A 57,671-nucleotide genomic window follows, 5' to 3' on the forward strand; every position below is an offset into this window, starting at 1 on the left:
CGCGTGATCGCTGCGAGTCTGGAGCCGGGCGTCGAAGGGTTACCACGCCCGGCTTGCCTCAGCGCTCAAGAAAGGGCCTGAGCTTGTCCGCACGGCTGGGATGCATCAGCTTGCGCATCGCCTTGCTCTCGATCTGACGGATCCGCTCGCGGGTCACGTCGAACTGCTTGCCGACCTCTTCAAGCGTGTGATCGGAGTTTGTGTCGAGCCCGAATCGCATCCGCAGAACCTTGGCCTCGCGCGGCGACAACCCGTTGAGCGCCTCGTCGATCGCCGCACGCATGTTCGCGTGAATCGCCGCCTCAGCCGGCGAACTCGCCGACGCATCCTCGATCATGTCGCCAAGCGTCGCATCGCCATCGTCACCCACCGGGCTTTCGAGCGAGACAGGTTGCTTGGCGATCTTGAGGATACTGAGCACTTTCTCCTCGGACATCTCCATGCGCTTTGCCAGCACGGCGGGATGCGCTTCCTGCCCTGTCTGTTGCAGGATTTCGCGCGATATCCGGTTCAGCTTGTTGATCGTCTCGATCATGTGGACCGGCACGCGAATGGTCCGCGCCTGATCGGCGAGCGCACGCGTGACAGCCTGCCGGACCCACCAGGTCGCGTAGGTCGAGAACTTCCAGCCGCGCCGGTATTCGAACTTGTCCACGGCCTTCATCAGGCCGATATTGCCCTCCTGGATCAAATCCAGGAACTGCATGCCGCGGTTCACGTATTTCTTGGCGATTGAAATGACAAGACGAAGGTTCGCCTCGATCATCTCGCGCTTGGCCTGCCGCATTTTCAGTTCCGCGGCGCTCATCTGGCGGTTGATCTGCTTGAGCTGCTGGAGCGGCAACGAGACCCGGGACTCGATGTCGACGAGTTTCTGCTGCGCCGCCTGAATCGCCGGCTGATGTCGCTCGAGCGCCGCGCCAAACTGCCGCGAGGTCGCCGCCGTGCGGTTCGTCCATTCGAGGTCGGTCTCGTGGCCCGGGAACGACTCGACAAACGCGTCGCGCGGCATGCCGCAACGGTCGACGGCAATCGCCAGGATGCTGCGCTCGATCGCGCGAACCTCAGTCACTTGCCCATGCACAATGGCGCACAGGCGGTCGATGGTCTTGGCCGTGAAGCGGATCGGCGCGAGTTCGCGCTGGATCGCCGTGCGCACTTGCGCGGCGGCTGCGGATCGGGCATCGCCAGTGACAGGCACATCCGGCAACTGCTCGAACAGTGCACGCACGCGCGCGAAAATCACAAGACTGTCGTTGGTGAGTTCTTCGAGGCGTGCCGCGTTCACCTTCTCCGAATCCCCGGCGTCCGTTTCGACGTCGTCTTCGTCCGAATCATCGTCGGCGGCAAGTGCTTCCGCCTCCTCTTCCTGGGGCTCCGGCGTCATTTCGCTTGCATCGGCGTCGACACTGATGCCATCGACCAGTTCGTCGATGCGCAGTTCGCCGGCAACGATGCGGTCGACATCGGCAAGAATCGTGGACACGATCGACGGACACGCGGCAATCGCTTGAATCATGTCCTGCAGACCATCTTCGATCCGTTTCGCGACCTCGATTTCACCGGCGCGGGTCAGCAGTTCGCTGGCCCCCATCTCACGCATGTACATCCGAACCGGGTCCGTGGTGCGGCCGAATTCGGAATCGACGGTCGATAGCGCAGCTTCCGCCTCCTCGTCCGCCTGATCGTCGGATGCCACGGCCGGCGCGGCGTCGGTCAACAGGAGCGCTTCGGCGTCCGGCGCTTGTTCGTACACCGCCACGCCCATGTCGCTGAACGTGCTGACGATGGTGTCCATCGCCGCCGTTTGGGCAAAGTTGTCGGGCAGGTGATCGTTGATGTCCGCGTGGGTGAGATAGCCGCGCTCGCGACCGAGCGCGATCAACGCGCGCATCTGGTGCTGGCGCTCCTCATTCTGGCGTGCCTGGGACGCGACGTCCGTCGGCGTCAGGGCCTGGGGCTTTCCCTTTGACACACGACGGCCGGCTTTTGCCGTGGCTGTGATTTCAGGGGATGTGGAATCGTTCCGATCAGAAATTGCCAATACATGCTCCTCGACAGATGAGCCGACGATCGTCGCGAGCATGACGCCAGAACGGGTTGCCTGCCGGGATGCGAACGGAATCGTGTACGCACAGATAGTCGAGGGCGGGATGCCTCGTGCGAAATCCGTATGCGCAGCTTGTGGGGGGCGTGAATGATACCGGAATGTAGGGTGCGGCACAACACGCGTGCACTTGGATTTGTATACAGTTTACCGGTGTTGCCCGCTCTAGCTGCGGCAAGGGGGCAGCCGCCCCCCCCTGTCCCTGCCAGTGAATGCGTGCTGTCGACCCGTTCCCGTCCTTCGTTGCATTGGCTGTGCATGACCGATAACCGAGCATCTCCGGAAGGTCGGCCCATGGGCTGTTCTGCGTGCGGCGGTCTTGCCCTCCGCAGGCGCCCCCTTGATTGCCGTCGTCAGTTGACAGATTCCCCGAAGATGGCTTCGTTCCACGGGGTGGGGTCGGTGAATATCTCGCCGAGGAAAGCAACGAACGCTTTGACGCTCGGATTACTTCTACGGCTCTCGGGCCATAACGCCGTGACGTGATTCCGATCCACCCGATAGTCCGCCAGGACGGGAACCAATTCGCCGCGCGCAACGAACGCAGCGGCGATATAGGTCGGCGAAATGCCTATGCCGCCGCCATTGGCGATGATCGCGGCTACAGCGTCGGCGCTGTCCACGATCAACTTGGCGTCCGGCAGAACTTCGAGCAATCGCTTGCCTATTCGAAATGGCCACTTAAGTGGTTGCCCGGAGTTGTGAACGCGAACGTTCACACAATCGTGTCCCTCGAGTTCTTCGGGGCACATTGGAACCCCTCTGCGCTCTAGGTATGAAGGGGAGGCGAACGCGCAAACCGTATTTGCCGCAAGCCTCCGGCCTATAAAGGGCGAATCAACAGATGCCCCGATGCGGATCGCAACATCTATCCCTTCCTCAACCAGGTCGACGAATGCATCGCTGAGTCGAAGATCCACGGTGACCTGTGGAAAGCGTTCTCTGAATCGCGGCAAGTTGGGCGCGATGAGGCGCACGCCGATTGGTATTGGGGCCGTGACCTTCAGCACACCCGCCGGATCGGCCCTAGCCGCCATCGCGCCCTGCTCAAAAGACTCCGCTTCGTTGAGAAGGCGCAGCGCTCTTTCCAGAAGGTCCTGGCCTTCCGACGTAAGTGTCAGCGCGCGCGTCGTGCGGGTAAAGAGTCGAACGCCAAGCCGCTCTTCCAACCGCTGAACGCTCTTGCTGACGGCAGACGGTGAGATGGAGAGCGATCTGGCCGCGGCTGTGTAACTGCCTAAGGAGGCAGCGCGCGCAAACGCAATGATAGAGGTAAGCCGGTCCAGCCCGATTTGTTCCGTCATGGCACTACTGAAGCGAATTGCTGCCCGATTTTCAAACTGAAATATACCTTCTATCCTGTCGGCAGTGTCAAGCACCTCATCGGCGCCTCCAATGACGGCGTGCCTTTCCCCCTGATTGAACTCCGAAAAACGTCCGACATATGACTTTCAATATCCAAACTTTTCCGCTCAATGCGGACACGCAGATTCCCGCAGTTGGTTTTGGAACGTTCCTCATTCCGCCGAACGAGACGGCCGAAGCGGTAAGCAAGGCAATTGCATGTGGCTATCGCCACATAGACACCGCCGCAGTCTATGACAACGAGAGCGGTGTTGGCGAAGGCATTCGCGAAGGACTGCGAGCAGCCAAAATAACCCGCGAAGATATCTTCGTCACCACAAAACTCTGGCCGGGCGTTGCTGCGTGGGGCGAGCAGCCGAAGTCCGGCGAACAGACGGTTACCGCATTCCACGAAAGCCTCGTCAAGCTCGGCCTCGAGTATGTCGATCTCTATCTCATCCATTCGCCACATGCAGGGAGCGAACGTGTAGCGCAATGGCAGGCGCTCGTGCGGCTTAAAGAGTCCAGCAAGGCGCGCAGCATCGGCGTGAGCAACTTCAATGAGGCACATCTCGAAGAGCTGAAAACGGTTGGGCTGCCCGCACCGGAAGCGAATCAAATCGAGCTGCACCCTTGGTCGCAGAAGCCGGATCTGGTGGCGTACATGCGGCAAAACAACATTGCGCCCATCGCATACAGCAGCCTTGCCCCTCTATCGACTTGGAGAGCAGGCCAGACGAGCGCAAAAACCGCTGAAATGGCGCGGGACGGCGATGTGTTCGCGAAATTGGCCGCGAAGTACGGGGTGTCGGAAGCACAGTTCCTTCTGCGGTGGGGCGTTCAAAACGGCTATGCGGTGTTGCCGAAAAGCCTGAACCCCGAACGGATGCGCCAGAATCTCGATCTGTTCGGCTTTTCGATCGACGAGGGCGACATGGCCACGATCAAGCGCATGGATCGGGGCGGTGGGATTGCCTGGGAAGTCGGCGATCCGACTACGGTGAGTTAGCGATATCGAATGACCGATCAGGATCCGACTACCGCCGTTAGAAGATCGAGGCCCGTATGGCCGTTCCTGGCCGCCTCCTGACGCCGGGACATGTAACGGTCGCGAGTTCCCGTTCTCCATGCGCAGCCTCCCAATCATGAAGCGTAGCCTCACCGGGGAGCCTCTTTCCGTTTGACCCGGTGGGTTCAGAAAGTCAGCGGACAAGCTATCGGAAAACCTGAGCCCATACCGCCCGAAGGCGTCGCGCGCGGTCTTCGAGGAGATATGAGGCCGCGAGCGTCAAGAGACCTGAAATTGCACCCGTCGCGATGTGTTCGGCATAGGGGATACGGTAGTGACTCGTGTGTGAGTAGGCGTCGCCCAACGTTGTCAGGACGGCAACCACCAGCGCATTACCGTATCGATGCGCGTAGAGTTTTGCCGCAGGCGTGAAAGTCAAAAGTACAGCCAGGAGTCCGGTAAGCAGCCCTGTATGAAATGCAATAGTCCAGTGGGCAAGGCTCATGATATTTCCCCAGCTCCCCGGCATGCAGGTCATGCACGCACTGGTCGGCTGCCAGAAACGCTGGGCAAACAGTCTAACGCGGTGCTTCCACTCGGTTGACATGATGCATCCCATCAATACCGTCATCACGGCCAGCGCCACCACAGGTATCGTCGAAGCAGTTTCCAAACCCTTTAACGAGCTTCCCGCCCTCACGGATGGATGTCCTGTGCGCCGTAGAGGCCGATCAATAATTCGGACATGGGGGAATACTACTCCACGATTAGATGGCCGCTGTTTCGACCGAGACCGGAATTCAACTCTTGCGTCTATCGGTGCGGTCCCATCCATGACGGGCGTCGAACGATGCACTTCCGCGTGAAGTCGACGTCCGGCATCGACTGCGGATTCAACCCGTCGATGCAACGAATTGCTGAAAGCGCTCAGCCGGTGTATCGAAGTCTGGTGTCTTTCGAGGACGCTCATTGAGCCGCCTTGCGGGCACTTGCGCTCGTCCTCGTGTTTTTCATCGTCTGCCTGCGCGTCCGAACGCCGTCATCCCAGGATCGATGCCACACAAGATGAGTCGTTCGATGCTGCCCATATCGATAACCTTCTTATCTTATGACAATAGCACCATCACTATGCGGAACTCGCTGATCGGAAAATGTGCCGACATGGATTGTGACGGCCGGAACTGAGCGATTGGCTCATGCGATGCCAGCGGTCGCTTCGTTACGCGCGCGGTATTCGGTCGGCGTTGTCGACAGGTATTTCCGGAACAGCCTCGCCAGTTGCGCGCCACTGTTGATGCCGCAGCGACGCGCGACCTTGTCGACCGGCAAACTCGATTCCACCAGCATCTTGCAACTCATGTTCAGGCGCGCGCGCTGCAGATAGTCGGAGGGCGTCATGCCGATCTCGCTCTTGAACCTTCTCAGGAAATTGCGTTCGCTCATGGCCGCAACTTGTGCCGCGTCGTCGATCGAGACAGGCCGGTCGACGTTCGCCTCCAACCAGCGCGCGGATGCCGTGATCTGCTCGCTCACGCGTGGCGCCATGCTCGCCGCAACGGGCAAACCTAACGGTGCAAGAGCCGGTTCTGCCGGAGAGCCGGACACATGCCTCGCGAGGACTTCACCCAAGTCGTCTTCGACAATTCGCAACGCCATGCGAACGGCGTCAGGCTCGTCGCTCGGCGACCCGGTGGCGTATATGTCTGGAGATTCGTTGGCGGCACGAAATCCGCTCGAAAGACCTGCCGCATCCAGAAGATGCCTTCCTTCAGCGATCGGATAAACGCCTTCGCAAAACGGATGCTCGCGGCGCAGCCAATCGATCAGCCGCTTGTCCTGACAAGCCAGATGAGCGGCTGCTCCGCCGGCGACGAACACGATGTGCTTGCCGTCCACGCGCCGCCGCGAATCGATCCTTTCCGTCCAGACGAAGACCGATGAAGAGGTGGCAATGCGGCCGCCAGCGGCGGAGACCAACGCTACGTCGTAGCGCGCCTCGCCGGAAGGACGAGATGCAGTCAGCGCACTTGCCTTATGAAAAATCTCGATGATCGCCGCGACATCGTGCAGCGCAAATCCATTGGATAGCGCAATGTCAACTCGCGTCGGCACCCGTGCAGCGGGCTTCCGCGAGCAGGTCAGCATGGCATGCTCCAGTTCCAAGGTTATTCCCAAGTATGTCGTTGACCGGCAGAGGTCCGCTCCGGGTTCTGCAACTCGAACCCGTTGACGCGAGCTATCCGGGCGCCCCTCGGCAACGATCAAGTGGCAGAATCGAACAGCCCGTAGCCGCCCGAAGCGGGCAAACACCAATGTACGGACGGCCCCGAGAATTGTAGGAGGGGCGGTCGGGGCGACTTGACACTCCGTCTCAAAAATGAGGAACTTCACCGTCGGAAGAACGAGCGATTCGGCCCGGCCTTGCGCGTGAGGTGGAACCGCAACTCGCAAACGATTGCTGTCACGATGTGGTGATTTTTTGGCTTGTGCCAGGCGCGTCGCTCCGAAAGTCGAGAGGTGCCGACAAGTGACCGGAATGCGGTTGGCTGCAACCAACCGCGGCCGGACAGCGGATGGCGGCGGTTGGCTTGCGGTCATTCCAACAAGCCGAAACTGAAGTGTGATGCGGCCACCAATAGTCGACCTGTTCGAGAGCGCGTGGCGTTTCCGGGTACTGAAACGATCGAGTTGGCTGAAAGCCGTCCTCAGTGCGCTACGGCAAAGTACGCACTTTATGCTTGACATGCCACACTAGCGCGTTCTGAGCGGGCCATTGGCTCAATACAAAGTTCGGCCGCGCGGGACGGATCAAAACTGGATGAAAATCAACAATGACCGCTGCATTGAACGACGACCCGCTACATACTGCGATACCGCCAGGCCGCTTGTTGCTGCCGCCGGAGCGGCCGACGCTCGCGCCTGGCATCGCGCACAGCTGTTTCAGCGTTCAAGGCGACGCCCGTCGAAGCTTCCTGGCCTGGCAGGAGCGCATGAGTCCTGTCTACGACATTTGCCCTTCGTCAAGGCAAGCCGAGGATACTTTCGATGCATCGCTGTCCCGTTACACGATCGACAATCTGAGCATCTTCGACTTTCGCACCGCGCCGAACCTGGCCGTTCGATCATTGGGTCGGGTTTCGACCGAGAGCATTCGCGACATCACGTTCAGCGTATTCCTTGAAGGACCGCCGGCCGAGTTCCTGGGCGGCAAACCACGGTCCGACGTGCCGCACATGCCGCAATTGCCAAGTATCCTCGCGCTGGACATGGATCAGCCGTGCACAATCCGGAGTTTTCATGGTCGGATACTTCTCCTTTTCGTGCCTCGCGCTTTGGTGGAAAGGTCATTCCCTGATGCAGCCTCCCTGCATGGCCGCTGGGTTCACGCCACTACCCCTCTGACGCGCATGCTGATTGAGCATGTGGTGGCGCTCAGGAGACAAATCGTCGGTCTGAGCAAGACGGAAGCGCATCAGTCCTTTCTCACCGCTGTAGAGTTGATCGTTGCAGCTTTCAGCCGTCAAGCAGGTCTTGCCGGTAACGCTCGCGCGGCGGTGCGCGCTGCCATTTACGGGCAAGTGCGGCGGCATGTAGAGACAAATCTGCATGATCCGAATTTATCGCCTGACAGCGTGTTGGCATCGCTACATCTCTCACGCGCCAGCGTGTATCGCATATTCGAGCATGAAGGTGGCCTGGCCGCCTATATCCGCAACCGCAGGCTGAGAATGGCGGCCGATGAGCTGGTGCGCTTTCCGCATATGGAGGTACAGGACGTAGCCTCGGGGTTGGGTTTCAATGATGCGTCGAGCTTTACGCGCGCATTTCGTCGCGCCTTCGACATCGCGCCACGGGAATTGCACGAGTACGCACCGTTGCTCCAGCGCGGAAGTACAAAACGGGAGCGCTTCAAATAGGGGGAGTGGTGAACCGGTTTGATCGGCGGCTGCGATCGGGGCCTCGAAATCATGGGGCCGTGTCAATCAGCGAGATCGACGTTCATGAACACCGAACTGGCGATTCACCCGAGGACCGCTGCCGCCCCTCAACGGTCACATTCGGCTGCGCTAGCACGACGACCGCTGTCAAGCGCATAGCGGTCATCCGCGCTGTCATATCAGTCATATCGGTTGCCTCGTACTCGGCCGACATTCAGGCATCACACTGCGCCAGCCATGGTACCGGAAGCAACTGTATCCCCAATACCAACGGCAAATACGATGGCATCCGAACGACATCGCACCGAATAGCGCGCCGCATAACAAGGCCGCACTTGAGTGTTTGCGAAAAGCCTTTGCTGGTGCATTCATGTCCGAGCCGGCAATCATAAACCCGACGCCGAACATCATGATCGTAGTGACCTGTGCCAAGAGCTCGCCATACTTCTGCCCGACTGCCGAGCCGCGGACGTACCCGTCACTGCGCTGTAGCAGCGTCGTCGGCTGATGGCGCTCCGTATGTGTGCGTTGCCCGATTTCCTCATGGAGCGTTATACCGACACGGTGGTCGAACTCGAACCTTTTCACCAAGACATCCAAATGTCGGCCAAGGGGCTGGCCCCGATGATCACCAGCATGTAAGCCAGGACGAATCGGCATGCACGGGCTTATTGACGGATACGGCTCAGGATCTGCCGATAGATCCCGGGCGCATTCCGATTCGTTGCACGTGCAGCCATAGCGAGTTGCTCCCCCAGGAACCGCCACCCTTGACCGGGAATCCGTGCATCCCATGGCGCGCCCCAGCCATCGAGATTGGCGATTCCCGTCGAGGCCTCCACATAGGCGGCGTGAAAATCGCCGACTTGCAGCCTCAAGGCGGCCAGCAGGAACCTCGGCTCCGCACATTCGGGCACGAGCTGAACGCAGGCCCTGAGCGCTTGCGGGGCGTGGCTGGAGGGCGCGGCGAGTGCCTGCTCATACAGCGTGGATAACCGCCGTTCCTGTACGGCGCTGATGTTGGGCGCACGGATGAACGATCGCGGCACGAAACCGATGCTTCGAAATCCTTCGCACATTCCGGACAACCACGGCCTGTCGATCCGGAACAGGCTTCTGCGCTGCTCGGCTTCGTTGGCGAGATCGAGCAGCCGCAATGCCCGGCACTGCGCGACCGACACACGCATTTCACCGTCGCCCGCGTGCGTCTGTATGCGTAAAGGCCTGCGCACCGGCTCGACATCAAGGCGTACGGACGCCCGACGAAGACTGTCCCGATCGAGAACGCAAAATGCATTTGCGAGCGCTTCTCCCCGTTGGCCGACCACCATCGCAACCCGAGCGCGTTCGCCCGGCGCCACCACGCGATGGCGGAAGTACTGGGTCGAGTAGATGCTGTGAATCAGGCCGGCCAGACGGATGTCAGGATCGGTGCCCCACCCCGACAGCACCTCGTAGGTCCCCAGCAGGTGATCCCAGAGCGTCGAGCCGGAATGCGCAATGCGCATCGCATCCGCGACGAGGGCGAGCGTGGCGTTCAGACGATCGGCTTCGATTGGAGCGTCGCGCATCGCAGGCCACTCGCTCAAGTACGTCCGGCCTTGTCGGCGACGCTTGCGAGGCGCGACGCGATGCGCTTCCCGTCGAGCGATGCCAGCGTGTCTCGCAGCGCGGCGATACAGGTTGCGATATGCGGTTCCAGCTCGGCGGCGCCGGCACGGCTCGCACCCGTCACGAACGGCCGCATGGCGTCCGGCATGCCTGCCAGCGACGCTTTCAACGCATCGACCAGGACGTCGCCGACAGTCGCACCACTGTGGTTGAATGCCATGTTCAGCGCGAGCGATCCGCCGCCGCCCGCCCGCGCCTTGTGCCACACGCCGGGCGGCAGGCAGAGCAGGTCGCCCGGGTAAAGCGTGACCTTTCTGATGGTCTGCCGCGCGACAGCTCGGTGCACGACGGCCATGTCGGTGCGCGCCGAATTCTCCGTCGGAAACAACGTATGAGGCGACGTGGCGTACCACCAGGTCTTCTCTCCATCGAGTTGCAACGTGGTGGCGGTCCTCGCGTCGTAATGAAAGTCGAAGCCCGAGGACGGCGGCGAAAGGTACGCGCGAAAATCGACCCGGCCGGCGAAGCCGATTTCCCGCCGGACGTTGCGGGCCGCCGTCCGCAGCGAACGGTGCGCGAGCTGCATGTCTGTCACGCAGATGGTGGCGCCGGCCTCGTACATCTCCCGGATATCGGCGGGATCGATGGTCGCCTGCTTCAAGCCGCCGAACACGCAGCGAATCTCGGTGACCTTGTCCAATCCGAAGATCACGCGTGAGGGTTTCATCAGGAAATCGAATTTCCCCGGGTGCCCACGAATCAGGAGCGGGCGCTTGCCGAACGACTCGCGCAGGAACGCGTCGATCGATATCGGATCGAGAATTTTCGCGAGGGTTCCGCGTGGGTTCGCTTGTGCTTTCACGTCATGTATTCCTTGATACGGCGCACGAGAGCACCGGTGTCCAGGCCATGCGCGCGTCTCAGGTCGGCGATCGCGCCCGATTCACCATACCATCCTGACGGCCACGACAAAGCGCGTACGGTCACGCCTGGCGGTGCGATCCTGCGAACGGTGTCGGCCAGGCCGCCGGCCGGTCCATGGTCTTCGAGGACCACGATGCCCTGCAGGCGCGGCTGGCTCGCGATCCACTGGGCGAGCACGGCTTCGCAAACATGCGCGATGTGCCGCCACGGAATCGGCACACCGTCTGCCGTTAGCGCCTGCTCTGCCTCCTGCGCCCAGTGCGATGCGTATCCGCAGGACAGCAGCACGGTCTCGCCGACCACGCCGTTACCTCGGACGACACCCGCCGGCAACCGCAGGTCACCGACCGGCTCCCGGCTCGTTCTCACGTAGGCCGGCCGTGGCGAATCGACCAGTGACCCGACGATCAGCTCGATGTCGGCGGCATCCGCGGGGGCCCATAGATCCACGCCGCCGATCGATGCGAGGACACCGAGGTCAGACAGGCTGGCATGGCTCGCGCCATTGGTGCCGCTCGCCGCGCCCGCGTGCGAGCCGATCATCACGACGGGCAGCCCCTGCGATGCGACGCAGGTGCGGATCTGATCCGCGGCCCGGTGGCACAGGAATGCGCTGAACGAGAACACCCAGGGCCATTGCCCGCTCGCGGCCAGTCCGGCTGCGACACCGATGAGCGCCTGTTCCGCGATGCCGGCCTGAACGAAGCGGGAGAACACCGGCCGCCCCAGCGCATCGTACAAGCCGTAGGAATCGCCCAGGTCGCCGTCGAGCACCCAGAGACGGTCGCTCCGTTCCGCCCTCCTTCGCAGCGCGTCGACAATCGAAATCGCCAGTCGTTTCATGCGGCAAGCCTCTCATCGATCCAGAGCGTGGCCGAAGCCCGCGATGCGCGCCCACTCGTCCCCGGACAATTGGGTGCAGTGACGACGAAACCGATCGAGCTGGAGTTCGAGGCCGTTACCCTTGACGGTACGCGCCAGCAGGACGGTCGGCCCATGCCGGGGCCCTTCGGCATGGGCATGCACGAAGTCGACCAATGCGTCGATGTCGTGCCCGTCAACCTCGTCCGCGCGCCAGCCGAATGCGCGCCACTTGGCGAGGGCGTCGGGCAAGGGAGTGGAATCCAGTCGCGCGTCGTGCGCCCAGCCGCATTCCTGTTCCCCGTTGAGATCCACGATCACGTGCAGATTCGGCACGCCGTAGCGGGCCGCCAGCATCGCCGCTTCCCATACCATGCCTTCCTGGCACTCCCCATCGCCCAGCACCACCCACACGTGGCGCGCGTCGCGCGCGAGCGCCATGCCCAGCCCGACGGCGACGCCCTGCCCAAGCGCACCCGACGAAAAGTCAATGCAGGCCAGCCGCGTACGATCGGGATGCCCCTGCAACGAGGAGCCGGCGGTACCGAAGCTGCCGAGTGGACCCAGGTCGACGCCGGCCTGCTGCAACACCGCGTATAGCGCCATGCTCGCATGGCCTTTCGACAGCAACAGGGCGTCGCCTGTCGCATCGAGCGCGAACATTGCACGCGCGGCGAACAACGCGAGCAGGATGTCGACGCAGCTCAAGGTGCCGCCCAGGTGGCCGCCGCCGTTGGCGCGCAAACCCGCCAATATCGCATCCCGCACCCGCGGTGCTACACTGGGATCGGCCAGTTCTGGCCGCACCAGCTGTCTGTCGGACGTCGCGCGCTTGCCGGTAGTGTTCTTCATCTCGGATGCGATTCCCTTTGCCGGATGGGGATCGATACTGCCCTGACATTAGGATTCTCAAGGAAAGCCAACATGTCAACTCTCGAGCCGCTCAGCCTGGATATCGTCGTCACCTGGAGAGGGCGGCACGAGCTGCAACAGGCGCTTCCCTCCTTGTGCCAACTCGCCGCCCGGCATGACGGCGGCGTCACCGTGGTCAATTACGGCGGAGACGCCGACCAACTGCGCGACCTGATGGCCGAACACGCGGCGAACGTCCAGGTGGTGCACGTGGACGAATCCGGCTGGTTCAACAAGGCCCGCGCCCAGAATATCGGCGCCGCGCACACACGTCGTCCGCTCCTGTTCTTCTGCGATTGCGACATCGTCATTCCGGACGGGCAACTCGACGCACTGGTCCGGCAGTTGCAAACCGAACCCGACGCCTTCGGAACTGTCGCGGGCGTGACGGAGACCGTGCGCAACGCGCGCAAGGCCGGTCAGGTCGCGATGTTCGGCTATCAGCTGAAGCTGCGGCTTGCCAACGGACGTGCACTCGAGATCATCGACAACGAAGAGGATGCAGCGAACGGCACACGCCAGGCGCCCGGCTTGCTGATGGTGCGTCGCGCCGGCTTCGAATGCATCGGCGGCTACAACGGATACCTGGTGGGCTGGGGCTGGGAGGACCAGGACATGATCGCGCGGCTGACGCTGAGCGCCGGGCTCACGCGGCGCCAGAGCGGCGCCGTGCTGCATGTGTCCCACGACGACGACGCGCGCATTCGTCACTATCCCCCCGTTCAGGATCGTTGGGAAAGCCGCGACCGCATGTTCCGGCAAGCCCTGGCCAACTACGATCGCGGGGATTGGCTCGGGACCTATGAAGAAGACGCCTTGCGCTCGACGACGCGCAGCCCGGTGTCAGCCAGCTGAGGCCTCCATCGCATCGATGGTCGTGCGCAAGCGCACCAGCAACGCGACTTGTTCGTCGAGCGCGTCGGCCCGCCACGCGGCAATCGCCGCCGGCAAGCGGATATCGAGCGCGCGTTCCGCATCGTCGAGCGAGCGGGTCAATACATAGCGCCCGTCCTCGACGGTCACGCCGTCGTGCAACGCATACGATCCGTTCAATTGCTCGGCCTGCCCTGGCGTCATGCCGGGCGGCAGCGCGAGATGGAGACCGGCGGCGTCCGCACGCACCGGATAGCCGCCGGGCCGTCCGTGCAGACCCGGCGCGTGCCCCAGCCATGCGTCGGCACGACCTGACAGCGCGCGCAGCATCGGCGCGGCGAGCGCGCCCGTGAGGCTGTTCAGCGTGGCGTCGGCAGGCAGGCGCCCGGGCATGATCAATGCAGCGGCTTCATGTTCCGGCAGACGGCGGCCGTCCAGCCATACCGCCGGCGCGGGCAGTCTGTCCCATGCGCCGCGTATCATCGCGCCGACGTGCGCGTGATGCGCGAGCAACGAGAGCGGCGCGTGATCGGTGCGAATGCGCAACATCGACGCGACGATGGCGATATTGCCGATCCCTCCCGCGACCGGAATGCCGCGCCCGGTCAGCACGTGATTGGTCAGGTCCGGATAGCAGCCGTTCAAGAGATGGGCGCCGGGATGCGCAGCCGCCGCTGCCCGCATGACCCGGTCCGCGAGCGCGGCCTGCAACGGCAGCGTGCAGCCGTAGCCCAACCGCGCGACGAGTTTTTGCCATCCGCGCGTCATCGCCCAAGGCGATTGCATCGACGCCAGGGTCAACACGACGCGCGGCCGATATGCGTCGAACAAGCGCGCCAATGATGCGGACGAGTAGTCGCATGCGACGGGAGTCACGGCAATGCGGCCCGTGCTTTCGCCGCCGAGCGCATTGGCGAGCGTCGCCATGTGATGCACGGCCGTCTCGTTGCGCGCCGCGACAATCACGTCCATCGGCGCGTCGCCGCACCCGGCAAGACTCATCAACACCGCGTGAGCCAGCGAGCCGGAGCCCACCACGATCAGATCGACGTCGCGCATGACCGAATCACTCCCCTACCTCGATGCCGAATGACGATTGATCCAGCCACACAGAACCAGGATCGCCCAGAGCTGTTCGTGCCACCGGCCGTCGTCTCCGACATGGTCATAGGCGCGCAGCCTCGACAGCAAGGTGGTCCGAAATCGCATGGTCAGCGGCGCGATTCTCCACAGGTCGGAGTCGGCGATCTCATCGAGGACCCGCGTGCGAAACCGTGGGTCCAGCAGCCAATGCGCGATCGGCGCGAGCAGGACTTGCCGCTTGCGCATCACGATCTCCGGTGGCAGGTAGCGGGCGGCGACCTGACGCAACAGGCGTTTGGCCCACCAGGCATCCGCCTCGTACCAGTAGCTCAGGCCGGGATCGATCGCTGACGCCCAGCCGTAGACATCCTCGCGCAGGAACGGGAAATCGAGGTGCGTGCCGTGCATGAGCGCATTGTCTGCGAGCGCCGGCAGCAGGAGTTCACCGATCCGGAACACGTACTCGTGCGCGGACATCGCCTCCGTCGGCAGCGCCTGGGGCTTGACCGTAAGCAACTGCCGATAGAACGCGACGTCGTCCGCGAGCAACGCGTCGACAACCTCGGGATCCCGGCTCAGGCGCCGCATCTCGTCGAGGGAGAAGAATTCCGCGATGCCGAAGAACAACACGTCGTCGAGACGGAGCAGGCGTGCGGTCGGCAGGTTGTACAAACCGGGAAGGTCGACGCCGAGCCGGCGCTGATGATGCATCTGGGCCGCGAGACATGTCAGGGGCTTGTGGTAGCCACCGAAGCATTCGTCCGCACCCAGGCCGGAAACCGCAACGGCGTGTCCATCCGCGACGGTCGCCTCGATCAGCGCCGCATGGGTCACGGCGGCGGGCGCCGCAAGCGGAAACGGGGCGGCCAGGACGCGATCCAGCAGTTGCCGGGCGTGATCGACGTCAAGATGGACGATCCGGTGGCGGATGCCGGTGATGCGCGCCACCACGGCGGCGTAGTCGGTTTCGTTGAGACCGTAGTCGTCGTCGAAGGCGATCGTATAGCCGGTGACAGCATGGCGCTCGCGCAGGAGCGCGGCAAGCAATCCCGAGTCGACGCCGCCCGAGAGGAACAGCGCGATGCCGCGCGCCGCGTCGACGACGTGATCGACGGACGCGCGAAGACGCGACAGCGTCTCTTCCTGAACGCAGGACGGATCGTGCGATACCGGAGCGACTTGAAGAGGCCACGCGACACGCCGGACAACGGGCGGCGCACCCGGCGCGCATATCAGTGCCTCACCGACCTGCAGCGCCTGGATGCCGTGCAGCAGCGCATGCCCCGACCGCGGCCGGCCTCGCCATACCCAATGCAGCAGCGAGCCGACGTCGAGTTCGCACTTGATCCCGAGCGTCCGGACCAGCCGAAGCGGATCCTGATCCCATTCGATCCTGTCGCGCTCGACCCGAAAATAGAGCGGGCGACGCGCGCGCAACCCGCGCCGGATGATCAGAGCGTCTCGTTCGTCACGCGAGACGTCGAGGTCTTTGTCGTCCGGCGATGTCGCCCCCCAGGCGATGCGTTCGTCACGCGGGTCGAGGCGCCAGTCAGGCTGCCCGCAGCCGATCGGTGCCGTGTCCCGCGCACGCGCACGCAGCACGGCGCAACCCGCGTCGGTTAACGCCGCAGCGCCTCGCATCGACAAGATGTGCTTGCGCGCGCGATGGGTCAGACCTTGGCTTTCGCGGAACGCTTCTTCGCGGGGGGTTTTTTCACGGCCGCCTTTTTCGCAGCTGTCTTGATGCGTTGCTCACCGGGCCGGATGATGATGCCGCCCGTCGTGTCGCCGTCGGCGCGCCGGATCGATCCGCCTTTCGTGTCGCCGCCATCCAGCGTGATTTCATAGCGCCGCTTGTAGAGCTGTTCAAGCGCGTCGAGATCGATGGAAATGGTCAGTGCCTTCTTGCCGCGCTTGGCGGCGGGACTGGTGGATTTAACGGCGGAAACTTTGTTGGATTTCTTTGTAGTTGCCACGTCTGCTCCTTTCCATGACGATGTGGAGGGAACCCCCGTCAACACACGACGCGCCGCAATGTCACGGTAATCGTTGCATGGTGACTGCGTGCACCGATTATAGGAGATATAACTTGAAATTCAGTTATTTCGCGTAACTCAAGCAATGCTGACCGCCTGCCTGATCGTCCATAACGAAGCAAGCGTATTGGCGAGATGCCTGACGTCCCTGATGCCGTGGGTCGATGCATGCTGCGTCGTCGATAGCGGTTCCACCGACGAGACAGTCGATCTCGCGCGGCAATTCGGCGCGCGCGTGCAGGTGATGCCGGCTCTCGCGGACGCGCACGGCAGATTGATCGACTTTGCCGCAGCGCGCAACGCGGCGCTAGCGATGGTACGCGACGGCTGGGTCCTGTCGATCGATGCGGACGAGGTGCTGTCGATACACGATCGCGCCGAGTGGCGGCGCTTGATCCGCAGGCGCGATTTGCAGGCGATCGAGCTGGTGATCCTGTCGGGCGGCACGCGCTGGTATTTGCCGAGAGTGTTCCGGAAGCAGCCGTGGTCGACGTGGCACGGGATAGTGCACGAATGGATCGCGCTGCGGGAACCAACGTGCCGGACGGACTGCGCCACGCTCACGAACCAGCCAGACAAGACGGGTAAGGAATCGGCGGTCGAGCGCGATCTGCGTCTTTGCGCGTTGGCATTGCGCGACGATCCCGACGATTTGCGGGCAGTGTTCTATCATGCGCGCGCCCTGAGGCTCGCAAGGCGCCATGCCGAGGCCATTCCCCTCTATCTGCGCTATTGGCGGCAGGCGGAGTTCCAGGGGGGGCGCTACACAGCCGTGCTGGGTGCCGCCACCTGTTCGCTGTTAATGCGCGACCTCGAGGCGTCCCGCCGCTATGCGATGGCCGCATATCGCCTCGATCCCGCGCTTGCCGACGCGTGCTGCGTGCTGGGTGATGTCGCGCTCGGCATGGGGCGCGCCGACCTCGCCATCCGCTGGTTCGAAAGAGCGCTGAACAAGCGGCTACCCGGGATCGCGCAGGCGCTGTTCGTCGACGAGAGCTGTTACGGGCCCTATCCGCGCGAGCGTCTGCGCTGGATCCGCGAGCGGATGCAGGCGCGGTAGCGTGCGTTCACGCCAGCACGATATCGAGTCGCCCGGTAAATTCAATCCACTCATCGAAGGTCGTTTGACGCCAACACTCGGCCCGGAGAGATGGCCTCGCAAACTCGGACAGTCGGATCAGTGGAACGGTCGGGGCCTGAGCCAGCGATAATGCGGCGGAACGAAAAATCATGACAGACAGGTAAATCTTTCATGTCGCGATTTCTCCCCCGGATTGCGCGTGCCAGCTCCTTGCTAGAAGCGGTATTCCTCGACTATAAATGGACAACATTCCTCGGACACTTTCCGTTGCACATTTACATTTGAAAGGACATAACTAAGGCGCACGTATCGTTGAAGTCGATGGCCTTGGAGCCACAAGAACGTAGACGACTGAAAAGGTGGGGACCTTGGCCAATCTTCAGCGAGGACGTGAAGACGACGAGCATGCGGCGGCCCCCCCAACCGGTGTCAGCACGCCTGCACTGACGCTTCCCAAAGGCGGCGGTGCCATTCGCGGTATTGGCGAGAAATTCGCCGCCAATCCGGTGACCGGCACGGGATCGATGTCGGTGCCGATCGCCACCAGCCCAGGCCGTTCCGGTTTCGGGCCTCAACTCTCACTCTCTTACGACTCCGGCGCCGGGAATGGCCCGTTCGGCTTCGGCTGGAGCCTTTCCCTGCCGTCGGTCACGCGCAAGACCGACAAGGGATTACCGCAGTATTGCGACGCTGTCGATTCGGACGTTTTCATCGTTTCTGGCGCGGAAGACCTGGTGCCTGTCCTTGTGCAGGATGCCAGCGGCAAATGGGTGCGAGAAGCGCTTCCACCCAGAACGGTAAATGGCCGGATCTTCCGCATCCGTCGCTACCGACCGCGCATCGAGGGCCTGTTTGCGCACATCGAGCGATGGACGAACACGACCGACGCGACCGATGTGTTCTGGCGCTCCATCACTCATGACAACATCACCGCTTGGTACGGGAAGACGGCCGATAGCCGTATTGCGGATCCTGCGGACCCACGCCGCATCTTCAGTTGGCTGATCTGCCAAAGTCACGATGACAAGGGCAACGTCGTCGTCTACGGCTACAAGGCGGAGGACTCGGCAAAAGTTTTCGAGGATTCGGCCGGGACCAACCTGCCCAAGGCCCACGAACGTAACCGCACGCATCAGTCCCGTTCAGCGCAGCGTTATCTGAAGCGCATTCGTTACGGCAATCGCTCGCCCTACTTTCCGGAATTGAAGGCCGACGCGGCCTGGCCGGAACCTCCGGATGCCGGCGTGCCTGACGGCAGCGATGCGTGGCACTTCGAGGTTGTCTTCGACTACGGCGAACACGACGCCAATGCGCCGGCCCCTCACGATGCAGAGCATTGGCCCTCACGACCGGATCCGTTCTCGTCCTGCCGCGCAGGGTTTGAGGTTCGTACCTATCGGCTCTGCCAGCGCGTCCTGATGTTCCACCATTTTCCAGGCGAAGTCGGCGTCGAGCGGAATTGCCTCGTGCGCTCGACCGACTTCACTTACTCGGACGAAGTCAACCCCACCGATGCCCTCAATCCCGTCTACACGTTTCTGGAAGCCGTCGCGCAGACCGGCTACCGCCGCGACAATGGCAGCTACGACAGTCGCAGCCTGCCGCCGGTACAGTTCGAATACAGCAAGCCCACCGTGCAGGAGACCGTCGAGGAAGTCGATCCGTCGAGTCTCGAAAATCTCCCCATTGGCGTAAGCGGCAACGCTTACCGATGGACTGATCTGCACGGCGAAGGTATTCCCGGCATCCTCACCGAGCAGGCCGATGCCTGGTTTTACAAGCGCAACCTGAGCCCGCTGACCAGCACGGCAGCGTTCGCGCCGCTCGAAAACGTCGTGCTCAAGCCCAATGTGGCCCTGAGCAGCGGGGCGGACTTCATGGACCTCGCGGGCGACGGTCAGCCCGACGTCGTTATCACGGACGGTCCCGTCCCCGGCTTGTACGAGCATGACGACGCAGAGGGCTGGCAGCCCTTCCGCCCGTTCACCTCGCGCCTGAACCTCGACCTGCGCGACCCGAACCTCAAGTTCGTCGATCTGGACGGCGATGGCCGCGCCGACGTGCTCATCACCGAGGACGACGCCTTCGTCTGGCATGCGTCACTCGCCGACGACGGCTTCGGCCCCGCCCGCCGCGTCGCACAGGAACTGGACGAGGAAAGAGGCCCGCGCATCGTCTTCTCCGACGGCACCCAGTCCATCTACCTGGCCGACCTCTCCGGCGACGGCCTTACCGACATCTGCCGCATTCGCAACGGCGAAGCCTGCTACTGGCCCAACCTGGGCTATGGCCGTTTCGGCGCCAAGGTCACGATGGACAACGCGCCCTGGTTCGACAACCCGGACCAGTTCGACCACGCGCGTATCCACCTGGCCGACATCGACGGCAGCGGTACCACCGACATCATCTATCTCCACCGCGACGGCGTGCGCCTGTACTTCAACCAGTCCGGCAACGGCTGGAGCCAGCCGCACACGCTGAAGGTGTTTCCACGCATCGATGACCTCGCAAGCATCGTCCCGACCGACCTGCTCGGCAACGGCACCGCCAGCCTGGTCTGGTCCTCCCCGTTGCCGGGCGATGCGCGACGGCCGATGCGCTATGTCAACCTGATGGGTGGCCTCAAGGCCCATTTGCTGGTCAGGACCGTCAACAACCTTGGCACGGAAACGCGCGTCGCTTACGCCCCCTCGACCAAGTTCTACCTGCAGGACAAGCGCGACGGCAAACCGTGGATCACCCGGCTGCCCTTCCCGGTGCACGTGGTCGAGCGCGTGGAAACCTACGACCACATCAGCCGTAACCACTTCGCCACTCGCTACGCCTACCACCATGGCTATTTCGACGGCGAGGAGCGCGAGTTCCGCGGCTTCGGCATGGTGGAGCAATGGGACACGGAACAGTTCGCGGCCGTCGCCGACGGCAGCGTCCTGGCGGATAATGTCGCCGCTGCATCGCATGTGCCGCCCGTGCACACCAAGACCTGGTTCCATACTGGCGTCTACCTCGGTCGGGAACGCCGCTCGCGCCACTTCGAAAGCGAATATTTCCGTGAGCCCGGACTGACCGTCGAAGCCGCGCGGCCGCTCTTGCTCGATGACTCCACTGTCCCAGTGGACCTGACGCCGGACGAAGAGCGCGAGGCTTGCCGTGCCCTCAAAGGCTCCATGCTGCGCCAGGAGGTCTATGCCGACGACGCGGATCACCCAGGCGCGACGCCGCAACAGATCCGGCGCGCCCGCACGCCCTATACCGTCACCGAGCAGAACTTCACCATCCGCGCCCTGCAGAAACGCGGCTTGAACCTCCACGCGGTCTTTTTCAGCCATGTGAACGAGGCGCTGAGTTATCACTACGAGCGCAATCCAGCAGATCCGCGCATCCAGCACGCGCTGACCCTGGAAGTCGATGACTTCGGCAACGTACTCAAGCAGGCCGCAATCGGCTACGGGCGCCGGATCTCGCCGCCGTGGACGCAATGGGATCGCGACCGCCAGACAACGGCGCTGCTCACCTACACGGAGAACCGCGTCACCAACGCCATCGGATCGTCCGATGCCCATCGCAATCCGCTGACCTGCGAGGCGATTACTTTCGAGCTGACGGGCTACACGGCCACCGGCGCGGCCGGTCGCTACCGGGCCTCCGATTTCGTCGAGCCCGATCCCGCCGCTCCCGGCCGCCTGCGTCACAAGTTCACCGCCCCGGAAGTCGGTTACGAGGCCACTGCCGCCGGGCGCCAGCGCCGTCGCCCCATCGAAGCGCGACGCACGCTTTATCGGCGCGACGACCTCGGCGGCCTCCTGCCGCTTGGTGAGCTGCAACCGCGCGCTTTGCCCGGCGAAAGCTACAAGCTTGCCGTCACTGACGGCTTGCTCGACCAGGTCTTCCAGCGCCCACGCCAGGGGCAGGCCGACGAGCCTCTGCTTCCAGATCCCGAGGCGGTGCTGGGTGGCCAGGCCGGCAACCGGGGCGGCTACCTGCGAAGCCGGATTCTCAAGGCGGATGGCCGCTTCCCGTCGAGCGATGCGGATGATCACTGGTGGGTGCCGTCGGGGCAAGCCTTCTACAGCGCGAATCCCGCCGACAGCGCCTCTACCGAACTGGCGCAGGCCCGGGACCACTTCTTCTTGTCGCGCCGCTACCGCGACCCGTTCGGCCAGCACGCCTTCGTCGACTTCGACGCCCACGACCTGCTGATGACGGAGACCCGCGATGCCCTTGGCAACCGCGTGACCGTCCACGCCAACGACTATCGCGTCCTGCAGCCGTGTCTGGTCAGCGACCCGAACGGGAACCGGACCGACGTCGCGTTCGATACGCTGGGCATGGTGGTGGGCACCGCGGTCATGGGCAAACCGGCGCCCGCGCCGGTGGAAGGCGACACGCTCGCCGGCTTCGTTGCAAACCTCACGCAAGCTCAGCTCGACGGCTTCTTCGATGCGGACGATCCGCATGCCGCCGCCGTGGGGCTGCTGAAAGATGCGACCACGCGCATCGTCTACGACCTGGACCGCTTTCGCCGTACTCGCCAGGCCAACCCCAACAATCCGGATAAGTGGCAGCCGGCCTGCGCCGCCACGCTCGCCCGCGAAACGCATGTCAGCGCACCGCTGCCGCCGCAGGGCCTGAAGATCCAGCTCAGCTTTTCGTACTCCGACGGTTTCGGTCGCGAGATCCAGAAGAAGATCCAGGCCGAACCCGGTCCGGTGCCCCGGCGTGACGCTACCGGCAGGATCGTCATCGGCGCGGATGGTCAGCCCGTGACGACACCGAATGACGTGAGCCCGCGCTGGGCCGGCAGTGGCTGGACGGTTTTCAACAACAAGGGCAAGCCGGTTCGCCAGTTCGAGCCCTTCTTCACCGACACCCACCGCTTCGAGTTCGCGGTCAGCATCGGCGTCAGCCCGGTGCTGTTCTACGACCCGGCCGAGCGCGTCGTCGCCACGCTGCACCCGAACCACACCTATGAGAAGGTGGTGTTCGACCCGTGGCAGCAGACCACCTACGACGTCAACGACACGTGCGCGCCGCGCAACGTGCAGACCGGCGACCCGCGCACCGACGCTGACATTGGTGGCTACGTCGCCGAATACTTCAGGACCCAACCGGCCACCTGGCAGACCTGGCGCGCGCAGCGAATTGGCGGTGCCATGGGCGTGGACGAACGCAACGCCGCCTTGCGCGCCGAAGCGCATGCCGACACACCTGCCACCGCCCATTTCGATGTCCTGGGTCGCCCCTTCCTGACCGTGGCGCGCAACCGCGTCGTTTGCCCCGGCCACGACCTCGATGGCAGCGAAGAAAGTTTCGCCACCCGCATCGAGCTCGACATCGAAGGCAACCGGCGCGCCGTGCGCGATGCCATCCAGCAGGCCGGCGACGCGCTCGGCCGCATCGTCATGCGCTACGCCTACGACATGCTGGGCAACCGCATCCACCAGCTCAGCATGGAGGCCGGTGCACGCTGGATGCTCAACGACGTGGCCGGCAAACCCATCCGCGCCTGGGACAGCCGCGGCCATGGCTTCACCACCCGCTACGACGCGCTGCGCCGCCCGACAGAGCAAACCGTGCGCGGCACGACCAGCGAGTCCGACCCGCGCACGCTCAACCTCGACATCCTGGTCGAGAAGATCGAGTACGGCGAGACACTGCCGAACGCCGAAGTGCTCAACCTGCGCACCCGCATCTATCGGCACTCCGATTCCTCGGGAGTGGCAATCAACGCGCGGCTCGATGTCAATGGCAACCCGATCAAGGCTTTCGACTTCAAGGGCAACCTGCTGCGCAGCACGCGGCAATTGGTCAGCGATTACATCGCCATCCCCGACTGGCGGCTGAATCCCAAGCTGGACGACGAATGCTTCGAGGGCAGCACCCGCTACGACGCACTCGACCGCCCGGTCCAGTCCGTCCCGCCGCACAGCAGCCTGGGACGCGGCCAGTTCAACGTCATCCAGCCGGTGTTCAACGAGGCCAATCTGCTGGAACGGGTGGACGTGTGGCTGGAGCGCGCGGCAGAACCCGTCGAACTGCTGGACACCGCCAGCGAAGCCCCGTCGCCGGTCGGCGTCGCCAACATCGACTACGACGCCAAAGGCCAGCGCCTGCGCATCGACTACAAGAACGGCACCAGCACTTTCTATGGCTACGACCCGCTCACCTTCCGACTTGATCAACTGCTGACCAAGCGCAAGGCGGCGGACTTCCCCGGCGACGATCCGCGGCCGCCCGTTGCCGGCTGGCCGGGCAAGCAGGTGCAGAAGCTGCACTACACCTACGACCCGGCCGGCAACATCACCCATATCCAGGACGACGCGCAGCAGACGATTTACTTCAGGAACAAGCGCGTCGAGCCGAGCAACGACTACGTCTATGACGCCCTATACCGGCTGATCCAGGCCACGGGCCGCGAGCACCTGGGCCGGGGCGGCACCCCCATCGCCCATTCGCACAATGACGCCGGGCGCGTGGGCCTGGCAAGTGCCGACGCGGCCGGGCGCTTCGCCCCCAACGACGGCAACGCCATGGGTACGTACATCGAGCGCTACGTGTACGACGCCGTCGGCAACTTCCTGCAGATGCAGCACCGCGGCGGTGGTCCGGCAAATGCGGGCTGGACGCGCGCCTACGACTACCTTGATCCAAGCCTGATCGAAGACGGTAACGGTGGTGCCCTGCTCAAGGCCGGCAACCGCCTGACCCGCACGACGCTGAACCCGGCAGGCAACACGCCGCAGCCGGAAAGTTATATGCACGATGCCCACGGCAACATGCTGCGCATGCCGCACCTGGGCGGCGGCCTGCCTGGGCCGAATATGCACTGGGACTACAAGGACCAGTTGCGGCAGGCCAATCTGGGCGGTGGCGGCACGGCCTACTACGTGCATGACGCCTCAGGCCAGCGCGTGCGCAAGGTGTGGGAGAAGGCGCCGGGTCTCACCGAAGAGCGCATCTACCTCGGCGGCTTCGAGATCTTCCGCAGGCACGGCGGTGCCATCGGTACCAACACCGCCGCGCTGGAGCGCACGACGCTGCACGTGATGGACGACAAGCAGCGCATTGCCTTGGTGGAGACGCGCACGCTCGACACGGCGGGCGACGACCAGGCGCCACGACAACTCACCCGCTACCAGTTCGGCAATCACCTTGGGTCGAGTTACGTGGAACTGGACGAGCAGGCGCAGATCATCTCTTACGAGGAATACGCGCCCTACGGCAGCTCGACTTATCAGGCGGTGCGCAACCAGACGGAGACGGCGAAGCGGTATCGGTATACGGGGAAGGAGCGGGATGAGGAGAGCGGGTTGTATTACCACGGGGCGAGGTACTACGCGCCGTGGCTCGGGCGATGGACGGCCTGCGATCCGGCAGGCGAGGAGGAAGGTCTCAACCTCTACCTATATTGCTTCGATAATCCGACGGGCTTCGTCGATCCTGACGGCCAGAGCGGCAAAAAACTCGCCATCGTCATCCACAATGAATCCAAGCCGGCGGGAAAGGAACTCGCCAAACCCAAGGAGCCCGTAAAACCTCAAAAGGCGAAGATCAAAGATCCCGGAAAGAATGCTTCAGATAAAGAAAAGGCGAAATACGAAAAAGATAAGAGTAAAGCCGAGAAAGAATTCTCGGAAGGGATGAAAACGTATGAAGCAGCGAAAAAGAAATACGATTCCGATTTGAAAGAATACAAAGCAAACGAGAAGGCGTGGAGTGCTTATCATAAGTCGCAAAATGAGTTTTTGGCGTCTGAGAAGGCGCTGAAAGCCGAAGGCTATGATGTCGTGAAAGTCGATTCCGGCAAAGCGTTACTCGAGGCACTCCAGAACGCTGGGACGATCAAGGAACTCGTGATCCTGCACCATGGCACTCCCTGGGGACCTGGCGGTGAAGGACCTGGCAGCGGCCTATACACCGACAAGCCGCCCCCCGGTGCCACGTTCGACGCCAAGCGTGGGGCCAAACTATCGGACCTGGAAAAAATGATCAACGACAAGAAGATCGTGTTCGATGAGGCCGCGACGATTGTCTTGGCAGGGTGCAGAACCGCGGGCGGCAAAGAAGGTACGCATGTCGGTCAGTCCACATGGACCGGACCGATCGAGGATACCTTCGCTTATCGGCTCGCAAAAATTACGGGCCTCGAAGTCTACGGCAGCGAAGGTGTCTCATCATACGGCACCGACCAGCGAAAATCGACGCCGTGGCGCCATAGCGACATTGCCTGGCATCGATTCACGCAACAGGGAAACTCGATCAAAACGGAAAGTTTGAAAGGAAAATACTTGAATGTCGTGAAGCGAAAAACGAGCGCGAAGCCGGATTGAATCGCTCACTATTTCTCGCATCCTGATTTATACCGATTTGCGAACGGAAATGTATGAAACCAGTTCCTCACGAATGCTTCATCGACCCGACGGACGACTTCTCCGTCCTGCTGCCGGGCGCGCTGCTTGCCTGGCTGATGATGGGCAGGATGGGCCCAGTCGTGCTGGGGCATCGCCATGCCAAACTCGATGGCGTGCGGGCTTGGGCCGCCCTCCTGTTCGCGAGCCACTTCTTCGGCCATCGGGTCTTTCTGCTCGGGTCCTGCGACCGGGCGCCGCACTCGATGCTTAAGGCGCAGTTGGCCACCACCGGTAACCGGATAACGCCATGATCGATACGCGACGAAGACTGTGGCCATTCGGCCCTCGCGCCTCGGCGCTCGTATCGAGACTGGCGCTGCTGAATCAACTTCTGAAACCCCTCCTGATGCGGCGCCGGGAAGGTTAACGCACGTGAGCCGCTACTGCTGAGCAACGTCGACTTCGACGAAACAAAACTCCGGGCGACAGCTCGATTTGTGCCGAGGAGATAGACCATGCCGCAAATACTCGTGATCCGGCTCCACCCGGACACACCCATCGGTGGCACGCGTTTCAGCGATTTTCTGACCGGCCTGAAAATCTCGGCCTTCGATCTGAGCGTCGGCGATCCCAAAGTGGGCCAGCATATCGGTGATGCCGCATTCGTGGCGCCGGCCGCGCCCCCGATCCCCGACCCAGGCACGACCATCGTCCAGCATTACACGCCGCCGATTCCACCGCTGCCTCTCACGATTTACGCCGAATCCGAAGCAACGGCGGTGATCCCGATCACGCTGCCCGCCGGATACAAGGAATACGTGACACTCGACGTCCGGCTCGAAATCAGCCGAGGTGGCACGAAGATCGCGAGCAGGCTCGTCTACTATGACGTCAACGTCGTGACCGTCGGCGCGTTGCCTGCGCCGACAACGTATCCTGCCATCCCGGCCAGCGAGGTCGGGATCTATCTGCCCCTCCCTCGCCCGCTGTCGCCCGGTCTCGCCCAAATCGATTTGAGCCAGGGGCAGGCACCCGATTTCGAATCGCTCAAGACCGCCGTGCAAACGGTGTTGGCTGCGGATCAGGGGCCAGTGCCCGCAATCACCGATATCACGCCCGCCCAGGCGACGCATATCGCCAATGAAATCATCTGGGGCCCGCAAGATCCGCTACCGGCGGCACCTGCAAGTGGTACGACCGGATTCGACGATCTAGGCGCGTTATATACAAATCCCCCGAACGACGGCACGATCGGCAACCAGCTCGAACAGAACCGGCAGCAGTTCGAAGGCAACTTGAACAGCTATTACGCAACGCATAACGCCAACGTCGATCGGCTGGCTCGATACACGTTTGCACTCGGTTGCGCGATGGCCTGTGAAAAGATGAGCATCGACGCCGAGATGGCGTTGATGGTCTTTCCGGTCAACCCCGGCGTACCGAGCCCAACCACATTGATCAGCAGCGCCGATGTCGTGCTGGTCCAAAGCGGCGGCGGTACCCTTACGCCCGCATTCAAAGTGCCGGCCGAGTATTTCTATGCGCTCGGCGTCATGCTGCCCATGCAGATGTCGGCGAAGCAGCGATATCAACTCGCATGCCGCGACAACGAGGAACGTACGCTGCCTGCGCTGACGTCGGCAGTCGATGCCGGCACGATCAGCGATTCGCTTGCCGTCAATCCGGCACAGGCGGCTCGGCGGATTGCGGCACTCGTGCCCGGCGTGCAATACGACGCGACCGCGCCGCACTGCGAAGTCGACGCCACGCTCACGCCGCTCATCAATGATTGGCTTGCGTATCCGTCCGCAGCCAACTGGCGAGACTATCACCCTGGCGACGATACCGTCGGGTTCTGGACACCGGAAATCGCCGCGCAGCCGAATGCCTATCTCTCGCTCGACCTCGCGGCTGTGACGAACGACCACCAGCCGTTGATCGCCGCGATTCGTGCCATTCCGGTGACGAGCGTGAGCCAACTGTCGCTGATGTCGGTCACGGATTGGAATAATCTGTTTGGCATGCCGCCCAACATCGTGCTGCTGCCGCCCTTCACTGCGCCGGGAACGGCTAAAGCGCGCGTGGCGGCGTTCATTCGCCACGTCCAGAAATTCTTCGCGGTCGGTTTCGGGATCGCGACAATGCCGTCCGCCGCCGCGCCCGCCGCACCGGTGCTCGATTCGCCCACGATCGACGTCATCGCCGACTGGGTCAGCGCTTATCAGGCGCTGGTGGGCGGCACCTTTTCCTTCGGCGCGGGCGCACTCGTGGATGCCGACGTGACCGCTGCCGCGCAAACGGCGTTGCCCGGCGACCCATCGGCGCAGGCGTGGCTCGTTCAGCGCGTCACGGTGTTGAACGCTTTGTGTCAACTGGCCGGCGTTGCATCGAATGTGATGCCGCCCGTGCCGAGTGTGGCGTTTTCCATCGCCGAAGCGTTGTATGCGCGCGGCTTCACCAGCGCGATGGACATCAACCGGCTGGACCAAACGGATTTTGCCGATGCGATGCGCGGGACCGTCGCGTTCGATCAGTCCAATGCAATCTGGATCGCGGCAGGCGGTGTCAATCCTCCCGCGCCGCCGCCACCCGGCCCATTCCAGCCGGTGAACCCCGGCGGACTGGAGAACTGCGTGCCGCCGTGCTACCTGTCGCCCACGGGCACGGTCGAGTATTTGCATGAACTGCTGCGGCTTTCGGAGAATTCGACCTGCGCGACGCCCGCTGCGACGCCCGATCCAGGCAGGCCGACGCTCGAAGAGGCAATTGCCGCCCGCCGCAGTGACCCAGGCTTGCTGGACGTGAGCGCGGCAAACGCAATGACGCCGCTACCGCTCGTCGACATCGTCATCGAGCAACTCGAAAACCTTGTTGCGCCACCGGCTTCCGGCAGCGTTTACAACACGGCCGAACATCACCTGAACGATCATAAGCTGTGCTCCGCCGACGAGTGTGCCGACGTGATCGAGAATACGGACAATTGCCACCCGCCAGCCAGCTTGTTTCGCGCGTTGCCCGAGTTCAATTCGCCGGCTACGCCGGTTGCAAACCAAGCGGCGTATGACGCGCTGAAAACCGATTTTTCGTCACCTGCGCTGCCGTACTCGCAGCCTCTCGATGTCAACCGCGCGTACCTCGATGCGCTTTCATCGTGCCGTTTTGCGGCAATGCGCGGCTTCAGGAAGGAGATCACCGAATTCGCGCTCGACCCGACAGTCGTTGCGCCGACGTTTCAAAGCCATTTATGGCGATACCCGGTAAATATCGATATCGGCATCGAGTATCTCGGCATCAATCCCGAAGAGTATGAGCTTCTGTTCACCCAAGACATTGCGCTTGTACCGACGCCAGGCCAACTGGTGCTATACGAGCTGTACGGCTTCCCCGTAGCGAACCCCGGGGGCTCTAATTGGGTCGACATCGTACTGCGGTTGCCTGAATTTCTGAAGCGTACGGGCCTCACCTATTGCGAACTCGTCGAGCTGCAAAAGTCGAACTGCTTCCGGTTCGCCGTTGTGCAGCAACAAGGGCCGCGCAATACCAACGCGTTTGCCGGCACGGATGCGACGAGCGCGGGCGATACGTCAGGAGGGCTACCAGATTGCGAGCCTTGCTGCCCCGAGCATTACCGGATCGTTTTCCAGGACCCCAAGAATCCTCTCGATGCGCTGAGGTTTCTCGCGGTATACCTGCGACTGTGGCGCAAGCTTGGAGCCGTATGCGGAGCGCGCTACACGTTCACTCAGCTTTGCGATATCTGCGAGGTGCTTCAGCTTTTCATCGGCGGCAGCATCAACCCTGATTTCATCCGTCAACTGATATCGTTCCAGATTCTGCGCGACCAGTTCGGCTTGCGTCTGACCGATGGCACGGCAACGAAAGGTGCACATGGCGCGGACAGGACGCATCTGCTCGCGCTATGGAAGGCGCCTCCCCCGGCAGCGAAGTGGAATTGGGCCATGCGCCAGCTTGTCGATCGAGTCATGCGCCATGCCCAGACACGCATCGATCATTGCCCGAAACGGCCGCCCCATTTTATCAAGCTACTGGTCGAAAACCTCGATCCGCTGTCGGAACTGGCCGGATTCTCGACGACCGCCGCGAAGGACACCTGGCATGCCGCCCCGACCCATACACTGCGGTTTGCCGAAGTTCTCGCGAAAATCACCGCCTCGCATTTCGGCATCGGCGAACTGCTGTACTTGTTTTCGGTAGAGCCGCATCTTGATGGCGACGATCCGTTCCCGCTGCAGGATGCCAACGAATCGCTCGACTATCCTTTCGATCTGTCCGAGGAAGAGCCACGACAGAACCACGAGCGTAACGAAGAGCGTGCGCAGGGCCACAGTCTGGATGCGCTGCGCAAGAAGCTTCTGGCAGTCGCCGTCGACGAGAGCGAGATTCACGACTGGACATGGCACCGCGTCGAAAGCGCGTTGAAGATGGAGTTCGGTTATGTCGTGCCGCCGGGCGGCACCGATTACTTGACGTCGCTCGGCAAGCACTTCTTTCCCCACACGCTCGAGCGTGCCGGCATTGCCGTCGGGGCGACGAATCGGCAATACCGCACGCCGTTGACGACGACGTCTCCCGATATGTGGAATACGCCGGCGGAAGGTCCATTCAGATTCGACGCGGCGACCAACGAGCTCTATACGCAGCTTCCGCTGACCGATCACGCCGTGATCGAAAAACTCGTGCACGTCCGTGACCTGACGCCGGACGAGCAACACGCGGTGCAGAACCTGTATGCGATGCCGCGCGTCGACCTCGCGCCGTTTGCGATGTTGTTCCCCGACTTCGCGGCGGCGGAAAGACATTTGATTGCCGAGCACGACGAAGAAAGACGCTGGCACTGGTTTCGCGAGCGGTTTGCGCTGATGGTCAAGCGCTGCCATGTGATTGCCGCGCATTTGGTCGGCCATGTTGGTGCTGTCGCGAGCGCTTCGCCATGCGGCTGCACTGACGCGCCGTCGCCGCACGAGACGCAAACGGCATGGCTGATTCTGCGGCACCTCTTCGGCGACGAGAATCGCGGTTTGACTTCGTGGGAAAACGATTCGGGCGCAATTCCCGACGTCATGTGGAAGCCGTTGCCGTCTGGCGGAGCGTTTGCGGCGCTGCTGGGACTCGTCGGCACAGGATTGATGGGCGAGTTTCACACCAAAGGCGGTGAGCTCGTCTGGCGCGAGCTCCGTGCGAACATACGGGCGTTCGATTCGGAGAAGAACGAAAGGAACACGCCATTGCCGACGATTCTGCCGGCTCTCGATTTGAGCCTTTCTCCCGAGCAACTGAAGCTCTTCGGCGTGCGTAACGGTTTCGCGATTCAGAACCGCCGCGGCACCGAGCTTGGCGGTGCTGCCGGCTTTCATATCAAGTGGCATGGCGTTCTGATGGTCGACGAGGAAGGACGCTACCAGTTCGAAGCTGACGTACCGCGCGGGAACGCGGGCAAGGAGACGGGCGAAGACGAGCGTGAATGCATTCCAGAACGCCGCTGGCGAGTCACCTTGAGCCGCGGGCAGAAGACGTGGGCGGTGCTGTCACATCATTGGAAAGACGAACCCGCCGAAAGCAATTCGTCACTGCATTTGAAGTCGGGCGCATACAACATCGAAGTCGAATTTTCCCAGAACGAACCGCAGTTTTCGGGCGAAGACGATGTGCATCCGTTGCATACCGGGTTCGAAGTCAAGTATTCGGGCGCCGATACGCATGGGCAACTCGTGGTGCTGCCGCTCGACAAGCTGTTTTGCGCGAGCAAGGACGAGCAGCTCATCGGCAAAATGAGCTTTCCGAAAGACAGCAGCGTTGCCGAGTACTTGTACCTGAGATACACGAGCACGCTGCGCGACATACGTCGTACTTACCAACGCGCGTTCAAGGCGCTGCTGTTCGCGCATCGTTTCGCGCTCACGGGCCGTCCAACGAAGCCGTTCGGGCAGTCCGAGCTAGGCTATATGTTCGCGCATGCGGACTTGTTCGCGGGCGTCAGCTATTACCGCAATCCGGGTTCTGTCAGGCACGCCGCCAATTTCGACATGAACCTGCTGCCGCTCCTCGACTACTATCATCCACCGGCAGCGAGCCAGGATCAACGCACCCTTCCGAGCATCCAGCGCAAGCAGGCGCTGTTCGATTGGTGGGAGCGGATGTTTGATTACTCGCGAATGTGTTGGACCGCGGACGAAAGGGCAGACGAGAGCGGAAAGAAGACGTGGGCGCGTGCAAGACCCGTCTGGCTGTTGTTCGAGGAAGCGGCTGAGAAGCAGCCCGACAACCCCGCTCAACTGCTGCGCCATCTCGACGTCGACCTGGATCACGCACCCTGCGTGCTGTCGTATTTCTCGACGCAGACGACACCCGTCTACAAGATCGTCAGCAACGACCTGACGGACGATCGATGGGCTGTCAGGGTCTGGCATGCCAACCACTGGATCGACGAACTTATCGAACGTTGCCCGCCGAATGACATTCGTCTCGCGCGGCCGGACTTATGGGCATCGGACGACCCTGGCGCTCTGGTGCCCGGCGAAGCGCAAACCGGCAATGTCAATTTGGTGCGCCTTGTCGAAAACGCGATGATCGAGCCCGACGAACCCGATCTGCGCCGCTACGACGATCTGCGAAAGATCAACGATTGCCTGCGCGAGCATGCCCGAGCGCATTTGCTCGCGTATTTGTGCGGAATGAATCGGGTGCCGCTGCCGTGGGGTGGTTACGCGAAGTCACCTGAAGCGTTGAGCGCCCTACTCCTCATTGACGTCGAAGCCGGCTTCTGCGAAAAGGCCAGCCGTATCGAAGAAGGTATCACGGCGGTGCAGACGTTCGTGCAGCGCGCACGGCTGGGGTTGGAGGACTGGGCGATCGGACCGTCGTTCCTGAGTCTGTGGAAGGACCTTTTTGCCAGCTATAAGGTCTGGGAGCATTGCCGCTGCCGAACGCTCTATCGAGAGAATTGGATCGCGTGGGACGAGCTGAGAAAAGCGCGCAGAATCGAAGCGTTCCAGTTTCTCGAAGATCAATTGCGCCGCTCGACGCTGACGTTGGCCGCGCCCGGCGGCCTCGAATACTGGGCGGCGTCGCTGCCGCCATCGCATCCGGCGGTCGAGCTGCTGCAACAGTGCACGCCTTCCGCACTGCGCTTGCTGACGCCGCCGAGGGAAGGGCTCGGCGTGCTGGGGACACCCGAGCGTGATGCCCGGCCCTCGTGGCTCGCGCCTGACTCTGGTGCGCCTCAAGGGACACCCCAAGGCCCGAACAATCCACCATCGCCCACCATCGCTCGCGTCGCGGACACGAGTGCCGCGGGCGTTGTCGTCGCGACGTCGGCCTCGAGCGCATCACCGGCAGCCGCGTCCGACAAGCTGCCGTTCTGGATCGAGGCGGCCATCCGTCTTGGCGTGCGCTTCATCCGCGTTGCCGCGGGTGGCGTGCCGCCTGCCGCGGCGGCGTTCGTTCCGAGCGACTTTCATTCCGAACCGGGTTGCTGCACCGAATGTGGCTGCGTGCATCCGCCACTCGTCGACGAATACTATTTCTGGCTCGTGCCGGCGCAGACATTCGAGGCGCCGTTCCAAGACGAGTATTACGACCCATCGGAACAAATCTCCCATTACTGGCACGACCCGCAGCAGATCCCGACGCTTCTCGACTGGAAACCGGAATCGGCCGTGCGGCTTGCGTGGTGCCGAGTGCATAACGGCGAATTCAAGCAGCCGCGTCATTCCAGTGAACTGGTCAAGCTGTCTACCGGCGCGACGCCTGACCTGACCTACGTCGGGAGGCTGGACGACTCGCTGACTTTCGCTGTAACCGGAGGCATTGCGCCCACGCCCCTCGGTTACAACGGCACGGACGCCGCGGGCTTCCGCTATGACATGGCCGTGGACAAGTGCGTGGCGCTGCCGCTCGTGCAGGATCCGACGCCCGTCGCGAGTCCCTACCCCGCGGGGTTGCCGGCCTATCCCTATTTTGTTTTCGTCGAGCCCGGCGAGCGGCTTTTCATCGAATCGATGTTCAGTCCCTCGATTGCAATTGCCGATGTGCTGCGCTGCCATTGTCATTTCGAACCGGCACTGAAGTGGTACGAGCTCGTGCGTAATCCGCTGCAATCCGACAATATGTGGGTGCATTGCGGCACGGACAGCCGGCTGGGCGGCGGCACCCTCGGAACGGTGGACGTGGCCGAGCAACCGGCCGACGTTGCGGTGGCGGAGCAGCCGCCGGCGACGCATTTGCCCTCGACCGACAGCGTGGATGTGCCCGGCCGTGGACGTGCGCCACTCGACATGTGCTGCGACAGCACGAAGATCTCGGCACAGACGGCGCGCGATCGTGCGATCGTGCTCGCTTATGCGGAAACGCTCGTCGAATGGGCGCGCGCGCTGCTGCGGAAGAATTCGCGTGAGTCGGCGCAAGAGGCCAGGCTGATTCTCGACACCGCTTCGGCCATTCTCGGCCCCTGTCCACCGACCGTGCGCAATCCGTCACGGCCAAACACGGGGACCGTGGCGACGTTCGTGCCATTGAACCCGCCGCTCAATCCGCGGCTGATGCAGTTGTATTGCCATGTGCGGGACGGCCTTTCGCTCGTGCATCGTTGCCTGAGCGACAAGCGGCTGCGCAACCCGGATGTGGCGGGTATGTGCGGTTCGCCGTACTGGGGACAGGATCCGTGCTGCTGCGATCCGGCTCCCCACCGGCCGTGCGACGAACCCGTTTGTTGCGAGGACGGCGCCTGGTGTCACCCGCTCACGCAGTATCGCTTCGTCGTGTTGATGCAGAAAGCGCGAGAATGCGTGGGTCGTCTGCGCGAAATGGGCACGGCACTCCTGGGCGCATTCGAACGCGGCGACGGCGAGTATTTAGCGCAGATGCACGCGCGGCACGAGACGGAGCTGGCCGATATGACGGTCGATGTCCGGCAGCAGCAATGGCGCGAGGCGGACTGGCAGGTGCAGGCGCTGCGCAAGGGCAAGGAAGTGCAGGAGACGAACCGCCGGTACACCAAGCACCTGATCGATGTCGGCTTGATCAATGGGGAGCTCGACTATCAGGACAATATGAACAACGAGATCGGGCTGCGCGGCACGGCAACCGAGATCGAGGCCGTGGCGGAGGCAATGGAGCTGATTCCAGACCTATTCGTCGGCTTCCCATGCGAAGAAACCTGGCTTCCGCTCGGCACCAAGCTCGCCGGCATGTTCAAGACGATCGCTCGCATTACAAACGAGATCGGCGAGATCGCCGGCCTCAATGCGCAACTCGATCTGACGCAAGCAGGCTGGCAGCGCAGGCTTGACGAGTGGGTGCATCAGGTCGAGGTCCTCGATCTGGAAATCGAACAGATGGAAATCCAGATCCTCGCCGCGGAGAGAAAGGCCCACGAAACCTTGCTCGAATTAAATCTGCACCAGCAGTCGCTCGAGCAATCGCGCGAAAGGCTGAACCTCTTGCGCGACAAGTTTACGAGTCACGAGCTATGGCTATACCTGCAGAAGGAAGGCATGGCCATGTACTGGCAAATGTACGAGCTGGCGCAGCATGTCGTGCGGCAGGCACAGCGGGCGTTCAATTTCGAGCTCGGTTTTACCGACCGCAATTACCTGCCGTGCGAAAGCTGGAACGGCCTGCACGAAGGCTTGCTCGCGGGAGACAAACTGCAACTCGCGCTCGACCGGATGGAAAAGGAATATCTGCAATGCCATCAGCGCGAGTACGAGCTCACCAAGCACGTGTCGCTCGCGTTGCATTTTCCATTGCAGTTCTTGCAACTCAGGTTGACCGGCTACTGCGAAATCGAAATACCCGAGTGGATGTTCGACATGGACTATCCGGGGCAGTATATGCGGCGCCTCAAAAGTGTCAGCGTGACGATACCGTGCGTAACCGGACCCTATGCGGGCGTGCATTGCAAGCTGACGCTCCTGCATAGCTGGACGCGTATCGACCCGTGTCTACCCTGCCCCGTGACGCATTGCTGCAATGACAAGCCGAAGGGCGCCTGCGGTTGCCGTCATCCCTTGCACGAGCATTACGAGGCGAAATGCTGTGATCCACGTGGCGCGAAGCTGTATGGTGCGCGCGAGGCGATCGCGACGTCGAGTGGCCGCAACGATGCGGGGTTGTTCGAATTGAATTTCCATGACGATCGGCATTTGCCATTCGAATATGCCGGCGCCGTCAGCTGTTGGCGCATCGAACTGCCGCAAGAAAGCAACTACTTCGATCTCGATACGGTAGCCGACACGATACTGCACCTGAACTATACGTCACGCGAGGGCGGCACCGCATTGCGCGATGCGGCTCGCGCGGCCATGCGGGAGAGGCTGCCCGGCAATGGATGGATCTATCTCGACGTGCATCGCGACTTTCCCGATGCGTGGGAGCAGCTGCGTCGCTCGCGCAGCGCGATGCAGGGCGGCGTGCGGAGGAGCAGAGTTGATGAGGCGCATCCGGGCGGCGTCATGACGCTGCCCATCTCGAGGAGGCTGTTTCCGTATTTGCCAGGCGATCCGTCGATCAAGGTCACCAAGGTCGCCTTGCTCTTCGACAGCAGTCATTGCTGCGAGCAGGCATGTCCGTGCATCAACGAGTGCCCCTGCGCGCATGAGGTGAAGCGCGGCAGCCACCTCGTCGAAGTGACCGTCGACCACCCAGACAGCGAATGTTCGCCGGACGAGCTCGAAATCGAATGCAAGAGCAGCGTCGATTGGCCGGGGCTGTATCACGGCAGCGGAGAGATTCGTATCGCTCCGCTGGACAACTGCAATCCGGGCCATACGATGACGTTAAACTTTGCCGATCGCATTTGCGGGCCGGAGCGGGTTTTCGTGCTGTGCCGTTACGAAGTCATCGAACGTTGTTGCGAGACCGTGCGGCCGAGTTCGTCTTTCGACGTTCATGAGGGAGGCTGCCATGACTGCGCGTAAGCCGACTGCGCAAATCCGGGAGGGGAAGGTGGAGCACCCGGCCCACGACTCCGCCGAAACGGACCGCCAGAAGAAAGGGAAGTACCAATTTGTCACGGGCGCGACGTTGGTGGCGCTTGAGGACCGGGTCAATCAGCTGATTGACGAACATCCGGATTTGACGCTGAAGCAAGTATTGTTTGCGCAGGGAACCGGGTTCGTGGCCGTGCTCGAGCGGCCGGCGTGAGACCCGAGCCGTGCCGCTCCTGTACTCCGCAATCGGTCGAAAAAACCGAGCGTCCGGTCGGCCTGCGAGCTGTCGCCTTACCCATTCGCGCAGGCTCCGAGGCGCAACCATGAGGATCGCCGACAGGCTGTCGCCTCGCTGACCGGCCGCAATGATTTCTGCGGATACAGGCCGAATCGACAGCCGGCGATCGCGGAAAACTATCGCAGAAACGGCGCCAATGCCTCGGACGCTTCGGAGAACCGCTGCTCGAGGAAGTCGAGCAATGTGCGCACGCGCGGGGCCATATAAAGCGTGCGTTGAAAGAGCGCGTTCACGGGCACGTCCGGGCAGCGCCACTCCGGCAGCAGCAGCTTGAGCCGTCCGGCCTGCAGATCGGCGCCGATGTCCCAGATCGACTTCATGGCCACGCCGCGGCCCTCCATCGCCCATTCGCGGGCAAGCGAACCATCGTTGGTCTGCCGTGAACTGTCGAGCGGCGCGGTGAACGACGCGGTCTCCCCATCGCGCGCGAAACGCCAGTTGTTCGCCGCGCCGGCCGCCGAGGAAAGCACGATGAATCGATGCTCACGCAGATCGTCGGGATGGTTCGGCATGCCGTGCTCGGCGATGTACTCGGGCGACGCGCATAGCGCGCGGCGATTGTCGGCCAGGCGCTTGGCGACCATCGAGCTGTCCGCCGGCACGCCGAAGCGGATCGCGAGATCGATATCGTCCTGCAGCAAGTGCGACAGCGAATCGGAAAGCACGAGCGTCAGCGTGACGTTCGGATGGCGTTCGTTGAATGCGTCGAGCCATCGACGCAGCACCGTGCGCCCGAAATCGGAGGTGGCCGATACGCGCAACGCCCCGCTCACCGATGCCCGTCCGGCCTGCAACGCCGCGCGCCCATCTTCCAGCGTTTGCAGCGCATGCTGGCAGTGTACGAGATACATACGGCCTTCGTCCGTGAGGCGCAGCTTGCGGGTCGAACGCTCGAACAGCTGAGTATGGAGTTCTCCCTCCAGCTTCACGAGCCGGGCGCTCGCCGCGGCGGGGGATAGTCCGAGCTTTCTGCCGGCAGCCGACAGACTGCCTTGGCTTGCTGCTTCAACGAAAAGGCGAATGTCACCGAGATTGTCCATGGTCGCGTCACGCGAAAAAAATGTTGGGGTGTGCCGCGCGATGCCCCGCGCGGCCCCGGGGATGGTAACGCGATGCGGACAGGCGCAGGAAAGGCCGACCGGCAGCATCGGCCCCCGGTCCGCCTACTTGGCGACCACGCCGAGCTGTTGCAGGAACGTCAGGTTGTCTTCGAGATGCCAGTTGTCGGTGATCTTGCCGTCGCGAATGCGATAGATATCCGTGGCGATGAAGTCGACCGCCTGCCCCTTCCCCTGCACGCCGTTGAACGTGCCAGTGAAGTGACCGGTGAAGCGCAGATGGGTGACGACGCGGTCGCCGGCGACGATCATCTGTTCGACCTCGGCGTGGACGTCCGGCACGGCACGATGGAAGCCCTTCGATGCCGCCAGCGGCCCCGCGATGCCCTGCGGCCGGCCGGCGGGCAACGTGCGGTCCGTGAAGTCGGCCGCCAGCGCTTCGCGGGCCTGGGCCTCGTCGCCCGTGCTCCAGAAGGTATCGTAAAGGCGTGCCGCGCGGATCTGTTGCTCGGCCTGTTGCTTCGAGAGATTCCTGTCGACGATCAGCGTTTTCGGCTGCACGAGATTGTCGTCGGTTGCCGCAACGGCAGGCAACGCGGCAGCGGCGGTGGCGGCGACCAGCGCGATGCGGAAAACGGCGGAAAGGACGGTGCGGGTTTTCATGTCAGGCTCCTTGAAAGTGTGCGCGATGGACGGACTGAATCCGGAAGTGATGCAACTTGGGACGTCCAGGCTGGAAGACGTGCGGCGCGATTCGCGTGTGCTGCCTCGCGTCGATCGAGCCGGGACGCGAAAGCGGTCACCGCAATGGCCAGCAACGTCACGGCGGCTGCCACGAGCGGCAGCGTGTCGAGTGCCTGCCTGCCTAGATCGTCTCGCTTTCGCGGACCGTAATCGGGCTTTGCAGCACGAACCGTGCAATGTCGTCCTTGCGCATGAACGCAACGCCGGGATGGCTCTTCGCATAGCGCAGGAACGCATCCCATGCGCGCGTCATCTGCGGCGTTCCGCTGATACGATCGTGCGCGCTGATCGACATCATGCGTCGACGCGTTCCCGCTTCCTCGTACAGCTGATCGAAGTCGAACTTGATCTGTTCGAGGAATTTGTCCGGCGAGTAATTCCGGCCCTCCACCAGCAGGATGTCGTTATTGCGCAGCGTATACGGAACCACGACGAAATCCTTGCCGTTGACCTTTTCGATGAACGGCTCGTCGCGGCTCGTGTCATCGATGTGATACACGTAGCCCAGCTCCTGCAGCAGCGACAGCGTGTTCGGACCGCGTCGCAGCCAGTTCGCGTTATAGCCGATAGGACGCTGGCCCGTCACCGCCTCGACCATCGATCGCGCCTGGATCAGAAATTCACGTTCCTGCGGCCGCGACATCGCATACTGCGAATTCCAGGTCGGCCCGTGGCCCGACGCTTCATGGCCGCGCGCCACGATTTCGCGCGCAACCTGCGGATGCCGCTTCGCCGCCTCGCCGATCATGTGAGTCGTGACCTTCACGTCATGCCGATCCCACAGATCCAGCATTCGGGGAATCCCCTCGCGATACCCATATGCAAACCACGCTTCGGCGGCAAGATCGGCGGGCACGCTCGCCGGAAAATCGACTTTCGGGAACGGATTGTCGGCGCCCTTCGGCGGCTGTCCGCCCGCCTCGAACTGCATCGAGATCGAAATGACCAGCCGCGCACCGTTCGGCCAGAATTCACCCTGCATGGGCGCGGCCGCCGGGTTCGATCGGGGGCTGCCCGTTTGCGCATCGGCCGGTGCGGATTGGAGCATCGCACCGACGGCGAAAGCGCCTGCGCCGATTCCGGCCCTGGTCAGGAAGGAACGGCGCGTCGGGTGATCGGGCGCCTGCTCGACCGGATCACGATCGGCATGATCGACTTGAATTGCCATGGACAATCTCCTCATGACGCGCAAGCGCGTCTCTCGCACCGCAACGCGATGCATGATGACGAATGAACGGGTATTGAATGTCACGCAGATTCGTGCGCGTACAACGAATTTTCGGCAAGCCGCTCCATTCTGAAAATGGGCCTTGAAATGAATAGACTTTCAAACCTGACCAAATAATTCGTATGCCGTCGAGATACGACAGGCCGTCTCGGTCGACCGCCCTTCAATGCGTCGATGCCCGTCGGTAAATGACGGTGAGCACCATCGCCGCCGAAGCGCTCAGCGCCAGCAGCAAGGTCGGCGCCATCGCATCGTGATGGCGGTCCTTCAACCATCCGAACACGATCGGCCCCGCGAAACCCGCCAGGTTTCCGAAGCAATTGATCGTCGCGATCCCCGCCGCCGCGGCCGCGCCGGTCAATCGCATGGTCGGCAGGTGCCAGAACAGCGGCAACGCCGTCAGCGTGCCCGCGGCCGCCAGCGAGAGCCCCGCGATGACGGCCGGCAGAATGCCGCTGAACGACGCGCTCACGATGAAACCGACCGACGCCATACCCGCGCCGCCTGCAACATAGGCCGCCCAGTTGCCCCCGCGGTCCGCGCGGCGGGCGCCGAAATTCATCGCCAGCACCGCAATCAAATAAGGAATCGCACTGCACAGGCCGATCCACGACAGTTTCGTCAGCCCCGTGTCCTGGACGAGCGTCGGGAGCCAAAAGCCGATCCCGTACAGACCGACGAGAAGCAGGAAATAGATCGTCGTCAGCAACGCCATCTCCGAGGCCGACAACCGGGATGCGCGCCGCGTATCCGCGCCATGACTTGCGTCGACATCGAGGCCTCGCAATACCGCGTTGGCCTCTTCCGCCGACAGCCAGCGCGCGTCCGTCGGCCGGCTCGGCAGCAGATAGCGCACGGCGAGCCCCACGCCGACCGTCGGCAGGCCTTCGATCACGAACGTCCATTGCCATCCGGACAGCGCCCCGAAGCCGTCGAGATGCGTCATGATCCAGCCCGACAAGGTATTGCCGACAATGCCTGCGACCGCCGTCGCGCTCATGAACAACGTCGTCATCCGGCCGCGCCGGTGAGCAGGAAACCAGTAGGTCAGGTACAGCACGATGCCGGGGAAAAATCCGGCCTCCGCGACGCCGAGCAGAAACCGCTGCAGATAGAACGTGCCGGGAGAATGTACCCACGCGGCAGCCGCCGAAACGATGCCCCAGGTCACCATGATGCGGGCGATCCACAAGCGCGCGCCCACACGATGCAGCAGAAGGTTGCTCGGCACTTCGAACAGAAAGTAGCCGACGAAGAATATGCCGGCACCGAGACCGTAGACGGTGTCGCTCAATCCAAGCTCGCCCGCCATCTGCAGTTTCGCAGCCCCGACGTTGACCCGGTCGAGATACGCGAGAACCTGTGCAACCAGAAGCAATGGCATCAGCTTCCAACCGATGCGCCGATAAAGCGCGTCGAGATTCCTCGGCAACCTGTCGGCCGGAATTGTCTTTCGTTCGTCGGGGGTATCGCACCCGGTGCTGCGCGTGATGTCCATTTCAGTCTCCATGAATTCTTGTCGACGCGGGCCGCGTCATGCAGACGCGCCGGTCTCGGTGTGGGTCCCGTCACGAACCGTCTTGATATAAGGCGAACCGCTGAAATCGCAGACGAGCACGCAGCACTGCCAGCCGAACGCCGGTTCGACACGCTCGACGACATCTCGCACGACGTCGTGAATCAGTCTCCCCATGTCGTGCAGTACCGGCTCGGTCCTGGGCTTCGTCAGCAATAGCCTGACGACGATGAATTCGTTTGTCGGGTCATCTCCGGACAGGAACTGATCGGCCGTATAGGCGCGGCTCTTCAATTCGGCGAGCAACGCGTGCCCTTGCGCCGCGAGCCGTTCGTGCAACGTACCCATCAATGACCGGAAATCGACCAGGCGCGCAATGAGGGGCGTGGATTCGATGATCAGATGCGGCATCTCTTCACCTCCGTTGAAAGAATGCATCGACGGGAGATTAGGATTTGGTCCGCCTGATGTAAATTAATGTCTTGCAGATTGATTCATCAGGATTTGTTATGCATTCAGCGATCGATCTTCGCCTGCTGCGCAGCTTCATTGCGGTCGCACGCGCGGGCAGCGTGACGCGAGCGGCGGCTCGGCTGCACCTCACTCAACCCGCCCTGTCTCAACACCTGCGCGAGCTGGCGGACCTGCTCGACGTGACGTTGTTCGATCGGGTGGGCCGCGGCATCCTGCTGACACAAGCCGGTGCGGATCTGTTCGCGGAAGTCGAGCCCATCCTGTCGAAACTCGACGTGACGCTGGCCAATGTCCGAAACCGCTCGCGCGAAGTTCATGGCGCATTGCGCATCGGTGCGATCGACACGTACGCACGATCGCTCGTCATGCCGACGATATCGGCACTGCTCGCACGACATCCGCAGTTATACGTGTCCGTTCACGAACTTCCGGCTGCGGCGATCGACCAGGGGTTGGTCGAAAATGAACTGGACATCGGCGTATCGTTCTCCCATCTGTCGAATCCGGACGTCGAGCAGAGAACGTTGTTCACCGAACGGCTGGCGCTGGTTCATCGATCCGCCGGTCGCAAGATCCGGAAGACCGTCAGCCTGCGGGAAGTGGCGACCCATCCGCTCGCGCTGCTGAATCGGGCGTTTGCCATGCGCGGACAGATCGACGCCGCATGTGCCGGCGCAAACATTGCGCTGAACGTGCGGGTCGAGGCGGCCAATGTCGACTCGCTGATACGGCTCGTCGAGAGCGCCGATTACGCGACGATCGCGAGTCCACTGGCGATACCGCCGCGCTCGAGGATCGTGACGGCGACGATCGTGGACGATCGCCTGTCGCGCATCGCCGCGTTGCGCTGGCGTCGCGGCAAGACTTTTACGCCCGCCATGGAACGTTTTGAAGAAGCGATGTCGAAAACGATCCGGTCGTCCGGTCTCGACATCGCCGTACGGACGTGAGCGACTCGCACAGGAATTCCGCACAAGACATGAACGGGCGGCACCGGCAGGCGGCGGTGAGGTCAGCGGCGCGCCCGTGCGCTCAAGCTGATCCGACGACGCACCCGGCACGCGAAAATCGGGCGCGGGCGTTCGGCAGCCCGCGACGAATCGGGGATCAAGACTCAACCGGCCAACCCGCTACGCGATCGCCCCGCCACCGTCGACCAGCACCGTCGAACCGGTCGCGTACGGGGTCGACGCAAGGTAGAGCACGGCATTCGCGACGTCCTCGGGTTGCCCGACACGGCCGGCCGGCAATCGCGCCGCAGCGCCTTCGTACATCCTGTCGCGCGATTCCGCATCGAGCTTCGACCAGAGCGGCGTCGCGATCAGGCCCGGGGATACCGTATTCACGCGCACGGGCGACAACTCGAGCGCAAGCCCTCGCGCCAGCGATTCGAGCGCCGCATTGATCGCACCTTGCAAGACCGAAGTCTTGCTCGGCCGCACGCTCAGGAACCCCGACACGAATGTCAGCGAACCGCCTTGCCGAATGCGTACGGCCCGTGCGACGCGATAGGCTCCCCAGAACTTGCTGTCCATCGCCGCGTAGGCGCCGGCGAGTTCCAGACCACGCACCGGCCCCGTGGGTGTCTGCGCGGCCGACACGACAACGTGGTCGAATTCGCCTGCCGAATCAAGAAACGCACGTACGCTTGCGTCGTCGGTAATGTCCATCACGCCGGTTCGCACGCCATAGCCAATCCTGTCTGCGCTTGCCGCCAGCTTGGCTGCGTCGCGCGATGCGATCATCACGCTCGCCCCGCACTCCGCGAATGCACGCGCGGTCGCTTCACCGATCCCTGAGCTTCCACCGACCACCAACACCTTTTGATCCTTGAGTCTCATCGCTCGTTTCCTCCATTGAAAAGCGTCTTCCCGTACGCAAGGCAGTGCCCGCAAACCCGGTGCGTGACGTCGCGTCCGGCGAGCGTGGCGGCCGTATCGCGAACGGGTGACATACGGCCGACACACCAACTCACTTGTTCGGAATCCCGGATTGACCATGGGTTGCGAGCGTCGTGACGAATTCAACGCATACGCCCGGCGCAATGGACACGAACAGCTGACGTTCGTTGGACAACGGTACGTCACTCAATGTGTAATCGATCCGCCTGCTGGTCAGCCGCTCGATCAACGTCTCCCATTCGCGGTGTGCGTCGAGGCGCAGCGCAATGTGATCGATACGCGGTGCGCTACGGCCTTTCTGCGCAGGCAGCGTTGCGCGCGTAACGTGAATCATCGGGCGGCTATCGAGGTACAACCAATAGCCATCCACGCTGAACGGCGGTCGAGGCCCGGTATCGAGGCCGACAACCTCGTCGAAAAAGCGGCGGGTGCCGTCAATGTCATCCGTGACGATGGTGGCGTGGTCGAAATGCATGATTCATGTCTATGCGAAAGAGTCATGCCGCATTGTGTTGCACGTCGGTCGGTCTTGATAATTGGCTTCGCGATTGAATGATTTTCAATGACGACGAGAAGACGGGCGCTGCACGTTTCAGCCTTGCCGGCTGACGTGTCCATGTACTGCTGCGCCGCGAAGGCTGGCAGTTGGGCCGGAATCAGGCGTACCGGTGGTATCGCGAAGAGCAGTTGCAGCGTCGCTCGAATTGGGCGAAGCGACGAAAGATGGGGTGGCACGGGTGGCGAAGATCGTGCGAGTCAAAGCCGAACAAATCCTGCCCCCAAGCCACCTCGATCGCGGCCGGTCAAATCGGCGTTGTCTCCTGCGCGCATCGCCCGCTGGTCTCGGCTGCGTCGATCGCGATCGCCAGCTTCCGCACCGCCCCCTCGATCGCATCGTCGGACACCCCTCCGTATCCCAGCACCAGACCGTTTCGCGCATTCGACGGCACGGCAAAATACGAGCTCAACGGCCGGGCGACGATCCCTTGGGCCAACGCCTCTTGCGATACCAGATGATCGTTCACGCCATGCAGTGCCACCGTGAGATGCAGCCCGGTATCCGTTCCTGCAACGTCGATACGATCGCCAAGATGCTGGCGGAGCGACGTCGTCAGCAGTGTGTTCCGCGCCGCGTATATCTTGCGCATCCGCCGCACATGGGCCGAATAATGTCCATTGTCGATAAACTCCGCCAGGGCCGCCTGGATGGTCAATTGCCCACCGCGATAGACCTCCGATTGGGCAACGGCAAATGCGTCGACGAGATCGGGCGGCACGATCAGGAACGCAAGTCGCAACCCCGGGTAAAGCACCTTCGAGAAGCTGCCGATGTAGATCGTGTTCCGATGTGGATCAAGCCCCTGCAGTGACGGCACGGGCGCACCGTAATATCGGAATTCGCTGTCGTAGTCATCCTCGATGATCCAGGCGCCTTGCGCGCGCGCCATTTCCGTCAGCAACCTGCGCCGCGCGAGGCTCATCACCACGCCGCTCGGATATTGATGCGACGGTGTGACGAAGATCAGTCTCGGGCTCCGGCCAAATGCAACCGGCAACTGGATTCCCTGCGCATCGACCGGTATCGCCTCCAGATCGAGCCCCGCGCCGCGAAACACGCTGCGCGCTCCCCAATAGCACGGATCCTCGATCCATACCAGTTCGCCCGGATCGGCAAGCAGGCGCGCGCACAGATCGATCGCCTGATGCGAACCCTGTGTCACGATGATCTGCTCCGGCAGGCATGCGACGCCACGGGCAAGCGTCAGATATTCGGCCAGTGCGCGCTTGAGCGGCGGATAGCCATGACGACTGCCATAGCCCAGCTGTCCCTGCCCCGCCATTCTCCAGACCTTTGCGATCAGTCGTTGCCATACGACACGCGGAAACTCGCCGATGTCCGGAATGCCCGGGACGAATGCACCGACCTGATAATCCGATGCGCCTGCGTTGACGAGCAGATCCATAGCACGGGCCGCGAGTCGTGATCCCTTGCGCGTGATCCAGTCGTTCGTGGTCCGACTTGCACTGGCCGTGCGATCGATCAACGACGCATCAGGCGCCGTGTCACTCACATATGTGCCGCTGCCGCTCGAGGCACGTGCATACCCTTCCGCAGTCAGACGATCGTATGCGTAGATCACCGTATTGCGCGCCACACGCAATTCGCGAGCAAGGTCGCGGGACGCCGGTAACCGCGCGCCCGGGCCAATGCGCCCTGAAAGAATCGCTTCGCGCAGGTCGTCGAACAGCCGTCGGTTCAGTGGCGTCCCGCACGGAATGCGGCGACTCCAATGCGCCAGCGTGAGCAGCCATTCGATCAACGGGGATTCTCTCATCGGATTTCCCCCGATCTCAAACCCGACTCGTGGTGACCACGCACGTACCCATTCATGTTGCAGCCTGCCATCAATTCGCCCGCTTCATTCCGGCTGGTTCCCGCTGCCGAGGTCAACGGACCCGCCGGCAACGGCAATATGGACGATACCGGCCCGCCTGACAGGCCTGCGGCGATATCAGTGAAGCGAAGATGCTCGATATCCGCCACTTTCGGACGGTATGCGACCGATATTCGGTACGCAAAGGCCATGCGTTATCCGAATAATGTGCTGCGAAAAAACGCATGCCTCGGGCGAGATTCGGCCCGGGCTTAGCTGCATCGGACAGAGGAGCCGGCAGCTGCGGAACGAGCAGCTGAAATTTCACGACCTCGATCGCCTCGGTCCCGCTCTCCGGACCCGCCGCACGGCTCCGCGCATCGATACGACGCGCCCTCCCTTGGGGCAGCCGGTGCCGCTTTTCCGACTTGGATCCAACCACAATAAATTTGTTGGACCCATTCGCTCACGCATGTTGGTTCTAGAATGCATGCCACCTGTCATCCCGTTCATTGTCGTTCAGCAGACTGTCATGACGAACGTATCAATCATGCTTCCACTCACTACCGCTCGCGCTTCACCCCCCGCCATCGCGTCGCATCCGCTTGATACCCCGCGTCGCGCCGAGTCCATTCCGTCGTGCCGCCACCACTCGCATTCCCGTCTCCACAACACTGCGTATGGTCCGACATGGATCTTCCTCGATGAGCCGCGTGCGTCGCACCGTCCTGGCGTCGAGCCCGATCCTGATGCAGTCGTGACGGCAGATTGCATTTTCCCGAACTCCATCGAAGGCTGAGAAAGACCATGCACAATACTTTCGGCATCGCCGGCGTCCAGATGCGGGTATCCGCGTTCGAGAGCAACGTCGAAGTCATCGGCAATTACCTGCGCCACATCCGCATCCGGTTTCCGTGGGTACGCATGGTGTTGTTCTCCGAACTCGCGCCGCTGGGTCCGCTGCATCGCAACGCTGAATCGCTCCCTGGTGCCACCGAGGCGCGTCTGGCCGAGCTTGCGCATGAAACGGGGCTCTGGCTGATTCCTGGTTCCCTGTTCGAGCGTATCGACGGACCCGATGGCACGCTCATCTACAACACCACCCCGGTAATCGATCCGCGTGGAGATGTCGTCGCGCGCTATCGAAAACTGTTTCCGTTCCGCCCGTACGAGCGCGACGTCGCGGGCGGCACCGAGTTCTGCGTGTTCGACGTGCCCGGCGTGGGGCGGATCGGCGTGTCGATCTGCTACGACATGTGGTTTCCGGAAACCACGCGCACGCTCGCCGCGATGGGAGCGGAAGTGGTCCTGCATCCCACGATGACGGACACGATCGACCGCGACGTCGAGCTCTCGATCGCCCGTGCATCAGCCGCTCAGAACCAGCTTTACTTCTTCGACATCAACGGCGTCGAAGACGGTGGTGTCGGCCGTTCGATTGTTTGCGATCCATCCGGCTACGTACTGCATCAGGCCGGCAGCGGCGGCGAGATCATCCCGATCGCAGTCGACTTCGAACGCGTGCGTCGAGAGCGTGAACACGGGTTGCGAAATCTCGGCCAGCCTCTGAAAAGCTTCCGGGACAGAAGCTGCGATTTCCCCGTCTACGAAAGAGACAATCCCGATTTTTCATATCTTAATACATTAGGATCACTTATAAAGCCGGATTGAAATATCAACGTTTCACCAGCACCGCCGGACGGATTCCGAACCATATGGCCGGAAAAAAACCAATCAAGGAGATGGAAGATATGAGATCGGAGCAACCGTTGCCACCGTTCGTTACACAATTGAGCAACCATCGCAGCGTCTGGGAGCGACGTATGGATGGCTGGATCAATCTGGTAGACGATCTTAGCCGTCTGGCAATCCTGTCGACAGACGATCCGGAGTTTGTACTGCGGCTGGCCAGCGTGTGGCGCACCGTCGATCTGCTCACACCGATCGAAAGTTACTGGGCGTTCCCGGGCCGACGCGTGTTCGGGGAGCTTCGACAATGGATCGAACGCGAGGAAATGAGCCGCGCGCATCAGGCAGCGCGCCGCATTCATCGCGTTCTGGCGGCCCGCACCTACCGTCACGACGCGAACACGCTCGACAGCGAAAACGAGCTTCCTTCGCAAATCGAAACCGATAGCGAACGACAGGCACAGCTGGCACGCCCCTATTTTGAAGTGCTGATTGTCGATGAAATGTCGTCGAGCGAAGAAGACGCGCTGCGTCGCCGCGTCCAGCGAAAGCGCAGCCCCGATGACGACTTCATCTTTGATATCGTCATCGTGCCGAGCTTCGAAGATGCACTGATCGCGACCCTCGTCAACTTCAATCTCCAGGCAGTGGTGATTCGGCACGGCTTTCCGTTCCGATCGGTGAACCACAACGACATGTTGCGCCGTTTTCTGGACGGGGTGGACGACAGCGTCGAGTCCATGCCCGAATCCGAGCGCGGCCCATTGCTTGGCCGCCGGATCGCGCAGATCCGCCCGGAACTTGACCTGTATCTCGTGACGGACGTGAGCGTCGAGGACATCGCCGCGCGCGTCGGCGAGGTCTTCAAGCGAATCTTCTTTGGCGAGGAAGACCACCGCGAGCTATACGGCTCGATCATGAAAGGTGTCGCCGAGCGTCACCGCACGCCGTTCTTCAATGCCCTGCGCGACTATGCAAAGCAACCGACCGGGGTATTCCATGCACTGCCGCTCGCACGCGGCAAGTCGATCATGAACAGCAACTGGATCGGCGACATGGCGCAGTTCTACGGCATGAATCTCTTCATGGCCGAGACCTCCGCGACGTCGGGCGGGCTGGATTCGCTGCTCGATCCGATCGGACCGCTGAAGCTCGCGCAAGAGTACGCCGCGCGTGCATTCGGCGCGCGTCGCACCTATTTCGCGACGAATGGAACGTCGACCTGCAACAAGATCGTCGTTCAGGCACTTGTCAGGCCCGACGACATCGTGCTCGTCGATCGAAATTGCCACAAGTCCCATCATTACGGGTTGGTGCTCGCAGGCGCACAGGTGGCATACCTCGACTCCTATCCGCTGGACGAGTACTCGATGTATGGCGCCGTACCCATCCGTCACATCAAGGAGACGTTGCTTGATTTTCGCCGCGCCGGAAGACTCGATCACGTAAAGATGGTCCTGCTGACCAATTGCACGTTCGACGGCATCGTCTACGATGTCGAGCGCGTGATGATGGAGTGCCTGGCGATCAAGCCCGATCTCATCTTCCTGTGGGACGAGGCGTGGTTTGCGTTCGCGCGCTGTCACCCGATCTATCGGCAGCGTACTGCGATGGCGAACGCGGCCAAGCTCGCCGAAACGTTCAAGGATCCGGCCTACGCGAAGCGTCACGCGGCGTTCGCCGCCACGCTCGACTGGAATGACGACGCGCAGCTTCTGGACGCGCGCCTGCTTCCCGACCCGTCGCGTGCGCGGGTGCGCGTGTACGCGACGCACTCGACACACAAGACGCTCACTGCGCTGCGCCAGGGATCGATGATTCACGTGTGGGACCAGGATTTCAAGGACAAGGCCGAGGAATCGTTCCACGAAGCGTACATGACGCATACGTCGACGTCTCCCAACTATCAAATCCTCGCCTCACTCGACGTCGGACGCCGTCAGGTCGAACTCGAGGGTTATGAATTGATCCAGCGCCAGCTCGAACTCGCGATGAGTCTTCGCGAGCAGGTCAAGCAACACCCGTTTCTCAGTCGCTACTTCCGCTTCCTGCGCGTCGGGGACATCGTGCCGCCGGCCTATCGGGAGTCCGCTGTCAGCAGCTACTTCAACGACGAGACCGGGTGGAGCAATCTCGAAGCTGCGTGGCGTACCGACGAGTTCGTGCTGGATCCGACGCGCGCGACACTCGTCATCGGTTCGACAGGCATGGATGGCGACACGTTCAAGAACACGGAGTTGATGGATAAGTACGGTATCCAGATCAACAAGACGTCGCGCAACACGGTTCTTTTCATGACGAATATCGGCACGACCCGATCGGCAATCGCCTACCTCATCGAGGTTCTGGTGAAGATTGCGCGCGATGTCGACGCGCGCGTGGCCGACATGAGCGCGGTCGAGCGGAGGATTCACGATAAACGGGTTCGCTCGCTGACACAGGAGCAACCGCCGCTGCCGGATTTCTCGCGTTTTCATTTCGCGTTTCGCGGCCGCAGTGTCGACGATCGCACGGAAACCCGCGACGGCGACATCCGCAGTGCGTTCTTCCTTTCATATGACGATGCAAATTGCGAATACATCGACATGAACGAAGCCGCTCGCGCGATGACGTCCGGCCGCGAGCTCGTGTCCGCGCTGTTCGTGATCCCTTACCCGCCCGGTTTCCCGATCCTCGTGCCGGGGCAAATCATCAGCCCCGAAATCCTTCAGTTCATGGCCGCGCTCGACGTGCGCGAGATCCATGGCTTCCGCGCCGAACTGGGCTTTCGAATCTTCACCGAGACGGCGCTCGAATGCGCGGCGCAGGGCACAGCCGCACGCGTTGCGGCTGCTCGTCAAGTCACGTTCACGCCATCGCAACCCGCATACGCCTGCGCCAAGGCGTAACGCCCGGTACTAACAACTGAACCAAGACGCAGCAAAACGAAATCGAACAAGAATCGATACAAGGAGCAACAAGTGAGCAAATCTGTCAACAGCATCGCGGATCTCCTGCTGATGTTCCACCGCAACGAGCGGCCCATCTACTTCATCAGCGCAACGAACTTCAATCTGCTCGGCCTGGACAGATGGGTGAATCGATTCATGTACATCAACTACATCGACTGCTTCGATGGACGCCATCCGAACGTCTTCGTGCCATCCGAATCGCCGCACGACGAATTCCAGTCGATCGAGGACATCAACAACCATCTGCTGGCGCACAAGGAGGTGATCGACCTGATCGAGCGTCGCGGCGGCCGACCGGTCGCGACGTTCCTGATGTTCGACGAGAAGACAGAGGCGCTTGCAGACGAGATCGGCCTGGATGTCTGGTTTCCCCCGGCCGCACTGCGGACCCGCTGCGACAACAAGATGGAGACCGTGCGCATCGGGAACAAGGCTGGCGTGCATTCGGTGCCGAACGCGCTCGAGAAAGTCGACAGCTACGAGCACCTGCTGCAAATTGCCGATCGCAACCATCTGGGCAAGGACCTCGTCGTGCAGTCCGCATTCGGAGACTCGGGCCACACGACGTTCTTCATCGCGTCGGAAGATGATTTCAACCAGCACAAGGATGAAATCGTCGGTGATCCCGAAGTCAAGATCATGAAGCGCATCAACTGTCGCGGCGCGACGCTCGAAGCGTGCGCGACGCAGTCCGGCACGCTCGTCGGCCCGCTCCTGACCGAAGTGGTCGGCGCCCGTGAGCTGACGCCGTACAAGGGCGGCTGGTGCGGCAACGAGGTGTTCCCGGGGGCATTCACCGAGGAAGTTCGTGCGAAGGCGCGCGAGATGGCGGAGAAGTTCGGCAACCAGCTCCTGAACGAGGGCTACCGCGGCTACTTCGACCTCGATTTTCTGATCGACGTCGATTCCGGCGAAGTGTATCTCGGCGAACTCAATCCGCGCATCTGCGGTGCAAGCCCGATGACGAACCATGCGGCGTTCGCCTACGCGGACGCACCGCTGTTCCTGTTCCACCTGCTCGAATTTTCCGGCGTGCCGTTCAATCTGAACGTGAAGGAGATCAACGAGCGATGGGCGCAACCACACTTCATCGATTCGTGGTCGCAAGTCGTTCTGAAGTTCAACGACGACACAGTCGACCAGGTCACGCACGCACCGGCAACCGGAATCTACCGCATGGCCGACGACGGCAGCGTGTCCTACCACCGTTTCGATTACCACCGCCGCGCGATCGACAGCGAGCGCGAGGCATTCTTCCTGCGCATAACCGGCCCCGGCGACTATCGCTACGAGGGCGCGGACCTTGGCATCCTGATCACGCGGGGACGGTCGATGGATGACAACTTCCGGCTCAACGTTCGTGCGCGAGATTGGGTGCGTGGGCTGAAGAACTACTACGCCGGCAAGCCACTCATGGCACCGACGCCTAACGCGGCGCCCACCCCCGGTTCGTTCAAGATCCTGTAAGGCACCGCCATGTCCATCAGTGTGCCGTTCCGCGCCATCGCTGAAGATACCCCCGACGACAAATGGCGCGTGCTGTTCGAACACGCGTGGCCCAGCTATCGTGCATGGTTCCTGCGGGGGGGTGTAGCCGGCCGCCCCAGCTACCTCATGTGCCGGCGCGCACTACGCGAGCACATGCCCGAACTGGTTCCCGTCTGGGAGCGCCTCGTCGACCTCGCGGGAGGGGGCGATGTCGAGGCACGCTTCCTGTCGCTGTGGTGTCCTCCGCCCTACATTGCAGGATGCTCGCAGGCCGTGTGGATCGATCCTGCCGGCCACGAAGAGCCGATGCTGCTGCGCAATTACGATTTTGCGCCCGCGCTGCTGGAAGGAAACTGGCTCGCCACGCGCTGGGTGGGGCCGCGCGTCGCAGCAATGGTCGATTGCCTGTGGGGAGCGCTCGACGGCATCAACGAAAGCGGGCTCGCCGTATCGCTCTCTTTCGGCGGGCGCACCGTGTCCGGCGTCGGTTTCGGCATCCCGCTCGTGCTGCGGTACGTGCTCGAAACGGCACAGACAACTGCCGAAGCAGCATCCATTCTGCAGCGAGTGCCGGTACATATGAGTTACAGCGTCACGCTACTGGACCGCCATGCAGATTGGGCCACCGTCTTCGTCAACCCGGACCGCCCTGCCGAAATCACGCGCCGCGCCGCCGTCACCAACTTTCAGCATGTGGTCGAATGGCCCGAACATGCGCACGCGACCCGATCGAGAGAGCGGTTGACCGCATTGCAAACGCATTGCCACATGGCCGGCACGGCCCAGCAGGCGATTGATGCCCTTCTGTACGAACCCCTGTATCAGGACGCGTGGTCGCGCGGCTACGGGACGCTCTATTCGGCTGCCTATCGCCCGCTGACCCTGCAGGCGGAACTCCGGTGGCCCAACGAATGCTGGACACAATCGCTGACCGCGTTCGAGGAAGGCTGCCGGCAACCGGACTTGCGGAAAGCGTCACAACGCTGATGCTGCCGGAAGCGACCACGTCGCATTTCGTCGCTTCCCGCATCAGTCACTCGATGCAAAACATGGAGATTCAAAGTGAAAAGAAAAGGAAACGCCTCAGCCATTCGCATCCTGATTGCAATGCTGATCGGCATTGCCGTTGGCTACATGATCTATACGCAATTTCCCGACAAAAAGGTGTCGACTGAAATTGCTGGTTATATCTCTCTCATATCCGACACCTTCCTGCGCCTCATCAAGATGGTGATCGGCCCGCTGGTGTTCTCGACACTGGTCGTCGGCATCGCGCACATGGGCGACGCTGCGTCCGTCGGGCGTGTGTTCGCCAAGGCGCTGGCCTGGTTCGTGACCGCTTCGCTGGTTTCGCTGCTGCTTGGCCTGTTGATGTCGAACATCCTGAGACCCGGTGAGAACCTCGGCCTGTCGCTACCCGATATCAGTGCATCCGCAAACCTCGCGACGTCGAAGTTCACGCTGAAGGATTTCGTCGGCCACATGGTACCGCGCTCGTTTGCGGAGGCGATGGCCAACAACGAGGTCCTGCAAATCGTCGTATTTTCGATGTTCTTCGGCGTTGCGCTCGCCGCACTTGGCGAACACGGCAAAGTTCTCGTCACCGCGATCGATCAACTGTCGCATGTCATGCTGAAGATCACCGGCTACGTGATGAAGCTCGCGCCGCTGGCCGTATTGGCCTCGATGGCGTCGACGGTCGCAGTCAACGGGATCTCGATCCTGCTGAAGTTCGTGGTCTTCATGGGTGACTTCTACCTCAGTCTGATCCTGTTGTGGGTGCTTCTGACGCTTGCGGGCATCATGTTCCTCGGACGGCGCGCATTGAAGTTGCTTTCCCTGATCAAGGAAGCATTCATGTTGTCGTTTGCCACCGCGAGCTCTGAGGCCGCCTATCCGAAGATCCTCGACGCGCTCGATCGCTTTGGCGTGAAGCGCAAGATCTCGAGCTTCGTCATGCCGATGGGCTATTCGTTCAACCTCGATGGCTCGATGATGTACTGCACGTTCGCGTCGCTCTTCATCGCACAGGCTTACGGCATTCACCTGTCGCTGGGGACGCAGATCACCATGTTGCTCGTGCTGATGCTCACGTCGAAGGGGATGGCCGGCGTACCACGCGCTTCGCTCGTCGTGATCGCCGCAACGCTCACTCAGTTCCACATTCCGGAAGCCGGCCTGTTGCTGATCATCGGGGTCGACACGTTCCTGGACATGGGCCGCTCGGCGACCAACGCCGTCGGAAACTCCATTGCGAGCGCAGTCATTGCGAAGTGGGAAGGTGGCCTGCTGTCGGAAGCCGAGGCGGACGCGAACGCGGCCCGCATCGATGCCGAACTCGCCGCGACGCTTGCTCACCCGGCAGACGCCTGACACGGGTCACGCGCACTGTTCCGACCAACGCCGGTGGCTGTCTGCCGACACGCCACCCGCCTGGTACACGCGACTATTCGATCGAGATTGGCACTTGCCGGTGACGAATGCTCTCGAAGCCGGAACTGCAAACCGCCGGAAGAGCGGTGCGCTTGACGGTTCACCCACCGTCGCGAACGTGTCCGTGCTGAACGATCGGTCGGGGGCGCGAAACCGCTTCTGCCGCCGCCCATGTCGCGTGTTCATACCGGTATTGGCGACGGGCGTCCCTGCTCGACGACACATCGCACGCGCTCCCAGGCATCGGCATAGCGATGCGCAGGGGCGATCAATAACTGTATGTCGTGGAACGTCACCATTTGCTCGATGGCGATCCGCTCATCGACCAGGAGCGTCCATGGTTGCCCTTGCTCGACGCGTTGCATGCATTGCTCCAGCGCATCTTCAGCACGCTTGTACAAGCCTCGATCGACATCGTCGACCTCGATATCGCGCAAGAAGAATGCAATGTAGATGGTACCGAGCAATGTCATGAACTGATCACCGTCTCCGTGACCTGAGCTCATCGCCGCAAGCGCAAGGTGAAATCTCAGCGACAAACGTCGCACGTCCACCGAAGGCAGCGGAAGCAGCATCGATTTCGTGAGTGGCCGCCGGTCGCGTCGAGAAGGATGACTCATATTGGATCTGTCGAGAATTGGCTGATTTCGGCGCGTGCCATCGATATGGCGGAACGACTCGAAGCCGCCCCGTTGGCCTGGTCTGCGTGGGCGGCCTGCCGCCGGCTAGTCACCTGCGGTTCAGACCAGCGGCTGAAGAACGCGGCACCGCAAATGTGAACGACGGATGACGCCCGAATTCCACACGATTGCCTCGCCGCGAGTACGCTTTCATGGCAACGGCCATCCCTCAGGATGGCCGCTTGTCATTGCTCGCGGAAGGCGCTTCAAAACGCTACGTCGGCGGTGACCTTCGGTGGCCGGCCAGCGGCGACGGGATTCGTCCGCGCGTACGCGGCCATGTCGAGCATCGGCGGCGGCACAAGCTGCAGCACATCGCTCGTATAGTTCCATTCTTCCTGGACCTTCGCCGGGTTGTCATTCAGCTTCGTGCCGTAGCTCGGCACTATCTGGCGGATCTTCTGCTGCCACGCGGACGTCGCGACCTTGTCCTTGAACACTTTCTCGAGCACACTCAGCATGATCGGCGAGGCAGTCGACGCGCCCGGCGATGCGCCAAGCAGGCCCGCGATGCTGCCGTCCTGCGAACTGACGATCTCGGTACCGAGCTTCAGCACACCGCCCTTCTTCGGGTCACGCTTGATGATCTGCACGCGCTGCCCGGCCTGCCACAGGCGCCAGTCTTCCTTCCTCGCGTTCGGGAAGTATTCCTTCAGCGCATTGAATCGATCGTCGTCGGACAGCATGAGTTGGCCGGCCAGGTACTCTACGAGCGGAAACTCGTCGACGCCCACGTGAATCATCGGCATCACGTTGTTAGTGTTGGTGCTGGTCAGCAAGTCGAAGTACGAACCGGTCTTCAGGAACTTGGTCGAGAACGTCGCGAACGGCCCGAACAGGATGATCTTCTTGCCGTCGATGATCCGCGTGTCGAGGTGCGGCACCGACATCGGCGGCGAGCCGACCGACGCCTTGCCGTATGCTTTCGCGAGATGCTGTTTGACGACTTCCGGGTTGTCGGCCACGAGGAATGAGCCGCCTACCGGGAACGCACCGTATTCCTTGGCTTCGGGGATGCCGGACACCTGAAGCAGGTGCAGTGCGCCGCCGCCCGCACCGATGAAAACGAACTTCGCGTCGACGGACTGCTGTGCGCCGCTTGCGTCGCGCTTGACCCACGAGACGTGCCATGTGCCGTCCGTGTTGCGGGAGATCTCTCGCACTTCGCTCGACAACGACAGCGTGAAACCCGGCTGCTGCCGCAGGTAGCCGACGAACTGCCGCGTGATTTCGCCGAAGTTCACGTCGGTGCCGATCGGTGTCCACGTCGCCGCAACCTTCTGGTTGCGGTCGCGGCCTTCCATCATCAGCGGCACCCACTGCTTGATGTGGTCGTAGTCTTCGGAATACTGCATGCCACCGAACAGCGGACTCGCGCGCAGCGCTTCGTAGCGCTTCTTCAGGAAGCGTGCGTTGTCGTCGCCCCACACGAAGCTCATGTGCGGCGTCGAGTTGATGAACGAGTGCGGGTTCTTCAGCACGCCCTGCTTGACCTGCCACGCCCAGAACTGGCGCGAGATCTGGAACGACTCGTTGATCTCGACGGCCTTCGAGATGTCGATCCGACCATCGGGCGTCTCGGGCGTGTAATTCAACTCGGCGAGTGCCGAGTGGCCTGTTCCGGCGTTGTTCCAGCCGTTCGAGCTTTCCAGCGCGATGCCGTCGAGGCGTTCGACCATCGTCATCGACCAGTCCGGCTGCAGTTCGTGCAACCAAACGCCGAGCGTCGAACTCATGATGCCGCCGCCCACCAGCAG

34 protein-coding genes and 1 pseudogene (1 of these 35 only partly in view) are annotated in these 57,671 nt (G+C 62.2%); 14 read left to right on the forward strand and 21 right to left on the reverse strand.

From position 1 onward, the window contains the following. Positions 1-58 precede the first annotated feature (58 nt). Both rpoD and DIE23_RS12485 read right to left on the reverse strand, forming a co-directional pair. Positions 59-2,086 (reverse strand): RNA polymerase sigma factor RpoD, encoded by a 2,028-nt coding sequence (rpoD, locus tag DIE23_RS12480; protein WP_260436043.1) that lies wholly within the window; start codon positions 2,084-2,086, stop codon positions 59-61. Between the two features lie 374 nt (positions 2,087-2,460). Further along, on the reverse strand, positions 2,461-3,411 hold the full coding sequence (locus tag DIE23_RS12485) for a LysR family transcriptional regulator (RefSeq protein WP_124612394.1): 951 nt from the start codon (positions 3,409-3,411) through the stop codon (positions 2,461-2,463). 140 nt (positions 3,412-3,551) lie between these two features. On the opposite strand from DIE23_RS12485, the gene DIE23_RS12490 reads away from it, so the two are divergent. Then, positions 3,552-4,460, forward strand: a complete 909-nt coding sequence (locus DIE23_RS12490) for an aldo/keto reductase (protein ID WP_124612395.1) — start codon at positions 3,552-3,554, stop codon at positions 4,458-4,460. A 205-nt stretch (positions 4,461-4,665) separates the two neighbouring features. Here DIE23_RS12490 and DIE23_RS12495 read toward each other — a convergent pair whose 3' ends face one another. Together DIE23_RS12495 and DIE23_RS12500 are read right to left on the reverse strand one after the other, a co-directional pair. Then, positions 4,666-5,067, reverse strand: a complete 402-nt coding sequence (locus DIE23_RS12495; protein ID WP_124612431.1) for a hypothetical protein — start codon at positions 5,065-5,067, stop codon at positions 4,666-4,668. 587 nt (positions 5,068-5,654) lie between these two features. Continuing rightward, a complete protein-coding gene (locus tag DIE23_RS12500; RefSeq protein WP_124612432.1) occupies positions 5,655-6,605 on the reverse strand; it encodes a GlxA family transcriptional regulator in 951 nt (316 codons plus the stop codon). A 686-nt stretch (positions 6,606-7,291) separates the two neighbouring features. Between DIE23_RS12500 and DIE23_RS12505 the strand changes: the two genes are divergently transcribed. After that, positions 7,292-8,377 carry a helix-turn-helix domain-containing protein gene (locus DIE23_RS12505; protein ID WP_124612396.1) on the forward strand — a complete coding sequence of 362 codons (1,086 nt, stop codon included), beginning with the start codon at positions 7,292-7,294 and terminating at the stop codon, positions 8,375-8,377. A 689-nt stretch (positions 8,378-9,066) separates the two neighbouring features. On the opposite strand, the gene DIE23_RS12510 is transcribed toward DIE23_RS12505, so the two are convergent. The 4 genes from DIE23_RS12510 to DIE23_RS12525 are packed head-to-tail and all read right to left on the reverse strand — an operon-like array spanning position 9,067 to position 12,646. Beyond that, positions 9,067-9,969 carry a DUF6817 domain-containing protein gene (locus DIE23_RS12510; RefSeq protein WP_124612397.1) on the reverse strand — a complete coding sequence of 301 codons (903 nt, stop codon included), beginning with the start codon at positions 9,967-9,969 and terminating at the stop codon, positions 9,067-9,069. Positions 9,970-9,983: 14 nt separating this feature from the next. Then, entirely contained in the window at positions 9,984-10,871 is an 888-nt protein-coding gene (locus tag DIE23_RS12515) for a JmjC domain-containing protein (protein WP_185646437.1), read from the reverse strand. Beyond that, positions 10,868-11,776, reverse strand: coding sequence for a transketolase (locus DIE23_RS12520; RefSeq protein ID WP_124612399.1), 909 nt, complete (start codon positions 11,774-11,776; stop codon positions 10,868-10,870). Before DIE23_RS12520 ends, DIE23_RS12515 begins: the two co-directional genes overlap by 4 nt. A gap of 12 nt (positions 11,777-11,788) precedes the next feature. Beyond that, positions 11,789-12,646, reverse strand: coding sequence for a 1-deoxy-D-xylulose-5-phosphate synthase N-terminal domain-containing protein (locus DIE23_RS12525; RefSeq protein WP_124612400.1), 858 nt, complete (start codon positions 12,644-12,646; stop codon positions 11,789-11,791). Positions 12,647-12,718: 72 nt separating this feature from the next. Here DIE23_RS12525 and DIE23_RS12530 point away from each other — a divergent pair, with 72 nt between their 5' ends. After that, positions 12,719-13,561, forward strand: a complete 843-nt coding sequence (locus tag DIE23_RS12530) for a glycosyltransferase family 2 protein (protein ID WP_124612401.1) — start codon at positions 12,719-12,721, stop codon at positions 13,559-13,561. Here the strand turns inward: DIE23_RS12530 and DIE23_RS12535 are convergent. From DIE23_RS12535 to DIE23_RS12545, 3 genes are read right to left on the reverse strand one after another with little or no spacing between them, the layout of a single operon-like run. Beyond that, complete coding sequence (locus DIE23_RS12535; protein ID WP_124612402.1) at positions 13,550-14,638, reverse strand: hypothetical protein; 1,089 nt, start codon at positions 14,636-14,638, stop codon at positions 13,550-13,552. The two genes, DIE23_RS12530 and DIE23_RS12535, sit on opposite strands and share 12 nt — an antisense overlap. A gap of 15 nt (positions 14,639-14,653) precedes the next feature. Further along, positions 14,654-16,303 (reverse strand): asparagine synthase C-terminal domain-containing protein, encoded by a 1,650-nt coding sequence (locus DIE23_RS12540; protein ID WP_124612403.1) that lies wholly within the window; start codon positions 16,301-16,303, stop codon positions 14,654-14,656. A gap of 29 nt (positions 16,304-16,332) precedes the next feature. Further along, positions 16,333-16,638 carry a hypothetical protein gene (locus DIE23_RS12545; RefSeq protein WP_124612404.1) on the reverse strand — a complete coding sequence of 102 codons (306 nt, stop codon included), beginning with the start codon at positions 16,636-16,638 and terminating at the stop codon, positions 16,333-16,335. A 145-nt stretch (positions 16,639-16,783) separates the two neighbouring features. Between DIE23_RS12545 and DIE23_RS12550 the strand changes: the two genes are divergently transcribed. The 5 genes from DIE23_RS12550 (at position 16,784) to DIE23_RS12570 (ending at position 37,293) form a co-directional block, all read left to right on the forward strand. Next, positions 16,784-17,758: a glycosyltransferase gene (locus tag DIE23_RS12550; RefSeq protein WP_124612405.1), complete on the forward strand. Its 975-nt coding sequence runs from the start codon at positions 16,784-16,786 to the stop codon at positions 17,756-17,758. Between the two features lie 389 nt (positions 17,759-18,147). Next, positions 18,148-26,109 carry a SpvB/TcaC N-terminal domain-containing protein gene (locus DIE23_RS12555; protein ID WP_124612406.1) on the forward strand — a complete coding sequence of 2,654 codons (7,962 nt, stop codon included), beginning with the start codon at positions 18,148-18,150 and terminating at the stop codon, positions 26,107-26,109. A gap of 53 nt (positions 26,110-26,162) precedes the next feature. After that, positions 26,163-26,441 (forward strand): hypothetical protein, encoded by a 279-nt coding sequence (locus DIE23_RS12560; protein WP_124612407.1) that lies wholly within the window; start codon positions 26,163-26,165, stop codon positions 26,439-26,441. Between the two features lie 204 nt (positions 26,442-26,645). Beyond that, positions 26,646-37,067, forward strand: coding sequence for a neuraminidase-like domain-containing protein (locus tag DIE23_RS12565; RefSeq protein WP_124612408.1), 10,422 nt, complete (start codon positions 26,646-26,648; stop codon positions 37,065-37,067). Next, complete coding sequence (locus tag DIE23_RS12570; protein WP_124612409.1) at positions 37,054-37,293, forward strand: hypothetical protein; 240 nt, start codon at positions 37,054-37,056, stop codon at positions 37,291-37,293. Before DIE23_RS12565 ends, DIE23_RS12570 begins: the two co-directional genes overlap by 14 nt. 200 nt (positions 37,294-37,493) lie before the next feature. On the opposite strand, the gene DIE23_RS12575 is transcribed toward DIE23_RS12570, so the two are convergent. The 5 genes from DIE23_RS12575 to DIE23_RS12595 form a co-directional block, all read right to left on the reverse strand. Continuing rightward, complete coding sequence (locus DIE23_RS12575; RefSeq protein ID WP_124612433.1) at positions 37,494-38,417, reverse strand: LysR family transcriptional regulator; 924 nt, start codon at positions 38,415-38,417, stop codon at positions 37,494-37,496. 123 nt (positions 38,418-38,540) lie between these two features. Beyond that, complete coding sequence (locus tag DIE23_RS12580) at positions 38,541-39,098, reverse strand: ester cyclase (protein WP_124612410.1); 558 nt, start codon at positions 39,096-39,098, stop codon at positions 38,541-38,543. A gap of 202 nt (positions 39,099-39,300) precedes the next feature. Further along, positions 39,301-40,341, reverse strand: a complete 1,041-nt coding sequence (locus DIE23_RS12585) for a polysaccharide deacetylase family protein (protein WP_409364231.1) — start codon at positions 40,339-40,341, stop codon at positions 39,301-39,303. 229 nt (positions 40,342-40,570) lie between these two features. Then, positions 40,571-41,917: an MFS transporter gene (locus tag DIE23_RS12590; protein ID WP_260436044.1), complete on the reverse strand. Its 1,347-nt coding sequence runs from the start codon at positions 41,915-41,917 to the stop codon at positions 40,571-40,573. A gap of 24 nt (positions 41,918-41,941) precedes the next feature. Continuing rightward, the gene (locus DIE23_RS12595; protein ID WP_124612412.1) at positions 41,942-42,334 is read right to left on the reverse strand and encodes a 5-carboxymethyl-2-hydroxymuconate Delta-isomerase; all 393 of its coding nucleotides are present in this window, start codon (positions 42,332-42,334) and stop codon (positions 41,942-41,944) included. Between the two features lie 71 nt (positions 42,335-42,405). Here DIE23_RS12595 and DIE23_RS12600 point away from each other — a divergent pair, with 71 nt between their 5' ends. Further along, positions 42,406-43,347 carry a LysR substrate-binding domain-containing protein gene (locus tag DIE23_RS12600; RefSeq protein ID WP_124612413.1) on the forward strand — a complete coding sequence of 314 codons (942 nt, stop codon included), beginning with the start codon at positions 42,406-42,408 and terminating at the stop codon, positions 43,345-43,347. Between the two features lie 180 nt (positions 43,348-43,527). Here DIE23_RS12600 and DIE23_RS12605 read toward each other — a convergent pair whose 3' ends face one another. From DIE23_RS12605 to DIE23_RS12615, 3 genes are all read right to left on the reverse strand, one after another. Then, positions 43,528-44,238 (reverse strand): SDR family oxidoreductase, encoded by a 711-nt coding sequence (locus tag DIE23_RS12605; RefSeq protein ID WP_124612414.1) that lies wholly within the window; start codon positions 44,236-44,238, stop codon positions 43,528-43,530. A 130-nt stretch (positions 44,239-44,368) separates the two neighbouring features. Further along, entirely contained in the window at positions 44,369-44,773 is a 405-nt protein-coding gene (locus DIE23_RS12610) for an extradiol dioxygenase (protein WP_124612415.1), read from the reverse strand. A 328-nt stretch (positions 44,774-45,101) separates the two neighbouring features. After that, entirely contained in the window at positions 45,102-46,619 is a 1,518-nt protein-coding gene (locus DIE23_RS12615; protein ID WP_260436045.1) for a PLP-dependent aminotransferase family protein, read from the reverse strand. A gap of 861 nt (positions 46,620-47,480) precedes the next feature. Here DIE23_RS12615 and DIE23_RS12620 point away from each other — a divergent pair. The 5 genes and pseudogenes from DIE23_RS12620 to DIE23_RS12640 all read left to right on the forward strand — a co-directional run bounded on the left by DIE23_RS12620 (position 47,481) and on the right by DIE23_RS12640 (position 55,174). After that, entirely contained in the window at positions 47,481-48,344 is an 864-nt protein-coding gene (locus DIE23_RS12620) for a carbon-nitrogen hydrolase family protein (RefSeq protein ID WP_124612417.1), read from the forward strand. After that, positions 48,341-51,250 carry an aminotransferase class I/II-fold pyridoxal phosphate-dependent enzyme gene (locus DIE23_RS12625; RefSeq protein ID WP_260436046.1) on the forward strand — a complete coding sequence of 970 codons (2,910 nt, stop codon included), beginning with the start codon at positions 48,341-48,343 and terminating at the stop codon, positions 51,248-51,250. Before DIE23_RS12620 ends, DIE23_RS12625 begins: the two co-directional genes overlap by 4 nt. A gap of 63 nt (positions 51,251-51,313) precedes the next feature. After that, positions 51,314-52,780 (forward strand): annotated as a pseudogene (locus tag DIE23_RS12630) (biotin carboxylase); the annotation flags it as partial. Positions 52,781-52,789: 9 nt separating this feature from the next. Continuing rightward, positions 52,790-53,788 (forward strand): C45 family autoproteolytic acyltransferase/hydolase, encoded by a 999-nt coding sequence (locus tag DIE23_RS12635; protein ID WP_124612419.1) that lies wholly within the window; start codon positions 52,790-52,792, stop codon positions 53,786-53,788. 75 nt (positions 53,789-53,863) lie between these two features. Beyond that, positions 53,864-55,174 carry a dicarboxylate/amino acid:cation symporter gene (locus DIE23_RS12640; protein WP_124612420.1) on the forward strand — a complete coding sequence of 437 codons (1,311 nt, stop codon included), beginning with the start codon at positions 53,864-53,866 and terminating at the stop codon, positions 55,172-55,174. A gap of 242 nt (positions 55,175-55,416) precedes the next feature. Here DIE23_RS12640 and DIE23_RS12645 read toward each other — a convergent pair whose 3' ends face one another. Both DIE23_RS12645 and mqo read right to left on the reverse strand, forming a co-directional pair. Then, on the reverse strand, positions 55,417-55,809 hold the full coding sequence (locus tag DIE23_RS12645; RefSeq protein WP_260436047.1) for a hypothetical protein: 393 nt from the start codon (positions 55,807-55,809) through the stop codon (positions 55,417-55,419). A gap of 311 nt (positions 55,810-56,120) precedes the next feature. Then, on the reverse strand, positions 56,121-57,671 hold the 3' portion of the coding sequence (gene mqo, locus DIE23_RS12650) for a malate dehydrogenase (quinone) (protein WP_124612422.1). The gene runs 84 nt beyond the window's last position; the window shows 1,551 of its 1,635 coding nt (coding positions 85-1,635); the start codon falls outside the window, past its right edge — the gene reads right to left on this strand; the stop codon is at positions 56,121-56,123.

Origin of the sequence: Burkholderia sp. Bp9143, from assembly GCF_003853645.1 — a bacterium.
In the GTDB taxonomy this organism is placed as follows: Bacteria; Pseudomonadota; Gammaproteobacteria; order Burkholderiales; family Burkholderiaceae; genus Burkholderia.

Excerpts from the sequence above, each read along its gene's own strand:
- DIE23_RS12500 (WP_124612432.1), bottom strand. The coding sequence starts at position 6,605 with ATGCTGACCTGCTCGCGGAAGCCCGCTGCACGGGTGCCGACGCGAGTT.
- DIE23_RS12505 (WP_124612396.1), top strand. The coding sequence starts at position 7,292 with ATGACCGCTGCATTGAACGACGACCCGCTACATACTGCGATACCGCCA.
- DIE23_RS12485 (WP_124612394.1), bottom strand. The coding sequence starts at position 3,411 with ATGACGGAACAAATCGGGCTGGACCGGCTTACCTCTATCATTGCGTTT.
- DIE23_RS12595 (WP_124612412.1), bottom strand. The coding sequence starts at position 42,334 with ATGCCGCATCTGATCATCGAATCCACGCCCCTCATTGCGCGCCTGGTC.
- DIE23_RS12495 (WP_124612431.1), bottom strand. The coding sequence starts at position 5,067 with ATGTCAACCGAGTGGAAGCACCGCGTTAGACTGTTTGCCCAGCGTTTC.
- DIE23_RS12580 (WP_124612410.1), bottom strand. The coding sequence starts at position 39,098 with ATGAAAACCCGCACCGTCCTTTCCGCCGTTTTCCGCATCGCGCTGGTC.
- DIE23_RS12525 (WP_124612400.1), bottom strand. The coding sequence starts at position 12,646 with ATGAAGAACACTACCGGCAAGCGCGCGACGTCCGACAGACAGCTGGTG.
- DIE23_RS12620 (WP_124612417.1), top strand. The coding sequence starts at position 47,481 with ATGCACAATACTTTCGGCATCGCCGGCGTCCAGATGCGGGTATCCGCG.
- DIE23_RS12530 (WP_124612401.1), top strand. The coding sequence starts at position 12,719 with ATGTCAACTCTCGAGCCGCTCAGCCTGGATATCGTCGTCACCTGGAGA.
- DIE23_RS12565 (WP_124612408.1), top strand. The coding sequence starts at position 26,646 with ATGCCGCAAATACTCGTGATCCGGCTCCACCCGGACACACCCATCGGT.
- DIE23_RS12610 (WP_124612415.1), bottom strand. The coding sequence starts at position 44,773 with ATGCATTTCGACCACGCCACCATCGTCACGGATGACATTGACGGCACC.
- DIE23_RS12520 (WP_124612399.1), bottom strand. The coding sequence starts at position 11,776 with ATGAAACGACTGGCGATTTCGATTGTCGACGCGCTGCGAAGGAGGGCG.
- DIE23_RS12540 (WP_124612403.1), bottom strand. The coding sequence starts at position 16,303 with ATGCGAGGCGCTGCGGCGTTAACCGACGCGGGTTGCGCCGTGCTGCGT.
- DIE23_RS12575 (WP_124612433.1), bottom strand. The coding sequence starts at position 38,417 with ATGGACAATCTCGGTGACATTCGCCTTTTCGTTGAAGCAGCAAGCCAA.
- DIE23_RS12560 (WP_124612407.1), top strand. The coding sequence starts at position 26,163 with ATGAAACCAGTTCCTCACGAATGCTTCATCGACCCGACGGACGACTTC.
- rpoD (WP_260436043.1), bottom strand. The coding sequence starts at position 2,086 with ATGCTCGCGACGATCGTCGGCTCATCTGTCGAGGAGCATGTATTGGCA.
- DIE23_RS12490 (WP_124612395.1), top strand. The coding sequence starts at position 3,552 with ATGACTTTCAATATCCAAACTTTTCCGCTCAATGCGGACACGCAGATT.
- DIE23_RS12605 (WP_124612414.1), bottom strand. The coding sequence starts at position 44,238 with ATGAGACTCAAGGATCAAAAGGTGTTGGTGGTCGGTGGAAGCTCAGGG.
- DIE23_RS12645 (WP_260436047.1), bottom strand. The coding sequence starts at position 55,809 with ATGCTGCTTCCGCTGCCTTCGGTGGACGTGCGACGTTTGTCGCTGAGA.
- DIE23_RS12570 (WP_124612409.1), top strand. The coding sequence starts at position 37,054 with ATGACTGCGCGTAAGCCGACTGCGCAAATCCGGGAGGGGAAGGTGGAG.
- DIE23_RS12510 (WP_124612397.1), bottom strand. The coding sequence starts at position 9,969 with ATGCGCGACGCTCCAATCGAAGCCGATCGTCTGAACGCCACGCTCGCC.
- DIE23_RS12635 (WP_124612419.1), top strand. The coding sequence starts at position 52,790 with ATGTCCATCAGTGTGCCGTTCCGCGCCATCGCTGAAGATACCCCCGAC.
- DIE23_RS12535 (WP_124612402.1), bottom strand. The coding sequence starts at position 14,638 with ATGCGCGACGTCGATCTGATCGTGGTGGGCTCCGGCTCGCTGGCTCAC.
- DIE23_RS12590 (WP_260436044.1), bottom strand. The coding sequence starts at position 41,917 with ATGGAGACTGAAATGGACATCACGCGCAGCACCGGGTGCGATACCCCC.
- DIE23_RS12550 (WP_124612405.1), top strand. The coding sequence starts at position 16,784 with ATGCTGACCGCCTGCCTGATCGTCCATAACGAAGCAAGCGTATTGGCG.